The following is a 48606-nucleotide window of genomic DNA, read 5'->3' as shown; positions in this document are numbered from 1 at the left end:
GACGGCGTCGAACGCCTTCTCGAAGCCGCCGGACGCGAACGATTCGCGCACGACCTGCCGCCAGTGCTCGTCGTCCCAGTCCTCCATGCCGGCGCCGCGCAGCCGTACGCGTCGGTGCGGCTCGCGAGCCAGCAGCTGCCCGAGTGCCGGCAGCAGCAGCCGCGAGGTCAGGTCGCCGGTGGCGCCCAGGATCAGGAGAGTGGTCTCAGCAGCCATGCGGCCCAAGCTAGACCGGCGGGGTCGTGTGCGTGAGGGGCTGTCGCGCGGCGGTCGGGTTTGCGACAATCGGCCGATGCCCGCACCGATCGAGGACTACGCCCTCCTGAGCAGCTGTCGCACGGCGGCGCTCGTCTCTCGTGACGGGAGCATCGATTGGCTCTGCGTGCCGCGCTTCGACTCGCCCTCCGTCTTGGGTGCCCTCCTGGGCGACGAGGACCACGGATGCTGGAGCCTGCGGCCGACGGACCCCGGCGCGGTGGCGACACGCCGCTACGACGGCGACACCTTCGTCCTGGTCACCACATGGCGCTGCGCGACGGGCGTTGCCGAGGTACATGACTTCATGCCGATCGACGGGCACCGCGTCGACGTGGTGCGCCGCATCGTCGGCGTCTCGGGCGCGGTGGAGTTCCAGGACGAGCTGCGGGTGCGCCTGGACTACGCGAGGGCCCTGCCCTGGATGCGGAAGGTCGCGGCCGAGACCCCCACGATGCTCGCCGTCGCCGGGCCGGACGCGCTCGTGCTGCGCGGACTGGCGCGCGACGCGGCGGACCACGCGCACGTCGGCCGGATCGTGGTGGCCGCGGGTGACACGGCAGACCTGAGTCTCACCTGGTTCAAGTCGCACCACGATGTTCCCGCGCCACTGGATGTCGACGCCTCCTTCGAGGCGACGAGGGCGTGGTGGCAGGAGTGGGCCGACCGTATCGATCACCACGGGCCCCACCACGCGGCCGTCGTACGCTCGCTCCTCCTGCTGCGAGCCCTGACGCACGAGAGCACGGGAGGGATCGTCGCGGCGGCGACCACGTCGCTGCCCGAGGAGTTCGGCGGTTCGCGCAACTGGGACTACCGCTACGTCTGGCTCCGCGATGCGGCGTGGACGCTCGAGACGCTGCTGGAGCACGGCTTCACACGCACCGCCGAACGCTGGAGGGCGTGGCTGCTGCGCGCGATCGCGGGCGATCCGGCTGATGTGCAGATCATGTACGGAGCGGCAGGCGAGCGTGAACTCTCGGAGCGGGTGCTCGACAGTCTGCCCGGGTATCTCGGGGCCGCGCCGGTGCGCGTCGGCAACGGCGCCGTCTCGCAGTACCAGGCCGACGTCATCGGCGAGGTGCTCGTGGCGCTGGAGGCCACACGCGCTGCGGGCATCACCGAGGACGCGTTCTCGTGGCCGCTGCAACGCGCGCTCCTCGGCCAGATGCTGCAGTGGCGCGACCGGCCTGACCGGGGCATCTGGGAGATCCGCGCCGAGGAGCGGATGTTCACGCACTCGCGCGCGATGGTGTGGGCCGCGCTGGATCGCGGCGTGCGTGCGGTCCGCGAGTCCGGCCTCGACGGTGACGCCGACGCCTGGGAGCGGGCGCGCGACGAGATCCGGGATGAGGTCGACCGCCATGGCTTCGACGCCGGCCGCGGTCACTTCGTCCAGCATTACGGCTCTGTCGAGGTGGATGCCTCCCTGCTGCTGCTCGCGCAGGTCGGGTTCTGCGCCTACGACGATCCGCGCATGCTCGGCACGGTCGCCGAGATCGAGCGAACCCTGATGCGCGACGGCCTCGTACGCCGCTACCGCACCGAGACGGATGTCGATGGACTCGCCGGCGGTGAGCATCCGTTCCTCGCCTGCTCGTTCTGGCTGGTCGAGCAGTACGCGAACAGCGGCCGGAAGCAGGATGCCGCGGCGCTCATGGACCGGCTCTGCGGCCTGGCCAACGACGTCGGCATGCTGTCTGAGGAGTACGACGTCGAATCCGCCCGCCACGCCGGCAACACTCCTCAGGCGCTGACGCATCTCGCACTCGTGCGGGCCGCCGACGCCCTCGTCGGGCATCACGGCCGGGCCGCGCTCCGCCGCTGACGGCGCGCCTCCGCGGCGCCGGCGGGTACCGCGGCCCGGCCGATCCCGGACCTCGTCGCGATCAGCCGGCGAGGGCCTCGGCGAGCTTCACGCGGCCGCCCATGCGCAGCAGCGAGTTCTGGTAGATGCGCGCGGCGACGAGGATCGCGGCCACGCACGTGGCGACCAGGATCACGAGCGACACCAGCGGCTCCCACCACTGCGCTTGTCCCAGGAAGATGCGCATCGGCATCCCCACCGGGGCCGAGAACGGCACGTACGACATGATCGTCAGCACCAGCGGGTTGTCGTTGAAGAAGATGACCAGGAAGTACGGCGCCATGATCAGCATCGTGATCGGCATGGTCGTCGAGCCGATGTCCTCCTGACGCGAGACCATCGAGGCCGCGGCGGCGAACAGCGACGCCAGCAGGATGAACCCGAAGAGGAAGAAGATCGCGAACCAGGCGATCGGCGCCCCGAGCCCCTGCAGCAGGGCGGTCTGATCGGTGACGGTCAGACCGATGACGGCGATCGCCGCGAGCACCAGGATCTGACCCATCGCCAGGATGGTGTTGCCGATCACTTTGCCCGCCAGCAGCGCCCGCACGGGGATCGCCGAGATCAGCAGCTCCACCACACGCGTCTGCTTCTCTTCGACGACGCTCTGCGCGATGGTGCTCCCGAACAGCGACGCGGCCAGCAGGAACACGATGCCGAAGCCGATCGCGGCGATGTAGCCGAGCGCGGCGGCCTGGCCGCCTTCGGGGTTCAGCAGCTCGACCGGCGGAAGCTGCGCGAGCGACAGCAGCAGCTGCGTCGGCGCGGAGTCGTCGGCGATCACGACGAATCCCATCGGCGACGCACTGTCGCCGACGATCGCGGCGTCGACCGTGCCGTCCTCGACGAGCGCCTCGGCTGCGGGCTTGTCGGCCACGTCGGTGACGTCCAGGCCGGGCAGCCCACTCACGTACTCCTGCGCGTCCGCGGTGACGGCGACCGGCGTGCCGGTCTGGTTCGACGCCGCGAAGCCGGCCCAGATCACGCCGGCGAGTGCGACGATCAGCAGCACGGCGGTTGAGATCACAAACGCCTTGCTGCGCAGCTTGGAGGCGATCTCGCGCTCTGCGACGAGCCAGATCGCCTGCGGGTAGCCGAGTCCCTGCGTCGCGGGGTGCGGTGCGGTGCTCACTGGATGACCTCCTTGAAGATCTGGGCGAGGGAGGGATGCTGCGGCGCGAAGCTGGCGACATCCCCCTGGGCGACGGCTCGGCGCAGCACGCGCTGCGCGGTCTCGTCGCTGTCGGCGTCGAACACGGCGTACCCGCCGTCGAAGTCGAGCACCTCGACCCCCGGCTCGGAACGCAGCCAGCCGGCGTCGCCCGCCGAGACGAGCTCGAACCGGCGGGTGGAGTGCTGGGCGCGCAGCGCGTCACGGGCCCCCGCGGCCCGGATCGTCCCGCCGGCGATGATGACGAGGTCGTCGCACAGGCGCTCGACGACGTCGAGCTGGTGCGACGAGAACAGCACGGCCGCGCCGGCCTGGGCGCGCTCCTGCAGCACGCCGGCGACGACGTCGACCGCGAGGGGGTCCAGGCCCGAGAAGGGCTCATCGAGGATCAGCACCTCGGGGTCGTGCACGAGGGCGGCGGCGATCTGCGCACGCTGCTGATTGCCCAGCGACAGCGTCTCGACGTTGTCGTCCAGCCGCTCGCCGAGACCGAGCTGCTCCAGCAGCGCGCGGGCGCGGGCCGTGGCATCCGCCTTCGAGAAGCCGTGCAGCCGTGCGAGGTACACGATGTGCTCGAGCACCTTCATCTTCGGGTACAGCCCGCGCTCCTCGGGCATGTAGCCGAAACGGCGGCGATCGGATGCCGTCACGTCGGCGCCCTCCAGCGTCACGGTCCCGGCATCCTTCGCCAGCACACCCAGCACGATGCGCATGGTCGTGGTCTTGCCGGCGCCGTTCCCGCCGACGAAGCCCGTGAGCCGCCCCGGCCGGACGTCGAACGACACGCCGTCGAGCACGCGGCGACCGCCGTAGCTCTTGGTGACACCGCTCAGCTGCAGCATCTGATCCCCTTTCGTTGCCTCCTCAACCGAGGCTAGGCAAGCGCGAGGTCCACGTCCTCCCCCCTGCGGGGGATCCTGCACCGTCCGCCGTGCGGGGGATTGCATACGACGGAATAGATCCAAGGTTCATGTGCTTGCATGGATGTGGAACGTCCACGGTGGATCCGCCGCGGACGCCTTTTTTGTTGTGAAGGAGCAGGACACATGACCGACCGGAAAATCGGCTACATCGTCGGCAGCATCTCGTCGACCTCGATCAACCGCCGCCTCGCCAAGGCGCTGGAGCGTCTCGCCCCCGAAGGCACCGCGCTCGTGGAGATCCCCATCGAGGACCTGCCCTTCTACTCGCCCGACCACGACGCCGACTACCCGCAGGTCGCCCGCGACTTCAAGAAGGCGATCGAGGACGTCGACGGCGTCATCATCGTGACTCCGGAGTACAGCCGCTCCATCCCCGGCGTCCTCAAGAACGCGCTCGACTGGGCCGCCCGTCCGTGGGGCCAGGGGTCGTTCGACGGAAAGCCGACGGCCGTCATCGGCACGTCGGGCGGCGGGATCGCGACCGCGGCCGCGCAGCAGCACCTCAAGGCGATCCTCAGCCACTACAACGCCCCGACGCTCGGTCAGCCCGAGGGTTACGTGCAGACGACGCCCGGCCTGTTCACCGAGACCGGCGAGGTCACCAACGAGCAGACCGCCGAGTTCCTCACGGCCTACCTCGAGGCGTTCGGCGCCCTCATCGAGCGTTACGCCCCGGTCGCCGTCGCGGCCTGACCCCCTCGTGGCCGGCTGCGCGCCGGCCTCGTTCCAGCCGATGGATGCCTCGGCCCTGGAGTCCCCGCGGACTCGGGCCGAGGCATCCGTCGTTTCATCCCCTCCGCATCATGTGCTCTCGCCGAACGCACATGATCCAGGCGCGCACAACGTGGGTTCTCGGCGAGAGCACATGATCCGTACGGGGGTGCGGCGCGACCGGGGTCAGGCCAGGCCGTGGCGGTGCGCGTAGACCACGGCGGCGACGCGGTCGCGGGCGCCGAGCTTCTGGAGCACGTTCGAGACATGCGTCTTGACGGTCGCCTCGCCGATGTACAGGCGCTGGGCGATCTCGGCGTTGCTCATCGCCTGCGACACCAGGCGCAGCACCTCGGCCTCGCGGTCGGTGAGCTCGAGCGCAGCGCGCGCTTCGACGGGCTCAGCGACCGGCCGTGGCGCCGGAGCCCCCGGCCCCTGAGCCTGTCCATGCGATACGTGCGCCGAAGCCCCCGGCCCCTGCCCCGGAGCCCCCGGCGCCTGCGCCGGTGCCCCCGGCACCTGCCCCGAAGCCCCTGGCCCCTGCGCCGGAGCTCGCGGTCCCTCAGCCTGCCGATGGGCGGGCACTGCGGCGAAGCGCGCGATCACGCGGCGTGTCACCTCGGGCGCGAGCAGCGCGTCGCCGGCGGCGGCGACGCGCACGGCCGAGATGAGCTCCTCGGGTCCGGCGTTCTTGAGCAGGAACCCGCTGGCCCCCGCGGCGAGAGCGTCGAAGAGGTAGTCGTCGCGATCGAACGTCGTGACGACGACGACCGCCGCGTCGACACCGGCATCTGCGACGATCCGCCGCGTGGCCTCGAGGCCGTCCATGTCGGGCATCTGCACGTCCATGCAGATCACATCGGGGCGGAGAGTGGATGCCGCCACCACCGCCTCGACCCCGTTCGAGGCCTCGCCGACCACGGCGACATCACCCGCGGATTCGAGGATCATCCGGAAGCCCGCGCGCATCACGGCGTGATCGTCCACCAGCAGGACGCGGATCGGCGCGCTCACGCGACAGCCCCGACGTGCGTGTCGAGGGGCACGCGCAGCCGCACGAGGAACCCGCCGCGCGACCGCTGCCCGGTCTCGAGCTCGCCCCCCGATGCCGCGGCGCGTTCGCGCATGCCGACCAGGCCCAGTCCGGGCCGCATGGGCGCGGTCACCGCCCGGCCGGTGTTGACCACTTCGAGCTCGACCGCGTCGTCGCTGTAGCGCAGGCGCACATCGGCGGCGGCATCCGGTCCGCCGTGACGGCGGGCGTTCGTGAGCGCCTCCTGGGCGATGCGGTACACGTTCACCTGCACGAGGTCGGGGAGCGGCACCGGGTCGCCGACGACCGTCAGCGTCGTGCGAAGTCCGTTGCCGTTGGCGTGCGCGACGAGGTCGGGCAGGGCGGAAAGGTGCAGCGTGGACGCGCCGTCCGGGTCGCCGGCGGGCGTGCGCAGCGTCTCGAGCAGCTGCCGCAGCTCACCCAGCGCCGAGCGCGCGGACACCTCGACGCCGAGGAGCGCCGAGCGGGCGGCATCCGGATCCTGCTCGAGCACCGCGCGGGCAGCGCCCGCCTGCACGCCCATCGCCGAGACGTGGTGGGCGACGACGTCGTGCAACTCGCGCGCGATGCGCACGCGGTCGAGGGCCACCGCCTGCGCCGCGGTCACCTCGCGCTCGCGTTCGAGTTCGTGCGTGCGCTGCTCGAGGGCGCCGCGTTCCATCGCCGCGGCGTACGCGCGATCGCCCATGTAGTACGCGCCGCCGAAGAACGCCGCGTTGATCAGCAGCTGGATGAGCAGCATCGCCGCGAACGGGGAGAACAGCCCTGCCTTCGACAGGGCGTCGTCGGAAGGATCGATCGCCGCCTCGAACATCGTGACGATCAGCCAGATGAACATGCCCACGATGACCGCCGCGCGCACCCACATCGCGCGGCGTCGGTCGTCGACCCACGCGCCGACCGTGTACATCGCGATGAACATCGAGACGTTCGCGACGTACAGGTCGGGGATGCGGAAGGTCACTCCCACGAAGAAGACGACCGCGACGGCCACCACGACGATCTCGGGGTACCGGCGCCGGACGGCCAGGGGCGCGGTGAGGCCCGCCGAGTACAGCAGCGCCCACTGCGTGCCGTGTGCGGCGTCGTCGCCGTAAACGCCGGCGACCGATCCGAGGGCGGTGCTGAGCACCGCCGTGACGAACAGCGCGGCGGCGAGCCAGAGGTCTCCCCGAAGCTCGCGCGGGGTGGGCGGCGTGCGCCCGGGCGGGGTCGCGGGTGGCGGGACGGACATGACTCCACGGTACGGATCCCGCGAGGCCGCGGCATCCGCCTCACGGGGGAGACGGGCGACGCTACTTGCTATTGACAAGCAAGCTTGTTTTTTGCAACCATGGTTCGACAAGCTCACCAACCATGGTTCGACAAGCTCACCAACCGGGCGACAAGCTCACCAACCCGCCGGGGGACCCCGGCATCGCACACAAGGAGCACGGCAATGACGCACATCTTCGTCAACATCCCGACGAGCGACCTCGAGCGCTCCAAGGCCTTCTACACGGCCCTCGGCGCCAGCCTCAATCCGACGTTCACCGACGACAACGCCGCGTGCATCGTGTGGGACGACAATGTGTACTTCATGGCGGTGACGAACGAGTACTTCGCGACGTTCACCGACAAGAAGACCGTCGATCCGCGCACTCACGCGCAGGTGCTCATCGCGCTCAGCCGAGAATCGCGCGCCGCCGTCGACGAGATCATCGCCGCGGGCGTGGCCGCCGGCGGCAGCGAGCCCACCGAGCCCAAGGACTACGGCTTCATGTACAGCCGCGACCTCGACGACCCCGACGGCAACGGCGTCGAGTTCTTCTTCATGGAGCCGGCGGCCGTCGACCAGGGTCCCGACGCCTACCTGGCGGAGCAGGCGAAGGCGTAAGTGGCGTCCCGCAGCTACGGGCAGTACTGCGGGGTCACGACCGCCGTCGAGCTGATCGGGGAGCGGTGGGCGCTGCTCATCGTCCGCGATCTGCTCGTCGGCCCTCGCCGTTACACCGACCTCAAGCAGGGACTGCCCAAGATCCCCACCAACATCCTCTCGACGCGGCTGAAAGAGCTGCAAGAGAGCGGTGTCGTGCGCCGCGTGCCGCTGCTGCACTGCGGCCTCGTGTACGAGCTGACCCCGTACGGGCGCGAGCTGGAGCCGATCGTGCTGGCGCTCGGCCGGTGGGGGTTCGCGCAGATGGGAGACCCGCAGCCCGACGACGTGGTCACGGTCGACTCGCTGACGATCGCGCTGCGCACGGCTTTCCGGGTGGATGCCGCCACCGCCGTCCCTCCGGCCGACTACGAGCTGCACGTCGGCGACATCGTGCTGCGTGTGCAGGTGTCGGCTGAGGGCCTGCGCGTCGCCCAGGTGCAGCCCGCAGGGCGGCCGGTGGACCCGCGGCTCGGAACCCAGGCCTCGACCGCCGGCGACCCCGACGTGGTGTTCGCCGCGGGTCCCGGCATCCGTCGCGTCATCTCGGGCGAGCTCACCCCTGCCGAGGCGATCGACCAGGATGTGCTGACGGTCGTCGCGGGTGACGCGACGCTTCTGGAGCGGTTCGCTCAGACGTTCCGCATCGAACCGGGGGTCGTGCTCGTCGCATAGCCCCCATGTGGAAGGGAGGCGGCCATGACGGGCCGCATCTACATCGATCTGTTCACCACGCTCGACGGCGTCGCACAGGCGCCCGGCGGCCCCGAGGAGGACCCATCGGACGGGTTCCCGTTCGGCGGCTGGCAGGCGCCCTTCCCCGACGAAGAGATCGGCGAGGCGATCGGGCAGGGGATCGACGAGCTCGACGCGCTGCTGCTGGGCCGGCGCACCTACGACATCTTCGCGGGGTACTGGCCGCACCACACCGACGGCCCCGAGGGCGGCATCGGGCGCAAGTTCGACGCCGTTCCCAAGTACGTCGCGTCGCGCGGGACGCCGGCGCTGGAGTGGCAGGGGTCGTCGCAGCTCGGACCGGATCTCGCCGCCGAGGTGCGCGCGCTGCGCGAGCGTCATGCCAGCATCCACGTGATCGGCAGCATCGACTTCGCGCAGACGCTGCTGCGCGAGCAGCTGTTCGACGTGCTCACGCTGTGGGTGTACCCGGTCGTGCTCGGCCAGGGCAAGAAGGTCTTCCCCGACGGCGCTGCGCCGGCGAACGTGACGCTGCTCGAGCCCGCGACGTCGGGTCCGCTCGGTGTCGTGCAGCTGCGCTACGGCCCCGCGGCCGGTCCGGTGCAGACCGGCACGATGGGCAGCTGAGCGGGAACGGATGCCGGTGGCCGGCGTGCTCGCGTCCTCGTTTGAGGTGGGTGGATGCCGGTAGCCGGCGTGCTCGCGTCCTCGTGTGAGGAGGGGAGCCGAGATGAGGAGCTGGAGGCCGCGTGGGGTCCGCATCTGGGCAACAGTCCTCAATTGAGGAAGCTTCATGGCGATGGTAGGTCCTCAATTGAGGAAGCTTCACGGTGAGGGTAAGTCCTCAACTGAGGACGACAACGCCGCGGGCCCGGCGAGCCAGGGTCAGCGCGCGGACACGTGCAGGGTGACGTACGCGATGCGGCCCTCGCGGCCGGTGACGGGATCGACGTAGCGGATGCCGATGACGTGATCGCCGGCCGACACGTCGTACACGACGCGGCGCAGCGGGCCGCCCGTGAGCGTGTGGAGGTTGCCGGTCCAGACGCCGTCCACCGCTACGGCCACGGTCTGGCCGCGCTGCCCGCTGAGGAGCAACGTCAGGTCGTCGGCGCGGAAGTCGAAGTCGAGGTCCTCGAGGCGCGCATCCAGTGTGCCGTCCGACGACGTGACGGTCGGCACCGGAAGGGTGAACGGGCCGACGGGCGCGCTGGGTGCGGACTCCTCCAGGCCCGGGGCCGTCTGCACCGCGCGCACCGTCATGCCCTGGTGGAGCAGATCGCCGGGGATCACGGCGGAGAAGCGGCCGTCGGCATCCGCCGTCGTGCGCGCGAGGACCGCGCCCGACTCGTCGCACAGCACGACACTCGCGCCGGCCACCCCGGTGCCGGTGATGGGCGCGGGCACCGGCGACGACAGATCGGCCGAGGCATCGAGGCGGGCGGTCTCGGTGACGACGGGCTCGGGATCCGGGGTCGGGGTGGGCGTAGGAGTCGGGGTGGGAGCGGGCGTCGGTGCCGGCGTGATCGGCGCGGGGGCGGGCGCGGGTGCCGCCTCGACGGGCAACTCCGGCGCGACGGTCCGCGGCGTCGCCGGCGGCTCGATCGCCGGCGTGTCGACCGCATCCGCAGGCGGTGCGTCGGCCGGCTCGGCCACCGCATCGTCGGGCGCGGTCTCGACCGCGTCGGCGGTCTCCTGCTCCGTCGTCGGGGAGCCGGCAGCAGCCGGCTGCTCGGCCGGGGCGCTCCACGACGGGGCGAGCGCGATGGCGACGGCCGCCGCGGCCGCTACCGCGAGCACGCCGACGCCGATCCCGATCGCCGCCGCGACCGGGACGGCAGCGGTGCCGGCGCCCCCCGCGCCGGCACCCCCGCCGGAGGCGCCCCCCGGCGCCTGTCCCCCGGAGCCGGATGCCCCGCCACCCCCGGTGGGCGATCCGGCGACCACCGATGCCGCGGCCGGGGCGGCATCGGAGGTGTAGGCAAGGGCCCCAGCCCCGCCCAGGACGAGAGGCAGCAGCACCACACGGAGCTTCTGCGACACGTGCTCGAGGTCGGCCGCGACGATGCGGCACGCCTGGCACTCCTGCAGGTGTGCGTCCAGGCGGCGGCGATCGCCGCGCTTGACGGGCTTCTTCTCGCTGGCCACGAGCAGCTCGCACACCCAGCGGCACTCTGCCGGACGGGCCGGGTCGCTGATGTGGGCCTGCAGCCACGCCTGCTTGAAGCCCTCGCGGGCGCGGTAGGCGAGGGCTGAGACGGCGTTGGCGCTCATGCCGAGCAGGGGCGCGATCTCGCGCGGCTTCATGCCCTCGACCTCGACGTACCAGAGCAGCTCGCGCCAGCGGGCAGGAAGCTCGCGGAACGCCTGAGCCAGCACCGAGCGGTCGGCGACCAGCTCGGCGAACTCGGCAGCGGAGTCCGCCGCGCGCTCGTCGAGGTCGTCCAGCGGCGTCTCCTGCGTGCGTCGCCCCCACGACGCCGCGACGTTGCGGATGGTCGCGAACAGGTACGGGCGGAAACCCTCCTGCGGCCCTCCGCCCTTGCGGATCGCAGAGAGGATCGAGGTGAACGCCTCCGAGACGATGTCGTCGGGATCGACGTTCGGGCTGACCGCCCGTGCCGCGCTCCGCCCGCTCGCGACGTGACGCTCCCACAGCACCGCGTATGCGGCGTCGTCGCCGTCGCGCGTGGCGACCACGAGCTCGTCGTCGGAGCGTTCGCGCAGCGGGCCGTCGGCGACGGCGCGGGTGGGGGTGGTCACTTCTCTCCTCGCCGGATGGCGCTCTGGGGGCTCGGCCGGCGGCGGCAGATCGGCGCCAGGCTAACGACATGCGCTGGGAAACCGCTGGTGAGCGGCCCCTCGCGCGATGGGGGGACACACAGCAAGACGCCCGCGCAACGCGATCATGACGCGCTGCGCGAAAAAAGCTCGAGAAAGTTCTGGATGCCGCATCCCGCGGCATCCGCGAGCTAGAAGATCATCGGGCGATCGTCGTCGTCCTCGCCCTCGAGGTCGAGGTCGACGACCACGGGCACGTGGTCGCTCGGCGCCTCGCCCTTGCGCTCGTCGCGGTGGATCGTCGCGCCGGTCACGGCGTCGGCGATCGCGTGCGAGCCGAGGATGAAGTCGATGCGCATGCCCTCGTTGCGGGGGAAGCGCAGCTGCTTGTAGTCCCAGTAGGTGTAGCCGGTGGGGATGAGGGGACGGACGACGTCCTGCAGCCCGGCGGCCTCGAGCGCCGCGAACGCCTCGCGCTCGGGCGGCGACACGTGGGTCGCGAAGCCCTGCACGACGGTCGGGTCGCCGTTGTCGGCATCCGTCGGCGCGATGTTGAAGTCGCCGACGAGGGCGAGGGGCAGGTCGGGGTTCGCCGTGAGCGACTCGCGCGTGTACTGCTCGAGCGCCGACAGCCAGTCGAGCTTGTAGAAGTAGTGCGGGTCGCCGAGCGACCGGCCGTTCGGCACGTAGAGGCTCCACACCTCGACGCCGCCGATAGTCGCACCCATCGCGCGCGCCTCCTGCGGGGCGTCGGGGCCGTTGTGGCCCTTCTCGAACCCGGGCATCCCGGGGAACGCCGTGCGCACGTCGGTGATGGGCTCGCGGCTGGCGATCGCGACGCCGTTCCACTGCGAGAAGCCGTAGGCCTCGACGTGGAATCCGGCCTCTTCGAACCGGTCGAACGGGAACTGCTCGGTCTTGCACTTGATCTCCTGCATCGCGAGCACGTCGATGTGCTCGCGCACCGCGAAGTCGACGATGCGGTCGACCCGCGCGCGGATCGAGTTGACGTTCCAGGTGGCCAGGCGCATGGGAGCAAGCCTATGCGGGGCCGCCGACGTCTGACCCCTTGCCAGACGCCGCCGAGGCCTGAAAGGCTCGCGCTACCCAGGGAAGGGGTATGACATGCGCAAACCCGCGCTCGCTCTCGCCTCGCTCTCGCCGCCACCGCAGCGGCCCTGCTGTTCCTCTCGTTCGGCTCGCCCGCACAGGCCATCACCGACGGCGTCCCCGACGGCGACGGCCACCCCGAGGTGGGCCTCATGGTCGCCTTCGACGACGAGGGCCCCGCGTGGCGCTGCAGCGGCACGCTCGTGTCGCCGACCGTGTACGTCACGGCGGGGCACCGCACGTTCGGGGCGACCCATGTCGAGTTGTGGTTCGACGACGACGTGAGGGATGCCGCAGCCCACGGCTACCCGAACACCGGCGAGGTGTCGGGCACGCCGTACACGCACCCGCAGTACGACGACGCGGCGTTCTACCTGTACGACCTCGGCGTCGTGGTGCTCGACGAGCCCGTCATCCTCGACCACTACGCCTCGCTGCCCGCGCTGAACCAGCTGGATGTGCTCGCGAACAAGAAAGGCGAGCAGGATCGCACCTTCACCGCCGTCGGCTACGGCCTGCAGAAGAGCTTCCCCGACGCCGCGTCGTGGAAGACGCAGTCCGAGCGCCTGCGCATGGTGTCGACCCCGCGCCTCATCTCGATCAACACCGGCTACACCGGCGACGGCTCGCTGATCCTCTCGAACAACGCGAACACGGGCGGCACGTGCTCGGGCGACTCGGGCGGCCCGAACTTCATCGGCAGCTCCGACGTCATCGCGGGCGTCACGTCGTTCGGCAAGAACGAGACGTGCGCGGGCACCGGCGGGGTCTACCGCCTCGACCGCGCCGATGACCTCGACTGGCTGGCGACCATCCCGGGCATCTCGGGCTGATCGGCCGACGGGCTCGGGCGTGGGGATGCGGCATCCGTAGAATCGACGGCATGACCGCCGCCTCCACGTCCGAGCTCGAAGCCGACCGCCAGCGCCTCATCGGCCTCATCAAGGACGAGGCGGTGTTCCACGGGGACTTCACGCTCTCCAGCGGCAAGAAGGCCACCTACTACGTCGACATGCGCCGGCTGACACTCGACCACCGCGCGGCCCCCGCGATCGGGCGCATCATGCTCGACCTCATCCGCGACGTGGACGGCATCGTCGCCGTCGGCGGCCTGACGCTCGGCGCCGACCCGATCGCCAATGCGGTCATGCACGAGTCTGCGCGCACCGGTGCTCCCCTCGACGCGTTCGTCGTGCGCAAGGAGCCGAAGGACCACGGCCGTGGCCGCCAGGTCGAGGGGGCCGACATCGTGGGCAAGCGCGTCGTCGTCGTCGAAGACACCTCCACCACCGGCCAGTCGGCGCTCAAGGCCGTCGAGGCGCTGCGCCGCGAAGGCGCGGAGCCTGTCGCGGTGGCCGTCATCGTCGACCGCAAGACCGGCGCGCAGGCCGCCGTCGAGGCCGAGGGCCTGCAGTGGCTCGCCGCGATCGACCTCGACGACCTGGGGCTCGCCCCGCAGTAATCACCGGACGAGTGTCACACGCCGGCGGCGGCCGGTGTCCTCATGTGCGAAGGATTCGTTCCACGACACATGGAGGAGACATGAGCACGACGACCCGCATCCCCGCGGCGCAGATCACCGGCGTCAAGGGCGCCGCGATCAAGGCGGTCGCCCGCAGGATGGCAGGCAAGGTCCCCGACTCGCTCGGCGTGCTGTGGCACCACCAGGGGGTCATGACCGACTCCATGGGGATCGGCCGCAAGACCGAGCACTGGCACGAGCTCGATCCGAATCTCGCGTCGTACGCCGTCATGGCCGCGGCCGCCACGATCGGCTGCAGCTTCTGCCTCGACTACAACTACTTCGTGGCGCACAACCACGGCCTCGACGAGGCCAAGGTGCGCGAGGTGCCGCGCTGGCGCGAGTCGACGGTGTTCACACCGCTCGAGCGGCGGGTCATGGAGTACGCCGAGGCCATGTGCGACACGTCGCCGACGGTGACGGACGAGCTGTCCGACGCGCTGCTCGCCGACCTCGGACCGGCCGGGCTCATCGAGCTGGCCGCACGTGTCGCGTTCATGAACATGAGCGCGCGCATGAACGTCGCGCTCGGCATCCACTCCGAGGAGTTCGCGGATGCCTGCGGCCTGGCACCCCTCGCACCGCGACCTGCGGCCGCCGCGGCCGTCGGCTCGGCCGCGTAGGCTCGCGCCATGAGCACGCCCCACGCTGACGATCCGTTCGTCGTGCACCGGAACCTGCTGTTCACCGTCGCGTACGAGATGCTCGGATCGGCCGCCGATGCCGAGGACGTGCTGCAGGAGTCGTGGCTGCGCTGGGCGGCCGTCGACCAGAGCACCGTGCAGGAACCGCGCGCCTACCTCGTGCGGATCGTCACGAGGCAGGCGCTCAATCAGCTGCGCACGCTGTCGCGTCGTCGCGAGGACTACGTCGGCGAGTGGCTGCCCGAACCGCTGCTGACGAGCCCCGACGTCGCGGAGGACGTCGAGCTGGCAGAGAGCCTGTCGATCGCGATGCTCACGGTGCTCGAGACGCTGGGGCCGGCCGAGCGGGCGGTGTTCGTGCTGCGCGAGGTGTTCGACGTGCCGTATGACGAGATCGCGGATGCCGTCGGCAAGAGCCCCGCGGCGGTCCGGCAGATCGCGCACCGCGCCAAGGACCATGTCGCCGCCCGCCGTCCACGTGTGGCCGTGATGCCCTCGGAGCACGAGGAGGTCGTGGAGCGCTTCGTCGCGGCCATGAACAACGGCGACATCCAGGGGCTCATGGATGTCATGGCGCCCGACGTCGTGTCGGTCGCCGACGGGGGCGGCAAGGTCCGCGGTGCGGCACGCCGGCCCATCATCGGGTCCGACAAGCTGGCGCGGTACCTCGTGGGCAGCATGTCCAAGGTCACCGGCACGCTCGTCGCGACGGCGACGTGGATCAACGGCATGCCCGGCATCCGGATGGAGCTCGACGGCGCGCTGGCCGGCGTGGTCACGCTGACCGTCGAAGACGGGCGGGTCACGCAGATCTACTCGATCGCGAACCCCGACAAGCTCGGGCGGGTGGACGCCGAGGCCCTCGTCGCGCGTTGAAGACGGCACGGCGGTGACGGGGGAACGTCGCTGACTCGGGTCAGTCGCCCTTGCCCCGGTGGCGCCACAGCTGCCACGCGACCACGATCAGCGTCGTCAGCACGATGAGGCCCGAGATCGACAGCAGGATCGTCTGCTCGGTCTGCGAGATCATGCCGCGACCCTATCGGCCTCGCCCGGCGTGGCGCACGACGTGCGCGAGCACGCTCACTGCCTCGTCGACGAGCGCATCGGCGAGGTCGCCGTAGCCCAGCACGAGCCGCTCGGGCGCCGGTGCGTCGGGCGAGACGCGGTAACGGCGGATGTCGGTGAGTCCGAGGTCGTGGTGTTCGGCGTCGCGCACGACGTCGGCCGCCCGCACCCCCGGCGGCAGGTCGAGCACGACGTGCAGGCCCGCCGCGATGCCCGACACCGGGCACTCGGGGAGCGTCCGGTCGAGCGCTGCCAGGAGCGCCTCACGGCGCCGGCGGTACCGCGTGCGCGCGGCCCGGAGGTGCCGGTCCAGGCCTCCGCTCGCGAGGAACCGTGTGAGCGTCAGCTGATCGAGCGTCGAGGGGGCCGGGGCGCCGGCATCCCGCACCGCCCCCTGCAGTGCCGGCGGCAGCACCAGCCAGCCGACGCCGAGCGCGGCGGATGCCGTCTTGCTGAGACTCCCGGCCAGCACCACGCGGTCGGGCGCCATCGCCTGCAGGGCGCCGACGGGCCGCCGGTCATAGCGGAACTCGGCGTCGTAGTCGTCTTCGATCACGACGCCGTCGCAGGTGCGAGCCCACGCCAGCAGGCCTTCGCGGCGGTCGGGCGACAGCGCGGCGCCGACCGGGAACTGGTGCGCAGGCGTGACGAGTGCGGCGCGCGCCCCGGTGCGCGTGGATGCCGCCACCAGCGCCGCGACGTCGACCCCGTGCTCGTCGACCGGGACGGGGACCGACGCCAGTCCCTCGGCGGCGGCCACCTGGCGCATGCGGGACCACGAGGGATCCTCGACGAGCAGCGCGGTGTGACCGAGGGCGCGGAGCGTGCGCGCGACCCGGCGCATGCCGTCGGTCGCGCCGTGCGTCACGACGACCGACGCGGCGTCGGCGCGTGCGAAGCGCGACCGCGCTAGGTACGCCGCGACGGCGGTCCGGGCCTCGGGGACGTCGGGGTCGAGCCGGAACAGCTCGGCGTCCGGCGTCCGGGCGAGCACGTCGGTCACCGCGCGCCGCCACAGCGCCCGGGGCGCGTGCCGGAGGTCGGGCACGCCGGGGGCGAGATCGAGGCGCGGCCGGCGCAGCGGCGCGGCGGGAGCCGGGGCAGGACGCGGGGCGGTGACACCGACCGAGGCGGCCACCCGCGTGGCGGACCCGGTGCGGGCGTCGAGGATCCCCTCGGCGGTGAGCCGGCCGTACACCTCGGTGACCACCCACCGCGAGACGCCGAGCGACGCCGCGAGCAGCCGGCTCGAGGGCAGGGCCGCCCCGGCCGGCAGACGGCCGGCGGCGACGGCATCCCTTACCGCCGCCTCGAGCCGCACGTGACGGGGGCCGTCATAGGAGGAGAGGTCGAGCAGGGTCTCCCAGGCGACGGAATTGGTCTGGAGTTCTGCCATGGAATCGGATCGTACTCCCGGACCGTTCGCGCCAGAGCATGGGAGCACGCCACAGAAAGGGACACCATGCAGTACCGCACCATCTCGAACGGCTCGACCTCCTTCGAGGTCTCGACCCTGTGCCTGGGGGCCATGAACTTCGGCACGCTCACCGACGCCGCCACCGCGGTGCAGATCCTCGATCGCTTCGTCGAGGCCGGCGGCACGTTCGTCGACACCGCCAACAACTACAGCGCGTGGGCCGGCGGGCACGGCCGCGACAGCGAGGACGTGCTGGGCGACTGGATCCGCCGCCGCGGCGGCCTCGGCGACGTGCGCCTGGCCACCAAGCTCGGTGCCGCCAAGAAGGACCCGGCGCTGCCGCTGCAGAACGTCGAGCCGACCAACTTCCAGGGGCTGTCGCCCGAGATCGTCGCGTGGGAGGCCCGTGAGAGCCTGCGCCACCTCGGCATCGACCGCCTCGACGTGCTCTACGGGCACGTCGACGACCGCGAGACGCCCGTCGCCGAGACCGTCGCCGCGTTCGGCGAGCTGCAGCGCGAGGGCCTCGTCGGCATCTCGGGCATCTCGAACATCGCCGTATGGCGCCTCGTCGAGGCGCGCGAGGAGGCGCTGCGCCAGGGCGTCGACCCGTACGGGGTGATCCAGCAGGGGTTCAGCTACGTGTACCCGAGCCCCGGGTTCGGGCGCACCAACGACGTGTCGCCCGATCTGCTGGACTACGTCGGTTCGCTGGCTGCCGTCGCCGCGGCCGGTGCCGACGGCCGCCCGCCGCTCACCATCACCGCGTACTCGCCGCTGCACCAGGGCGCGTTCACGCGCGACGACAAGCCGATGTGGCCCGCCATGCGCCATGCGTCCAACCGCGATCGCGTGCGGGTGCTGCACGACGTGGCGGCCGAGCTCGGCGCGACGCCCAACCAGGTCGCGCTCGCCTGGCTGCTCGGCGGTGAGGTCCCGGTGATCCCGGTCGTCGGGACCTCGACGGTGGCGCAGCTGGAGGAGCTGCTCGCCGCGGCCGACCTCGTGCTCGACGCCGACGTGCGCGCGCGCCTCGACGCGGCGGACCTCGACGTGCGGGCGGCCGTCTCGGTCTGACGGGCCGGGAGCGGATCAGGGAGGCGGGCGCTGCGGAAGCCCGTCTCCCGTGTCCGCGGTTTGAGGGCCGCCTCGCGTTCGCGGCTTCGCACCCCGGCACCGTCCCTCAGACGAGGAGACAACGGAGGAGTGGATGCCGGGCGCCCGGCATCCACTCCTCCACAGTGGCAGCTGCGGCCGCGAGTGGTCCCGGGCGGTGCGCCGGCCGGTCGTTTCTGGCGAGTCGCCAACAACGGCGAGGTGCGGTGGACATTCGTGGCGAGTCGCCAGGATCGGCGGGGGGCGCCGTGCGCCGGGCGGCGTCGCGCGTCGCCAGAAAGGGCGCGGGGGAGTGGCTGTTCGTGGCGAGTCGCCAAGGCCGACAGCGAGCGGCGCGCCGCATCGGCGGGTCGCGAACGTGGGGGGGGGGGGGGGGGGGGGGGGGGGGGGGGGGGGGATGCCGGGCGCCCGGCATCCACTCCTCCGTCGTTGCGGCAGCGGACCTAGAGCAGCTGCGGATCCTCGGACTCGACGGGCTCGAGGTCGAGCAGCTCGGCGACCGAGGTCAGCACCTCGTCGGGACGGAACGGGTAGCGCGCGATCTCGGCGGCGTCGCTGATGCCGGTGAGCACGAGCACCGTGTGCAGGCCAGCCTCGATGCCGGCGACGACGTCGGTGTCCATGCGGTCGCCGATCATGCCGGTGTTCTCGGAGTGCGCGCCGATGCGGTTGAGCGCGGAGCGGAACATCATCGGGTTCGGCTTGCCCACGACGTACGGCTCCATGCCGGTGGCCTTCGTGATGAGCGCCGAGATCGCGCCGGTGGCCGGCAGCACCCCTTCGGTCGACGGACCGGTGGCATCGGGGTTCGTGGCGATGAACCGGGCGCCGGCGTTGATGAACCGGATCGCCTTGGTGATCGCCTCGAACGAGTAGTTGCGCGTCTCGCCGACGACCACATAGTCAGGGTCGGTCTCGGTCATGATGAAGCCGGCCTCGTGGAGCGCCGTCGTCAGGCCCGCCTCGCCGATCACGAAGGCCGACCCGCCGGGCATCTGCGACTTCAGGAAATCAGCGGTGGCCAGGGCCGAAGTCCAGATCGACTCCTCAGGCACGATGAGCCCGGATGCCCGCAGCCGTGCCGACAGATCGCGCGGCGTGAAGATCGAGTTGTTCGTCAGGACCAGGAACGGCACGCCCTGCTCGCGCCACTGCACGAGCAGTTCGGAGGCGCCCGGGATCGGCGTGTTCTCGTGCACCAGCACGCCGTCCATGTCGGTGAGCCAGCATTCGATGTCGGACCGGGTGCGCATGCGTAAAGACTAGGTGCCGCGCGGGCGTAGGGTCGAAGCCGTGACGTGGGACCCCCGCAGCCTTCCCGACCTGACCGGCCGCGTGTACCTCGTGACCGGATCCAACGCCGGCCTCGGGTATTTCGCGTCCGAGCAGCTGGCGCGCGCGGGTGCCAAGGTCATCATGTCGGCCCGCCACCCCAACCGCCTGTCGGCGGCCCGCGCCGCCATCCGGAGAAGAGTGGATGCCGCACCCGACGCCACCGAGCCGCTCATCCTCGACACGTCGAACCTGGGCTCGGTGCGCTCGGCGGCCGCCTCGGTGCGCGGCCGCGGACCCTTGGACGGCGTGCTGCTGAACGCCGGCATCGTCCACGCCCCGAAGACCCGCGAATCCACGATCGACGGACACGAGGTCGTGTTCGCCACCAACGCGCTCGGTCACTTCGCGCTCGCCGGCGAGCTGCTCACGGCGCTCGCCGAGGCCTCCGGCCGCATGGTGTGGGTCGGCAGCATGTCGACCTCGCTCACCCCGTACGACCCCGTCGATCCGCAGCTCAAGGACGGCTACTCGGCGTGGCGCGCGTACGTCCAGTCCAAGGTCGCGACCACGTCCTTCGGCTTCGAGGCCGACCGCCGACTGCGCGAAGCAGGTGTGCCGGTCGAGAGCGTCGTCGCCCATCCCGGATACTCCACGGGCGGCCGCACCCCCGGCATCGTCGGCGTCAACGAGCCTTCGCGCGCCAAGCGGTTCGCCGATAACCTGCAGGCCGTCGCCGCCCAGTCCAAGGAGCACGGCGCGTGGCCGCTGGTGCGCGCGCTCACCGACCCCGGCATCGAGGGCGGAGAGTTCTGGGGACCCCGCACCGGGTCGCGTGGCGAGCCGCGCCGGCAGACGGCCGCCAAGGTCACGCGCGACCCCGAGATCGCCGCACGCCTGTGGTCGTTCGCCGAGAGCGCGACCGGCGTGGCCTGGCCGTTCGCGCGGGCCGCCGCCGTCACGGCCGGCTCCTGACCGCGCCCGCCGGCGGGGGAGCGCCAGCCCGCACGACAGGTCAACCGGCCTTGCGCAGGTGATCTGGCCGCGGAGTCTCCTGCAGAGCTGCGGTTGACCTGTTGAAGAGGGTGCCGCCGGCTGGTGCCGCCTGCCGGTGCCGGTGCCGGTGTCCGTGCCGGTGCCGGTGCCGGCTCGGTCGCGGTGTGGCATCCACTTCGCGCACAATCGGATCCGCGTGAGCGGACCGCCGAGGCGACACGCCGGTCGAGAGGCGCGGGTGGCGGCGTGTTGCCACACGGGTCCGCGTGAACGGATCCGCGTGAACGGACCCGCGTGAACGGATCCAAGTGGATGGATGCCGCGGGCCGGGCCGGTGCCGGCTCGGCGGCGGCATCCACTTCGCGCACAATCGGATCCGCGTGAGCGGACCGCCGAGGCGACACGCCGGTCGACAGGCGCGGGTGGCGGCGTGTTGCCACACCGGTCCGCGTGAACGGATCCGCGTGAACAGTTCGGAGCGTTCGGATGCGGCCGGCCGCTCGCGGCGGCACCGGGTGCCGGGGCGGGGCATCCGGCGCGTGACGCGTCCGTCGCGGTGCCGCCTGCCAAACTGAGCGCGGAGGTCGTATGGCCGAGAAGACGTCGCTGTGGTCGCGCTTCCTCGCGCGCGCGCGCGAGACGTCGTGGGCGATCGACGCCAACGACGGCATCATCGCGACAGCCGGCCTGCTGCAGGGTTTCGCCGGCGCCGGGGCGGGCGACCGGCTGCTGCTGTTCACCTCGATCGCGGCGATGCTCGCCGGCGGGCTCAGCGCCGGCGGAGCGAAATGGGCCGAGGTGGCCGCCGAACGCGAGGGCGAGCTCGAACTCGCCGCCGAGGAGCAGGCCGAGATCGAGCGCGACCCCGAGGGCGAACTCGCGGAGCTCGCCGCGCACTGGGAGTCCCGCGGGCTCACGCCCGAGCTCGCGCACGAGGTGGCGCAGCAGCTCATGGCGCGCGACGCGCTGTCGGCGCAACTGGACGCCGAGCACGGCATCGAAGAGATCATCCACCCGTCGGCGCCGTGGTGGGAGGGCCTGGAGACCGCCGCCGCGTTCATGATCGGCGCGGCGATCCCGGTGCTCATCACGTTCCTCGCACCGGTGGCGATCGAGACCTGGGCGATCATCGTGGCGGTGGTCGTGTCACTGGTGCTGACGTCCCTCGTCGCCGCGGGGGTGGGGCGCCTGTCGGCCATGCGGATGCTGATCCGCAGCCTCGCCGTCGGCCTCGGCACGATGGGTGTCAGCTACCTCGCGGGCGTGCTGTTCTTCTGAGGCCGGGCGGGCGGGCGTTCAGACGCTCAGCCACACCGCGTCGGCCGCCGCCACCGGCAGCGACACCTCGGCCTCGCCGATGCGCAGGGATGCGGCATCCACCACCGTCACCGACGCCCCGACGGCAACGCCCGCCGACTCGACCGCGCGCAGGAGCACGGGGTCGCGGTCGCTCACGCGCAGCACTCGGCCGACGTGACCTGCCGGCGCCTGGGCGAGCAGCACGAAGGGCTCGCGGTGGACCTGGCCGGCGGCATCCGGGATCGCATCGCCGTGCGGATCGAACCGGGGCCGGCCGAGTCGCTCGTCGATGCCCTCGAGCAGACGGTCGCTGATCGAATGCTCGAGCACCTCGGCCTCGTCGTGCACCTCGTCCCACGAGTACCCGAACTCCCGCACGAGCCACGTCTCGATGAGCCGGTGCCGCCGGATGATCGCGGCGGCGCGGCGCTCGCCTTCTTCGCTCAGCGACACCGGACCGTACGGACGGTGGGTGACGAGGCCCTGCGCGGCGAGCTTCTGCACCATCTCGGTCACGCTCGACGGCGCGAGGCCCAGTTCGGCGGCCAGCTGCGACGGCGTGATGCGCTCGTCCTGCCACTCGGTGTGGTGGTAGATCGTCTTGAGGTAGTCATCGACCGCGGCTGAGGGCACCGCCCCAGGGTACCCGCGCGCCCTCGGCCGGTGATGCCTGGGCGCCCGACCACGATCACCGGCGAGGAGCAGCCGAGCGAGGGCTGACGCGTTTCGGGATGCCGCGACGCCACGGTCGCGGCATCCCGGCACGTCAGCCCGTGAGGACCAGATACAGCAGGACTCCGTTGAGCGCGATGAGGAAGACGGATGCCGCCACCCCCGCGACCGTCGTCCAGACGCGATTGCGGAACCCGCCGAGCACGTCGCGGTTCGCCGTGAGCGCGACCAGCGGCACCAGGGCGAACGGGATGCCGAACGACAGCACCACCTGGCTGAGCACCAGGGCGAGGGTGGGGTCGAACCCGAGCGCCAGGATGACGAGCGCCGGGATCAGTGTCACCAGGCGCCGCGCGAGCAGCGGCACGCGCAGGTGCAGCAGGCCGTGCATGATCTCGGCGCCCGCGTAGGCGCCGACCGACGTGCTCGCCAGGCCGCTCGCGAGCAGTCCGACGGCGAACAGCGTCGCGACGAGCGGTCCCAGCCCCGCGTACAGCGCGGCGTACGCGCCCTCCAACGAATCGGTCCCCGGCACGCCCGCGAGGTTCGCCGCGGCGAGCAGCAGGATGCAGAGGTTCACCGTGCCGGCGATGAGCATCGCGATCGTCACATCCCACTTCGTCGCGCGCAGCAGGCGGGCGGTCGGGATGCCGCGCAGCCGGTCGAGCGTCCGGTCGGGCGTGCCGCGGTCGCTGAGCGGGTGCGGAGCGGATGGGTCGGGCTCGCCGACTTCGCGGAATCGTGCGGAGCTCGCAGAATCCGGCCGGATCGCTGCGGACTTCGCGTGATTCTGCGAAGTCTGTGCGCCGGGCGCGGGGGCGAAGCGGTCGCGCGCGAGCGCGCTGTGCGCGTAGATCGCATGCGGCATGATCGTCGCGCCGAGGATCGACGCCGCCAGGAGCACCGAGTCGGTGCCCTCGAAGCGGGGGACGAGGCCACTGACCACGCCGGCCGCGTCGGGAGGGGCGACCACGACGCCGAACGAGAAGCCGAGCGCGATGATCGCGAGCAGCCCGATCACGACGAACTCGAAGGTGCGCGGACCGCGCCGCGACTGGATCAGCAGCAGCGCGATCGAGACCGCACCCGTGATCGCGCCGCCCCACACCAGCGGCACGCCGAACAGCAGATTGAGTGCGACGGCACCGCCGATCACCTCGGCGATGTCGGTCGCCATCGCGACGAGCTCCGCCTGCAGCCAGTACGCGCGGCGGGCCCACGGATTGCGGATGCGGGCGCCGAGGGTCTCGGGCAGGCTCCGGCCCGTCACGATGCCGAGCTTCGCCGACAGGTACTGGATGAGCCACGCCATGACGTTGCCGAGCACCACGACCCACACCAGCAGGTAGCCGTAGCGGGCGCCTGCCGTCATGTTGCTGGCGACGTTGCCGGGGTCGAGGTACGCGACGCCGGCGACGAGGGCGGGGCCGATGAGCCACGCGGCCCGCGGCGTGCTCGGACTGCGTCGCGCCAGGGTGGTGGCATCCCGAACCGTCGCTGTTTTCGGCATACCGAAAACGTACCCTGTTTTCGGCATGCCGAAAAGATGGGTGCGCAGGATCGGATCCGCGTGAGCGGACGGCGGCGCGACACGCCGCACAGCGGGCGTCGACCTGCGGCGTGTCGCTCGGCGGGTCCGCGTGAGCGGATCCGATCGCGCGGCCGACGACGGCGACGAGGACGACGGGATGCTGCGGGCGAGCGCGCGCGGGCTAGCCTGGGCCGGTGACCCCACCCGAGCAGCCGTCGCACGCCGAACCCGCGGAGCCCGTGCTGCCGGTGGGCGTCGGGCCGTGGCCGGGCGGACGCGAGGAGTGGCCGGACGACCCGCGGTACGACCCCGAGCTGCTCGCGGACGGCGATCGCCGCAACGTCGTCGACCGCTACCGCTACTGGACCATGGACGCGATCGTGGCCGACCTCGACGAGCGCCGCCACGGCTTCCACGTCGCGATCGAGAACTGGCAGCACGACATGAACATCGGCTCGATCGTACGCAGCGCCAACGCGTTCCTGGCCGCCGAGGTCCACATCATCGGCAAGCGCCGGTGGAACCGCCGCGGCGCCATGGTCACCGATCGCTACCAGCACGTGCGCCACCACGAGACCGTCGAGGCGTTCGCGGAGTGGGCGGCGGCGGCATCCCTCCCCATCATCGCGATCGACAACGTCGAGGGCTCCGTGGCGCTGCCCGCGGCGGACCTGCCCGAGGCGTGCGTGCTGCTGTTCGGGCAGGAGGGTCCGGGGCTCTCGCCCGACGCGCTCGCCGCGGCATCGGCCACCGTCGAGATCGAGCAGTACGGCTCGACGCGCTCCATCAACGCGAGCGCGGCGGCAGCCGTCGTGATGTACGAGTGGTGCCGACGCTGGGCGTGACCCGCGTCAGGCTCCGGCGGTCATCCAGGTCGACCCGCGCACGCGCCACCCGAGTGTGAGCAGCCGCGCCAGCATGTAGACACCGAAGAACGCCACGGCCAGCCACGCCAGTCCCGCGGCGCCGGTCGGATGCAGCACGGCGATCAGCACGAGCGCGGGCACGAACGGCACGAGGTTCAGCACCCCTACGATCGCGAGGTACTTGGCGTCGCCGGCGCCGATCAGCACCCCGTCGAGCACGAAGACCACCCCGCACACCGGCTGCGCGACCGCGAGCACGATGAGCGCGGGCTGCACGAGGGCGGCGATCGCGGCATCTCCCGTGAACAGGAGTCCGATCACGCCCGACAGCACGCCGATGATCAGGCCGGTGACGATGCCGAACCACGCCCCCCACGCGACCGTGCGGCCGAGCACGCGACGCACGGTGTGCGGGTCCTCGGCGCCGAGCCCCTTGCCGACGAGCGCCTGCGCGGCGATCGCGAGGGCGTCGAGGGCGAACGCCGCGGTCGAGAAGATCGTGAACGCGACCTGCCAGCCGGCGAGCTCGTCGGTGCCGAGACCGGTGGCCACGCCCACCGTCGCGAGCAGGGCGACGCGCAGCGACACGGTGCGCAGGAACAGCCATCCGCCCGATCGGGCAGACCCGCGCACGCCGTCGCGCTGGGGGCGGATGGATGCCTCGTGCCGGCGTGCGAGCCGGCCCACGACCACCACGTACGCGGCGACCATGCCCCATTGCGCCACGACCGTGCCGAACGCCGACCCCGCGATGCCCCAGCCGAAGCCGTAGATGAACAGCCAGTTGAGGAGCGCATTGGCGCCGAAGCCGAGGCCCGCGATCCACAGCGGGGTGACCGTGTCCTGCAGGCCGCGGAGCAGCCCGGTCGCGGCGAACACGACGAGCATCGCGGGCAGGCCCCACATCGAGATGCCGAGGTAGATCTCGGCCTGCTCGGCGACGGCCGCCGGCGCGCCGAACAGCGTCACGAGGAACGGCGTCGCGAGGTACCCGGCCACCGCGAGCACGGCGCCGAGCCCCAGGGCGAGCCACATGCCGTCGATGCCGACCGACACCGCGCGCGACGAGTCGCCGGCGCCGAACCGGCGCGCCACGGCGGGCGTCGTCGAGTACGCGAGGAACACCATGAGCCCGACGATGGTCTGCAGCACCGCCGAGGCGATCCCGAGGCCGGCGAGCGGCACGACGCCCAGGTGACCGACGAGCGCCGAGTCGACGATCAGGAAGAGCGGCTCGGCGATCAGCGCACCCAGTGCCGGCACGGCGAGCCGCAGGATGTCGCGGTTCAGGGTGTCGCGGGCGCTCGTCACCCCACGAGCCTAGAGCGGGCCGCCGACGCCGGGACGCGGCATCCACTCGTCCCTCGCGTCCTCAACGCTCGCGTCCTCAACGGAGGGGCCGAGCCGGCATGCGGGCCGATGACGCGGATCTGGTCCGCAGCTCGGCAGGCGTCCTCGGATGAGGAACGGCCTGACGGGGGACGGGCCATAACGACCCCGCTACGGTGTCGGCCCGCGGCTTCCCGTCCTCGGCCGGGCGGCTAACCTGGAACGCATGACCGACGCCCCCCGCTCCGGTCTCGCGCTCGAGGAACTCAGCGCCGAGATCCGCCCTCAGGATGATCTGTTCCGCCACGTCAACGGCTCGTGGATCGAACGGACCGAGATCCCCGAAGACAAGGCGCGCTGGGGTTCGTTCCACCTGATCGCCGAGCAGGCCGAGAAGGACGTGCACGCGATCGTCGAAGAGTCGCAGCAGGCCGAGCCGGGCACAGAGGCGCGCAAGATCGGCGACCTCTACACGAGCTTCATGGACACCGAGCGCATCGAGGAGCGCGGTGCCGCGCCGCTGGCCGACACGCTCGCGCGCGTCGAGGCCGTCGCCGACATCCCCGGGTTCCTCCGCACGATCGGCGAGTTCGAGCGCGACGGCGTCGCCGCGCTCATCCACCTGTACATCGAGCCCGACCCGGGCAACCCGCAGCGCTACGTGCCGTTCTTCCTTCAGGGCGGCCTGTCGCTCCCGGACGAGAGCTACTACCGGCTCGAGAACTTCCAAGAGACGCGCATCGCGTTCCGCTCGCACGTGCACCGCATACTGGAGCTGGCCGGAGTCGCCGAGGCCGAGGCATCCGCCGATCGCATCGTGGCGCTGGAGACGGAGCTCGCCACCCACCACTGGGACAACGTCGCCAGCCGGGATGCCGTCAAGACCTACAACCTGAAGACCTGGGACGAGGTGCAGGCCCTCGTCGGCGTCGACCTCACGCCGTGGCGCGAGGGTGCCGCGGCCGAGCACGCGGACGCGTTCGCCGAGATCAACGTCTACCAGCCGAGCTTCTTCGAGGGCCTCGGTGCTCTGCTGGTCGAGGACCGCCTGGAGGACTGGAAGGCCTGGCTGCGGTTCGCGGTCGTCCACTCGGCCGCCCCGTTCCTGTCGGAGGAGTTCGTCGCCGAGAACTTCGGCTTCTACGGCACGCAGCTCACCGGCGTCCCCGTCAACCGCGAGCGGTGGAAGCGCGGCGTCAGCCTCGCCGAGGCCGCCATGGGCGAGGCCATCGGCCGCGTCTACGTCGAGCGCCACTTCCCGCCGGCGGCGAAGGTGGCGATGGACGAGCTCGTCGGCAACCTCATCGAGGCGTACCGCCAGTCGATCGCCGACCTGGAGTGGATGAGCCCCGAGACCCGCGAGCGCGCGCTCGCGAAGCTCGACGCCTTCACCCCGAAGATCGGCTACCCGACGACGTGGAAGGACTACTCCACGCTCGAGATCGACGCCGAGGACGTCGTCGGCAACGTCCGTCGCGCGCACGTGTGGGAGCACGACCGCCAGCTCGCCAAGGTCGGTCAGCCGATCGACCGCGACGAGTGGTTCATGACCCCCCAGACCGTCAACGCGTACTACAACCCGCTGATGAACGAGATCGTGTTCCCCGCGGCCATCCTGCAGTACCCGTTCTTCGACGCCGAGCGCGACGCGGCCGCCAACTACGGCGGCATCGGCGCGGTCATCGGGCACGAGATCGGCCACGGCTTCGACGACCAGGGCAGCCGCTTCGACGGCGACGGGTCGCTGCGCGACTGGTGGACCGACGACGACCGCGCCGCGTTCGAGGAGCGCACGAAGAGCCTCATCGCGCAGTACGACGCGCTCGTGCCGCAGGGACTCGCCGACGAGCACCACGTCAACGGCGCGCTGACGATCGGTGAGAACATCGGCGACCTCGGCGGCCTGGGCATCGCGATCCGCGCGTACGCCCTGTCGCTCGGCACCGACGAAGAGGGCGTGCCGACCGCGGCGCCCGAGATCGACGGGTTCACCGGCATCCAGCGCCTTCTGCTCAGCTGGGGGCAGATCTGGCAGCAGAAGGGCCGTGACGCCGAGACCATCCGCCTGCTGACGATCGACCCGCACTCGCCCAACGAGTTCCGGTGCAACCAGATCGTCCGCAACATCGGCGCGTTCTACGACGCGTTCGGTGTCACCGAGTCGGACGCACTCTGGCTCGACGAGGATCAGCGCGTCACCATCTGGTGACCGCCGACCCCCTGCCCCCGACGCCGCGCCACGGCCGGCGTCGCCACCGAATCACACCGAGATCTGGGGAAGGACGCTCCGTGGGCATGGAGCCCCGAAAGGATGCCGAGTCGCTGCGGGGGGCGCGACGGAGCACCGGAAAACGACTGCCGAAGCGGGCGGCCGTCGGCCGTCGTTCGTTCGCGTCGACGCTGAAGGCGCTCGACGACCTCGCCGCGTCCGGCGCGAAGATCTCGGTGCGCATCACCGACCTCGACCGGGGCACGTCGGTGCTCTCGGGCGACGACTTCGTGACGCTGCCGGTCGCCGGGCTCGGGGTCGTGCCGCTGCTGATCGAGGTGGCGGCGGCGTTCGAGTCCGGACGCCTGGAACCGCTCGAGATCATCGACCGCGCGCACTACGAGGCAGTCGGCGTGGGGGGCGTGTGGCAGCACCTCAAGGCGCCGGCCCTGCCGCTCGTCGACCTCGCCGTGCTCACCGCGTCTACCGGCGATGCGATGGCGGCCAACGCGCTCCTGGCCCGGGTGGGCCTGCCGGCCGTGCGCGCGAGGATCGAGCAGCTGGGGCTCTCGCGGTCCGCGCTGCTCGACCGCTTCCGCGACGAGCGCGGCCCCGACGACGCCCCGCACTTCGCGCTCGGGTCTGCGCGCGAGCTCGCCGAGGTGTTCGCCGCGCTGGTCAACTCGCAGGTCGTCTCGCCCGGCGTGAGCGCGCAGGTCGCCGAGTGGCTGAGCCTCAACCACGACCTGTCGCTCGTCGCGTCGGCGACGGGCCTCGACCCGTTCTCGCACGAGAACGACGAGCACGGGCTGCTCTTCATCAACAAGACGGGTCGGGATGCCGGCATCCGCGTCGAGGCCGGCGTCCTGGCCGGTCCGCGCGCCGGCGTCTCGTACGCGCTCATCGTGTGCTTCGACGATCTGTCGATCTCGCACCGCCTGCGGGCGCACGAGGCCTTCCGGATCCTCGGCACCGATCTCATGGAGTACGTGTTCTGACGGCGTCCCGGCGCTGATCGGTCACCTGTGCGGGGTGGTCGGGGCGGCGTGTTCGGGCTTCCCTGCCGCATTCAACTCGTGTAGACACGGGAGGACGTGCGGCGCTGATGCCGCGCGAACAGACACAAAGAGGAGTCAGTCGTGTCCAATCGCACCGCCGTGATGCCGGAGCTGTCGAGGATCGAGATCGAAGACCGGCCGGTGCCGCAGCTCGCTGCGCGCCAGGCGCTCGTGCGCATCGAATCCGTGGGCGTGTGCGGCTCCGACACGACGTACTTCACCGTCGGCTACATCGGCGACTGGGTCGTCGACGGCCCGATCGTCCTCGGGCATGAGGTCGCGGGCACCGTCGTCGAGGTCGGCGCGGGAGTCACGCAGGTGAAGGTCGGCGACCGTGTCGCGGTGGAACCGGGCACCCCGTGCCGCGACTGCGACGACTGTCTCGCGGGCGACTACCACCTGTGCGCGGATCTCGTGTTCCTCGCGACGCCCCCTCACGACGGCGCGCTGACGCAGTTCATGGCGATGGATGAGCGCAATCTCTTCCCGATGCCCGAGAGCATGAGCTTCGACGAGGGCGCCATGCTCGAGCCGCTGTCGGTCGGCATCTGGGCGTGCCGTCGCGCCGGCATGCGGCCGGGGGATCGCGTGCTCGTGACCGGTGCCGGACCGGTCGGGGTGCTCGCCGCGCAGGTGGCACGGGCCTTCGGGGCGTCGAGCGTGCGCGTGGTCGACGTCTCGCCGTACCGCCTGGAGCTCGCCGCGTCGCTCGGATTCGAGGTCGAGCGGGCCGGGGGCGGCAGCCACGATCCGGAGTTCGACGTGCTGCTGGAGTGCTCGGGGGCGCCCACGGCGCTGGCGGACGGGCTCTGGCGCCTGCGCAACGGCGGGCGGGCGGCGATGGTCGGCATGCCCAAGCAGGCCGTCGAGCTGCCGCTGTCGCGACTGAACGTCCGCGAGCTCACGGTGTCGCTCGTGAACCGCTACGCGCACACGTGGCCGACGGCCATGGCCCTCGTCGCCTCGGGGCGAGTGGATGCCGCATCCATCGTCACCCATCACTTCCCGCTCGACGCCACCGTCGACGCGCTTCTGCTCGCCAGGACCGAGCCGAACTCGATGAAGGCCGTCATCCACCCGCAACGCTGATCCCCGCGGTGCGGCGCACCGTGTCCTGATTGTGATCAACTCGTGTTGATCAATCACTTGCGGCCGTCATTCAACTCGTGTTGACTGGCGGCCGTACTCAACGAGGAGGAGTGTTCGCAGTGGAACGAGTGGTACTTGATGTAGACCTCGCGATGGGGGCTCCCGGCAGCGACATCGACGACGGATTCGCGCTGGCGCTCGCGCTGGCCGACCCGGGCATCGCGCTCGAGCTCGTCACGACGGTGAACGGCAACACCGATGCCGACACCGCGACCGCGCTCACGCTGGAGCTGCTGCACCGCCTGGGCCGCCCCGACGTCCCCGTCGTGCGCGGCGCGACGCGTCCGCTGGTGCGACCCCAGGCGCGCCAGGGGTCGCTCCCGGAGGACGTGCCGGTCCGTGAGCCGCGCGAGGGCGTCGCCGCCGAGGCGATGGTCGAGATCGTGCGCGCGCACCCCGGCGAGATCACCCTCGTCGCCGTGGGCCCGCTCACCAACGTCGCGCTCGCGATGCGCCTGGACCCCGGCTTCGCCGGTGCGCTCAAGTCGCTCGTGATCATGGGCGGCGTCTTCGAAGGCCAGACCAACAACGCCGCGATGCCGGGCGAGTTCAACATCTGGTGCGATCCCGAGGCGGCCGCGGTCGTCCTGGACTCCGGCATCGCCGCCAAGTGGGTCGGACTCGACGTCACCCTCCAGGTGCGCGTCGAGCGTGCGCAGGCGCTCGAGATGGCGGCGAGCGACCGCCAGTTCACCGCCTTCGCGGGAGAGTACACGGCGGCATGGATCGACCACATCGCCGAGATCGACGAGCCGGGCATCACGTCGTGCGCGATGCACGATCCGCTCGCCGTGGCGGCGGTCACCCGCCCCGACCTGCTCACCTGGCGCGACGCCCACGTCGCCGTCAGCCAGGCCGACCTCACCCGCGGCGTGATGGTCTGCGACTTCCGCTGCACCGGCAGCGGTCCCGACGGGACCCCGCGTCCCGCCCGTCCCAATGCCTCGGTCGCCGTCGCCGTCGACGTCGCCGGGTTCAACAACCATTTCCTGAAGAATCTGGAGGCCATCGCATGAACCGTGCCGCATTCGGCAAGACCCTCGCGCTCGGCGCCGCCGCAGCAGTGCTGCTGGCCGGCTGCGCCGCTGACTCCTCGTCCGCCGAGCCCTCCGGCGACTGGAGCATCCCCGACGAGGACCCGACCGCCAAGATCAACGTCGTCGGGATCATCGACCCCGTCGCCGACAACATGGCAGAGGTGATCGACGCCTTCGAGAAGGCGCACCCGAGCATCGACGTCAACTACCAGTACGTCCCGTTCGACGACCTCAACAGCGTGCTCGACACCCGCATCACCTCCAAGAGCGGCGACCCCGACGTCTTCTGGGTGGACCAGCCCCGCGTGCCCGCCCTGTCGGCGCGCGGATATCTCGAGGACCTCACCGAGCAGTTCTCGGACCGGCTGGACGGCCTCGTCCCGGCCACCGTCGAGTCCAGCTCGTACGACGGCAAGCTCTGGTCGGTGCCGATCGCCAACTCCACGCAGGTGCTGTTCTACAACAAGGACATCCTGGATGCCGCCGGCATCACGCCGCCCGGCTCCACCGGCGAGCGGGTGACGTGGCAGCAGCTCAAGGAGCTCGCCGCGCAGGCACAGGCCTCGGGCGGCGCCGACATCGGGCTGATGGTCGGACAGCCCGACCGCTACTACCAGCTCGAGCCGCTGCCGGTCTCGGCGGGCGGAGGCGTCGGCGTGACGGGAGACGACATGCTCACCCCCGACATCACCAATGACGGCTGGGTCGACGCCATGGCGTACTACGGCTCGCTGTTCAGCGACGGCGTGTCGCCCAAGGGCATCACGCCCGAGCAGACCGACGCCACGTTCCTCGCCGGCAAGACCGCGTTCTTCGTCGAGGGCAACTGGATGGTCCCGAAGATGCAGGACGCGACCTTCGCCTGGGGAGCGGCGCTGAACCCGGTGTGGGAGGGCGGCGACCCCGCCACGCCGACGGGCTCGTGGTCGCTCGGCATCAACCCGTTCTCGAAGAACAAGGAGGCGGCGGCGATCTTCATCGACTGGATGGCCATCGACGGTCAGGGCGGATACGGCGAGTACCGCGACTTCGCCGAGCTGCCTGCGAACATCAAGGGCCTCGAGTCGTACCTCGCCGGTCCCGCGTTCACGTCGTCCGAGGGCGGCAAGCAGTCGGCCGACGTCGTGAACGAGGAGTCCACGACCTCCGCGGTCGCACGGGCGTCCACCGTCGGCTACATCGAGTTCGAAGAGATCATCGGGCGCGCGTTCTCGGACATCGCGAACGGCGCCGACCCCGCGACCGCACTGGCCGCGGCAGAGACCGAGCTGAACGGCGCATGGAAGCAGTACAAGTGATCGAGGCGGTGGGGACCTCGGAGGGGGTCCCCACCCCGCCGCGCGGCGACGTCCGCCGCGCCGCCGCGCGGGAGGAGCGACCCGCCCGCGCCCGCCGCCGCCGGGTGGGACGGCTGTGGCTGATGGTCGCCGCCTTCCTGGCACCGGCGGTGGTGACCATCCTCCTCATCCGCATCATCCCGTTCGTCGGTGCAGTGATCTCGACCCTCCACGTCCGCGACGGCATCGGCCTGCTCGCCGAGGAGCGGTTCGCCGGGTTCCAGAACTACATCGAGCTGCTGTCCGACCCGCTCTTCCAGGCGACGCTCGGCCGCACGCTGCTGTTCAACGTCATCATCAACCCGCTGCAGATCGCGCTGGCGCTCGTCATCGCGGTGCTGCTGACCCGGCGTGTGCCGGCGCGGGGGCTGTGGCGCATGGCCGTCTTCATCCCGTGCACGATCCCGCTGGTGGGGTCGTCGATCGCGTGGGGCGTCGCCCTGCGCGCGGACGGGCCGATCAACGGCATCCTCCAGGCGCTGGGCCTTCCCGCTCAGCCGTTCCTGTCGTCTCCGACGCAGGCGCTCGCGAGCATCATGCTCGTCGCGTCGTGGGTGGGCATCGGGTACTGGATGATCTTCCTCATCGCCGGCATCAACGAGATCCCCGACGAGCTCTACGAGGCGGCATCCCTCGACGGCGCGGGGGCGTGGCGCAGCTTCTGGTCGGTGACGCTCCCGATGCTCAAGCGGCCGCTGCTGTTCGTGCTGGTCGCCGACACCGTCGCGAACTTCGTGCTGTTCGTCCCCATGCAGATGCTCACCGGGGGCGGCCCGCAGAACTCCACGACCATGCTCATGTTCGACGCCTACCGGCGCACCTACACGTACTCGCAGCCGAACCAGGGCGCGACGGCCACGGTCATCCTGACCGTCGTGATGCTCATCATCGTGTTCGTCCAGTTCCGGCTGCTGAAGGAGGATGCCCGATGACCGCGCAGACGGCGGGGAGGAGATCGCTGCGCGGTCGCGTCATCGCGCAGCGCTGGCTGCTGGGCGTGCTGGCGGCCCTGGTCGGCCTGCTGTTCGTGCTGCCGGCGATCTGGATGCTGCTCGGCTCGCTGCGACCCGGCAGCGACGTGATCGGCAGCGTCAGTCCGCTCAGCTGGAACACCCTCGTCCCGGACGTGTGGACCCTCGACAACTACGCGTCGCTGTTCGGGCCCCTGCGGTTCGGCCAGGCGCTCATGAACTCGCTGATCGTGGGCTTCGCGAGCGTCGCGCTGGGGCTGGCGATCTCGATCCCCGCCGCCTACGCGCTGAGCGTGTTCCGGTTCCCCGGCAGGGAGCTCGTGTTCGCCGTCCTGGTCGTCGGGTTCATGATCCCCTTCGAGGCGATCGCGATCCCGCTCGCGCAGATCTTCACGCAATGGCATCTCGACAACACGTACATCGGCCTGATCCTGCCGGGCATCGGCAACGGTCTGGCGATCTTCAACCTGCGGCAGTTCTTCCTCGGCATCCCGCCCGAGCTGCACGAGGCATCCCGCGTCGACGGCGCGTCGGAGTTCCGCACGATGACGCAGGTCTACCTGCCGCTGAGCGTGACACCCGTGATCAATTCCGCACTGCTCATCTTCCTGGCGCAGTGGAGCGCGTACCTGTGGCCGCTGCTCGTGGTCTCGGACGACAACATCCAGGTGGCGGCGATCGCGCTGTCGCGGACGTTCTCTGACACGAGCTTCAACTTCGGGCAGATGTTCGGCGGCGCCCTCGTCATCTCGGTGATCCCGGCCGTGCTGCTGCTCGTGCTGCAGCGCTACTTCACCCAGTCCGTGGCGACGAAAGGCCTGAAATGACGGATGTCGTCGTCGTGGGGTCGGTCAACTACGACCTGGGGCTACGGGTGCAGCGGCTGCCGTGGGCGGGCGAGACGGTGCTGTCGTCCTCGCTCACGCGGCGCTCGGGCGGCAAGGGGGCCAACCAAGCCGTCGCGGTCAGGGAGGCCGGGGTGCCGTGTGCGATGGTGGGCGTCGTCGGCGCCGACGGGGCGGCGCTGGTCGCGCAGCTCGTGGCGGCCGGCGTCGACGTCACCCGCATCCGCGCCGACCCCGACGCCACCACCGGCACAGCGGTCATCATGATCGACGACGACGGGCAGAACTCGATCATCGTCTCTTCAGGGGCCAACGACGCGCTCACCGCAGCGGAGGTGCGTGAGGCGATCGTCGAGTCCGGTGCGCGCACCGTGCTGACCCAGGGGGAGTCGCCGGTCGAGGCGATCACCGCCGCCGCAGAGGCCGCGGAGTCGGCATCGCTGCGCTTCGTCCTCAACCTGGCGCCGGCGATCGACGTGCCGCGTCACGTCATCGCCGTCGCCGACCCCCTCGTGGTCAACGAGCTCGAAGCGGAAGAGACCGCGCTGGCACTCGGCGTCGGCAGCGACCGGCTCTCGGGCCCCGATCTCGCGGAGACGCTCGCCGAGGTGGCGCGATCGGTTGTGATTACACTGGGCGCGGGCGGGGCCGTCTGGGCCGCGCGCGGAGAGGGCGGTCGGGCGCATGCGCAACGGGTCGAAGTCGTCGACACGACCGGTGCCGGCGACGCGTTCGTGGGTGCCATGGTCGCGCGGCTGACGCGCGGAGACGACCTCGCGGCGGCCGTCGGCAGCGGCGTGTCTGCCGGGACGCGGACCGTGCAGTTCGCCGGCGCCCGCGCCGCGGAGGCGCGATGACGTCGGTGCGGCGGTCCGACGTCGCGCAGGCCGCCGGGGTGTCGCCGGCGGTGGTGAGCTACGTGCTCAACGGGGGACCTCGTCCGGTGTCGGCGGACGCGCGTCGCCGCGTGGAAGCCGCGATCGCCGAGCTCGGCTACCGCCCGAACAAGATCGCCCAAGCGCTTCGCGGCACGCGGACGCACTCGATCGCGATGCTCATGCCGGACCACCTGAACCCTCACTTCGCCGAGCTCGCGCAGGCGATGGAGGATGAGGCGCAGCGGCGCGGCTACGTGCTGATCATCGGCACCGCCGCCAATGACGTCGAGCGCGAGCAGAGCTACCTGCGCTCGTTCCTGGACCGGCAGGTCGACGGTGTCGTGCTGATCAGCGCGTCCGCCGCCCCGGACGTGCACGAGATCGAGGCCGCCGGCATCCCGCTCGTGCTTCTCGACCGCGCCGCCGTCGGGGCGACGCACTCGAGCGTGGTGACCGACAACCGCGCCGCCGCCGCGCTGGGTGTGCGGCACCTGCAGGAGCACGGCCGCACCCGGCTGCGGTTCCTCTCGGGTCCCGCTGAGCTCGAGCCCGTGCGCGAGCGCGACCAGGGGTGGCGCGAGACGACCGGCGACGACAGCGACGCCCGCATCTGGCGCAGCGCCTTCTCGCGTGAGGCGGGCTACCGTGCGGTGCAGTCCGCGATCGCCGCGTCGGGGGTCGACTTCGACGGCCTGTTCACCGCCAGCGACGCCCAGGCCATCGGCGCCCTGAGCGCGTTGCGCGAAGCCGGGGCGGACGTGCCGGACGACGTCGCGGTGGTGTCGCTCGACGGCTCCGAGGCGGGGCGCTACACGGTTCCGCCGCTGACCTCGGTCGTGCAGGACGTGCACCGTCTCGCGGCCGAGGCCGTCGAGATCCTGGTGGCTCGCGCCGACGCTTCGGTCCCCGTCCACCTCGTCCTGGAGCCGTCGCTGCGCCGGCTGCAGTCGTGCGGGTGCGGACTCGCGGACCACGCGGGCTGACGGGCGGAAGGGATGCCGCGACCGCCGGCATCCGGGGAGGCGAATGTGATGGCGACATACATCTACGATGCGGTCCGCACGCCGTTCGGTCGCGCGGGCGGCGCGCTGTCGGGCATCCGTCCCGACGACCTCGCCGCCGTCGTGATGGCGGCGACGGTCGAGCGCACCGGGCTCGACGCGGCGCGGATCGACGACGTGATCTTCGGCGACGCCAACCAGGCCGGCGAGGACAACCGCAACGTCGCCCGGATGGGCGCGCTGCTGGCGGGCTTTCCGACCTCGGTTCCCGGCGTCACCGTCAACAGGCTGTGCGCGTCCTCGGTCGAGGCGGTGATCCAGGCGTCGCGCGCGATCGACGCGGGCGACGCCGACATCGTGCTGGCGGGCGGGGTCGAGTCGATGAGCCGGGCGCCGTTCGTCGTCGAGAAGTCGCCCCGCGCATGGCCGAGCGTCGGCAACCAGACACTGTGGAACACCTCCATCGGCTGGCGAATGACCAACCCGCGGCTGCCGAAGCACTGGACGATCTCGAACGGCGAGTCGGCCGAGCAGGTCGCGCGTGCGCAGGGCATCTCGCGCGAGGCGCAGGACGCCTTCGCCGTGCGGTCGCATCGCCTCGCGGCCGCGGCGTGGGCCGCCGGCGTCTACGACGGCGAGATCGTGCAGGTGCCGGGGGCCGAGCTCGCCCGCGACGAGGGCATCCGTGACGACACGTCCGTACAGAAGCTCGCGGCCCTGCGTCCGCTGTTCGCCTCGGACGAGAACGGCACCGTCACCGCCGGCAACTCCTCGCCGATCAACGACGGCGCGTCGGCGGTGCTGCTCGGCCGCGAGGGCGCGCTCCCGGCTGAGCCCCTCGCCCGGATCACGGCCCGCGCCGCGCACGGCGTCGATCCGGACGAGTTCCCGCTGGCGCCGATCGAGGCCGCGAACAAGGCGCTCGCGCGGGCGGGCCGCACGTGGGCCGATGTGGACCTCGTCGAGCTGAACGAGGCGTTCGCGTCGCAGTCGCTGGCCGACATCCGAGGGTGGTCCGAGCTCGACCCCGAGCGCGTGAACATCCACGGCGGGGCGCTCGCGATCGGCCACCCGCTCGGTGCATCGGGCGGGCGCATCATCGGCCACGCCGCGCACGAGCTCGCCCGCCGCGGCGGCGGGGTGGCGGTCGCCGCGATCTGCATCGGCGTCGGGCAGGGCCTCGCCGTCGTGCTCGAGCGCTGAGCTCGGCCCTCACCCCGCTGCCTGCCGGGCCCCGCGGCGGCTGACCCGTCAGAAGATGATCGTGTGGTTTCCGTGGCGCAGCACCCGGTCCTGCGCGTGCCACAGCACCGCACGCGAGAGCACCTGGCGCTCGACATCGGCGCCGCGACGGGCGAGCTCCGCCGCCGAGTCGGCGTGGGTGACGCGGACGGTGTCCTGCTCGATGATCGGGCCCTCGTCGAGGTCGTCCGTGACGTAGTGCGAGGTCGCGCCGATGAGCTTGACGCCCCGCTCCTTCGCCTTCTTGTACGGCTCGGCGCCGATGAAGGCCGGCAGGAACGAGTGGTGGATGTTGATCACCGGCACGCCCAGCTCCGCCAGGAAGTCGCCGGAGAGGATCTGCATGTAGCGGGCGAGCACGACGAAGTCGACGTTGCCCTTGAGCAGCTCGAGGATCTTCGCCTCGGAGGCCGACTTGTCGGGCCCCGGCACACCCGGCACGTGGAAGAAGGGGACGCCGAACGAGCGCACGTCCTCGGCGGACGTGGTGTGGTTCGAGATCACCATCGGGATCGTCACGGGCAGGTCGCCGCGGCGGTGGCGCCACAGCAGGTCGAGCAGGCAGTGGTCCTGCTTCGACGACAGGATCGCCATGCGCTTGGGCACCGACTGGTCGGTCAGCGACCACTCCAGCTCGAAGCCGGCGAGCGTCTGCGCGATCTCGCTCTCGATGAGCGGGCGGTCTGCGGCGAAGCCCGGCCGGTGGAACACGACCCGCTGGAAGTACGCCCCGCCGGTCGGGTCGTCGGAGTACTGGTCGAACGCGACGATGTTTCCGCCGATGCGGGTGATCATCGCCGACACCGCGGCCACGATCCCCGGCTGGTCACTGCCGTGGACGATGAGGCAGACGTGATCGGGCTTGAGCTGTTCGGCCATTGTTCGATTCTGCCCTGTCGTGGCGCGAAGCAGAGACGGATGCCGTCACGCCGGAGGTGCGGCCGCCATGAGATCGTCGTTGCGGGCGAGGGCCAGGAACCGGGCCACGGAGTCGCGACTGCGGGTGAGGCACGCCAGCCGCTCGTCGAGTGCGGCGAGTTCCGCGGTGAGCATCTCGCCGAGTTCGCGCGAGCATGGCGGGGGTGTGCCGTCGGCGCACGAGAGCTCCACGTCGAGCACCACCTTCGCCAGTCGCGTCGTGAGCCCCGACTGGACGAGCCCCCGGGCGCGTGTCGCACGCTCGACGTCGGCCTCGGCGTAGGCGCGGTAGCCGTTGGCGGAGCGCTCGGAGGTGAGCAGGCCCTGGTCCTCGTAGTACCGCAGCATGCGTGTCGGAATCCCGGTGCGCTCCGACAGTTCGCCGATCTTCATGCCGTCTCCGCTCGTGTGTCGTCCCGTTTCGCCCGAAAGCTTGACATTGACATCAGTGTCAAAGTTTAGCCTCGCTGCATGACCACGTCCACGACCCCGGTGACCGTCCCCTCACCCGTCCGTGCCCGCCTCCCGCTCGGTGCGCTGCTGCTCCTCTCGCTCGGAGTGTTCGTGACGGTGACGGCCGAGTCGCTCCCCGCCGGGCTCATGCCCGAGATGGCGGCGGAACTGGGCGTAGACCCCCTGCGGATCGGCATGCTGGTCTCGGTGTGGGCGATCGTCGTGATCGCCACGAGCCTGCCGCTCACCCGTGCGACGCGGCGCATCGACCGGCGCATCGTGGTGGCGGCCTCTCTCGCCGTGTTCGCCGTGGCCAACGTGGCCACGGCGTTCGCGCCGAGCTACGAGTTCGCGTTCGGCACGCGCGTGATCGCCGCGATCGCGCACGGCGTGTTCTGGGCGATCGTCATCGTCTACGCGTCCTCGCTGCTGACCGGATCACAGCTCGGCCGGGGCCTCGCGCTCGTGACCGGTGGCGGCACGGCGGCCACCGTGCTGGGCCTGCCGGCGGCGACCGCGCTCGCCCAGCTCACGAACTGGCGCGTCTCGTTCGCAGTGATGGGCGTCGGGATGATGCTGCTCGCCGCCATCGTGCTCCGGCGGCTGCCGCGCTCGATCGTGGTGCCCGTCGCCCGGGACGCCCGCGAGCCGCTGCGGCACGATCGCTCGATTCCGGCTCTGCTGGCCTTCGGGCTCTCGGGTTTGCTGATCGGGCTCGCGCAATTCCTCTCCTTCGTCTACATCCGTCCGTACCTGGCCGAGTCCGCCGGCGTGCCCGACGCGTGGGCGAGCGTGCTGCTGTTCGTGTTCGGTGCTGCGGGCATGGCGGGGGTCGCGGTGGCCGGCGCGCTCGCCGACCGGTTCCCGCGCTCCGCGCTCCCGGCCACGCTCGTCCTGTTCGCGCTGGCGTTCGCGGCGCTGGCCGTGTTCCCGGGGCAGCCGGCGATCGTGATCGCGGGCCTGGCAGTGTGGGGTGCGGCGACGGGCGCCGTCTTCCCGCTCATCCAGACGGCGCTGATGCGGGGGGCCTCCGATCGCCTGCGCGACCTCGCCAGCGCCGCGATCATCGTCCTGTTCAACGTGGGGATCGCTGTGGGCTCGTGGGCGGGCGGCCAGCTGAGCGCCGCGTTCGGGCCGAGCGCGAACCCGGCCGTCTCGGGAGCCGCGGTGCTGCTGGCGGCGGTGCTCGCCGCGGTCGGTGCGGTCCTCTCCTCGCGCCGCGCGTGAGGCGCCGGTTCCGGCGTCCGATGGGGAATCCGCCCCATGGGGTGTCGATCCCGCGCGCTGTTACGCTCCGGATGCACGAAACGTGCCGGTGAGAGGGAGTCCATGGCGTTCTACGGTGCCGATGTCGATGAGCTGCGCGCGTTCGCCCGGCAGCTGGCCGCCGGAGCGGATTCGCTCGAGGACGCGCGGCGGGCACTGCAGTCGACGGTCACGGGCGCCCGCTGGACGGGCCCGGACGGAGACAAGCTGCGCGGGCAGTGGTCGAGCGAGCTCTCGCCCATCCTCACCAACGCCGCCACGACGCTGCGTCGCGCTTCGGACCGCGTGAAGGCGAACGCCGAAGACCAGCAGGCCACGAGCGCCGTGAACGGCGGCGGTGCGGGCGGCGCTGGCGGCGGAGCATCCGGAGGCCCGGGAGGCTCCAGCGGGGGAGCGGGCGCCTCGGCCGCTCCCGACGGCGAGACGGCCCCGGACGAGTCGGGTCTCAGCGCGAACGCCAAGGGATCGCACGAGACCTCGGCCGACAACGGCACCGTCGGCTCGCCGGCGACCCACGGCACCGACGCGAAGGTCGGCGGCGGCGTCTCGTACGACCCGGACAGCGGCGAGACCACGTATTCCGGCGACGGCTCGCTGTCGGAGTGGGTCAACGGGCCGAAGGGCTCCAAGGTGACCTTCGGCGTCACGGGCGGCGCCGAGTACACGACCGGTCAGAAGTCCGAGGACGGGTTCACGACCTACACCTCGAAGTCCGACGTCTCCATCGGCGTCGAAGGCGGCATCGAGAAGGGCGGCACCGGGGTCAGCGGCGGCTACAGCACCGGCGTCACCGCGGAGTACCAGGTCAAGGTGCCCGACGCCGCGGGGGACGTCGACCCGGGATCGATCAACCCGTTCGACCCGAACAGCATCCCGGTGGGCGGCTCGGTCAAGATGGACGGCGGCGACTACACGAAGACCGAGCTGAATGCCGCGTACCACCACATCGCCCTGGAGTCCTCGGTCAAGGACTCCAGCGGCGTCAGCAGCCTCGTCGAGCGCGTCGACGAGAACACCGTGCGCGTGACGTCCGGTCCGACCGACGCCATCGCGAACACCGCGGGTCTCGGCGTCGACGTCGAGGGCATCAAGGCGATGGTCAGCAACACCACCTCGCTGTCGGGCCAGTCCCTGCAGACCGCCGACTTCGACCTCTCCACGCCCGAGGGGCAGGCGGCCTACAACCACTACCTCGTCACGGGCGAGATCCCGAAGGATGCCGCGACCGGCGTCTCGGGGCTCACGAAGATCGAGCGGCTCGACTACGACTCCGCCACCAAGGCCGAGCTCAGCACGCCGTTCGGCGGGTTCGAGAAGGAGCTCGGGCAGAACACGGGGTCGAAGGTCATGACGACGTACCCGGACGGCAGCTCCGACGTGCTGCTCACGGCGACGTACGGCGACCGCGGCGACTTCCAGATGTCGCAGTCGATCGACGCGTCGGGCACCGAGGACATGTCGGCGCGGACCTACTCGTACGACGTCAAGCCCGACGACATCGGCGCCCAGATGCTCAACAGCAGCAAGTTCTACCCGCAGAGCATCGTTCCGGGAACGGTCGGCGCCGGCGACGACGTCACGCTGACGTTCACGCAGGCCCAGATGGATCAGTACGCCGCCAAGCTCAACGCGGCCGACCCCCTCGACGTGCCGATGGACCTGCGGCCGCCCATCAGCGGCGAGTGGACCGGCTTCAGCCTCGCCGCCTACCTCGCCGGCAGCCCGATCTCGGGCCGCGACGCCATCAGCGGCATCAGCAACATCCACATGCTCCCCTGACGGGAGAGTGTTCGTGGATGCCGCGGCCGCGGCATCCACTGATCCTCAGCGCACGCCGCGCATGAGCTTGAGCACCGGCTTGACCGACGCGAGGAGCGCGAGGCCGAGGACGATCGCGATGCCGCCGAGGATCGTGAAGTACGGGACCTCGTCCTTGGGGTTGTAGAACTGCGCGAGCCAGCCGGCGATCGCGGTGCCGAGCGCGATCGACAGGAAGTACAGCGCCACCATCTGCGTGTGGAAGCGCTCGGGGGCGAGCTTGGTCGTCACCGACAGCCCCGGGGGCGAGATGAACAGCTCGGCCACCGTGAACACGAAGAGGATCAGCACGATCGCCAGCAGCGGCGTCGAGTTCGGCGCGCCGTTCGCCCACGGCAGGAACAGCAGGAACGCGACGCCCATGATCATCGCGCCGAGCGAGAACTTCACCGGCGCGGACGGGGCGCGATCCCCGAGCTTGGTCCAGATGACGGCGAACACGCCCGACAGGATGATCACGAAGACGGGGTTGATCGAGTTGACCCACGGGATCGGCATCTCCCAGCCGAAGATCATGCGGTTCAGGCGCTCGTCGGAGTAGATCGTCAGCACCGTGAACTGCTGCTGGTACAGCGACCAGAAGCCCACGTTGACGATGAACAGCGGGATGAAGCCGATGACCCGCGAACGCGCGTCGCCGCTGATCTGGCGCGACCCGATGATGACCGCGAAGTAGGCGATCGCGGCGGCCAGGGTGACGAGGATCACGACGCCCGCGAGGTTGTCGGCGCGGATGACACCCGTGAGGACCAGCAGCACCAGGACGACGATCCCCGCGGCGGCGATGCCGATCATGAGACCGCGACGGTTCGCGGGGAGCGGGTTGGCGACGACGCGGGACGCCGCGGGCAGCTGCTTGCGGCCGAACGAGTACTGGATCAGTCCGAGCGCCATGCCGACCGCCGCTGCGCCGAAGCCCCAGTGGAAGCCGAGGCTGCTCTGCAGTGCGCCGGTCACGATCGGACCGAGGAACGCGCCGAGGTTGATGCCGAGATAGAACAGCGAGAAGCCGGCGTCGCGGCGGGCGTCCTTCGGCGAGTACAGCGTGCCCACCACCGCCGTCGCGTTGGCCTTGAGCCCGCCCGAGCCGACCGCCACCAGGATCAGTCCGACGCCGAGGCCCCAGACGTTCGGCAGCAGCGCCAGCGCGATGTGCCCCGCCATGATGACCCACGCGCTGAAGAACAGCACGCGCTCCGAGCCGAGGAGGCGGTCGGCCACCCACGCGCCGAGGATCGTCGACAGATAGACGGTGCCGCCGTACGCTCCGACGATGCCGGTGGCGGTGGCCTTCTCGATGCCGAGGCCGCCCTCGGCGACCGTGTAGTACATGTAGATGAGCAGGATGCCCTGCATGCCGTAGAAGCTGAACCGCTCCCACATCTCGACGCCGAAGATGTGCGCGAGCGCCCAGGGCTGGCCGAAGAAGCGGGTGTCGTGGTCCGACCCGTCGTCCGGAGCCGTCGTTCCGGCGGCATCTGTTCCGCTCGCCGAGGCCACCGTGCCGGTCCGTGTCGCGTCGGCGGCCGCGCGCGCTCCGTCGGGGGGACCTACCGGGACCTGCTCGGGCTCGCCCTTGCGGCGTCGCGTGCGGTCGTCGTCCTGAAACCCCTGATCACGCCCGTCCATGCGTTCGCTCCCGTCGCCCCCCGGATGAGGTCAGGGTAGCGACGACCCGCACGCGCGCGATAGCCCCCGCGCCGCGCCGGCTCCGGCGCGGGTGCGGACGGTACGGTGCGGGAGTGCGCATCGGGATCATCGGGGGAGGGGCGGCCGGCCTCGCCACGGCGTGGCTGCTGGAGCAGGATCACGACGTGACGGTGTTCGAGAAGGACGATCGCTTCGGCGGGCACACGCACACCATCGACGTCGAGGTGGACGGGCAGGCGCTGAGCATCGACGCCGGCTTCCAGTTCTTCGCGCGCAGCACCGCATACGCGACGTTCAACCGGCTGCTCGATGCGCTGGAGGTGCCGCGGACCGAGTACCCCGCCACGCTCACGGTCGCGCGCAACGACGGCACGCGGCCCGTCGCGATGCCGCCGCTGCGCGGGTGGCGGCCGGTGTGGGCCTCGCTCACGCCGCGCGCGATCGTCGACCTGCTGCGCTTCCGGTCCTTCCTGTCGGGGATCCCCGCCTTCCTCGCGGAGCACGACACCACGATGACGATCTCGGAGTACGTGCAGCGGCGCCGTCTGCCGAAGGGGTTCGTCGACCGGTTCCTCTTCCCCCTGCTGCTCGCGTTCTGGTGCGTCGACCTGGAGGAGTTCCGCGGGTTCGCGGCCTACAACGCGCTCTACTACCTGGGCGCCAACCTGCCGAAGGGCATCACCCCGCCGGCGCAGAGCGAGATCCCCGGCGGACTGCGCGTCTACGTCGACGCGCTGGTCGCGTCGCTGCAGCGGGCGAGCCTCCACGCGGGCATGCCCGTCGAAGCCGTCACGCGGGACGTCGACGGCTCGCTGGCCGTCACGTCGGCCGGCGTGCGGCATCCCTTCGACCACGTCGTGCTCGCGTGCGACGCGAGCACGGCGCACCTCCTGCTCGCGGGGGTGCCCGAGACCGCCGACATGCGGACGCAGCTCGCCCGCTTCGGCTACTTCGACACGACGATCGCCATCCACGGCGACCCGCGGCTCATGCCGCGCGACCGGGCGGCGTGGTCGGTTGTGAACGTGCGGACCGACGGGGCGCACAGCCAGCTGTCGATCTGGAATCCGGCGCGCGGCATCCCCGTGTTCAAGAGCTGGGTGACCTATGACGACGAGCTGCCGCAGCCGCTGTACGCGACCGCCGCGTATCGGCACGGGCTGATCGACACGACGTACTTCGACGCGCAGCGGCGGCTGCGTCCGCTGCAGGGAGCGCACGGCGTGTCGCTCGCCGGCCTCTACACCGCCGACGCCGACTCGCACGAGAGCGCGATCCTCTCGGCGGTCGCCGTCGCCGAACGCCTCGCGCCCGGCTCGGCCCGGCTGGCCGCGCTGAAGCCCGCGACCGGGTGAGGGTCACTCCCGGAGTGAGGGATGCCGCTCCTCCGGCGCATGCCGGCGCGGGATGAACAGCGCCACGACGAACGCCACCACCGCCGCCACCCCGCCGAGCAGGAACGACGCCTGGAACGCGGCCGGACCGGGCACCGGCGTGCCCTCGAAGTCGATCGCGTACGACGCGAGCACAGCACCCACGACGGCGGCCGCGGTGCTCGTGCCGAGCGAGCGGAACAGGGCGTTGAGACCGTTCGAGGCGCCCGTCTCGGACTGCGGCACCGAGCGCATGATGAGCATCGGCATCGCTGCGTAGCCGAAGCCGATGCCGAAGCCGATGCCGATGTTCGCGAGCAGGATCTGCCACACCTCGCTCGCGAACAGGAGGGTGAACGCGTACGTGATCACGAGGGCGATCGCGCCGAGGACGAGCAGCAGCTTGGGGCCGACGGTGCGGGCGAGCTGTCCCGAGAACGGCGAGAGCACCATCATCACGAGTCCCGCCGGCATCACCACGAGGCTGGCGGCCACGAGCGAGAGCCCGAATCCCCCCGCGCCGGCCGGCAGCTCGAGGAGCTGCGGGTACACGACGTTCGAGGCGAACAGCGAGAAGCCGAAGGCGATCGACGCGAGGTTCGTCAGCAGCACCGGCCGCCGGGCCGCGACGCGCAGGTCGAGCAGCGGATCGGCGATGCGCAGCTCGTACCAGCCCCACACCAGCAGCACCGCGATGCCGCCCACGCCGCAGGCGAGCACCGCGGGCGACGCCCAGCCCCATTCGTTGCCACGCGAGACGGCGAGCAGCACGCCGATGAGGCCGATCGCCAGACCCGCCGTGCCGAGGTAGTCGAAGCGACCGCCGGTGCGCAGCGCGCTCACCGGGACGATCCACAGCACGAGCGCGAACACGATCACGCCCAGCGCCGCGGCCACCCAGAACAGGACGTGCCAGTCGCTGCGCTCGGTGATGAGCGCGCTGATCGGCAGGCCGAGCGCGCCGCCCACCCCGAGCGTGGCGCTGATGAGGGCGATGGCCGCATCGACGCGGTCCTCGTGCAGCACGTCGCGCAGGATCGAGATCCCGAGCGGGATCACCCCGGTCACCGCTCCCTGCAGCGTGCGGCCGACGATCACGCCGACGATGCCGGGGGATGCCGCGGCGATGACGGACCCCGCCACCATGACCGCCAGCAGCACGAGCACGATGCGCCGCTTGCCGTACATGTCGCCGAGCCGGCCGGCGATCGGCGTCATGACGGCCGCGGCCAAGAGGGTCGAGGTGACGACCCAGGCGGTGTCCTCGCGGCTGGCGTTCAGCAGCTCGGGGAGCTTGGACTGGATGGGCACGACGAGGGTGAACATGAACGACGACGCGAGGCCCGCGATCGCCAGGACCGCCACGATGGCGCCCTGGCGGGGCATCCGGGTGAGTCTTCTTCTCTCGTCTTCGTCACCCGCGCCCATCCCTTCAGGCTATCGGCGCCCGCGGGCACCGGCTCCGGAGCGTGGCGTCCGGGTGCAGACTGGGGGCATGGCCGACTCCGCCACCCCGCCCGGCATCGACATCCGCCCGCTCGACACGGTCGGAGAGGTGCACCGCGCGTCAGCGGTCCTCGCCGAGGTGTGGGGCGGCGATCGCGGCGGCATGCCCCCGAACCTGCTGCGCGCCCTCGCCCACTCCGGCAACTACGCGGTGGGCCTGTACGACGGGGACCGGATGGTCGGGGCATCCGTCGCGTTCTTCGCCGCGCCGGCGGAGCGATCGATGCACAGCCACATCACCGGCGTGCTGCCGGACCACCAGTCCCAGGGATTGGGCCGCGTGCTCAAGCAGCACCAGCGCGAGTGGGCCCTGGCCCGCGACGTCGGGCACATCACGTGGACGTTCGATCCACTGGTGGCGCGCAACGCGCACTTCAATCTGCGGGTGCTGGGCACCCGCGCCACCGAGTACCTCGTGAACCACTATGGCCCCATGGACGACGGCGTCAACCGCGGCGACGAGACCGACCGCATCATGGTCTCGTGGGCGCTCGCCGCCCCGCCGGTGGCCACACCCGACGACGACGCGGTGGTCGCGTCCGTCGCGATCCCGCACGACATCGAGACCCTGCGCCGCGACGCGCCCGCGGATGCCGCCGCCTGGCGTGAACGCGTGCGCCACGAGTTCACGGCGCGCCTGGCCGAGGGTCTCGCGATCGGCGGCTTCGACGACGAACGCGGATACCTGCTGGTGCAGGCCTGACGGTCAGTCCTCGGGGTCTTTCGTCGGATCGCCCGGGCGCACGGCGGCGTCGTCGCGGATGTCGATCCGCTTGATGCCGTCGCCGCGGTCCGTGACGTCGATGCGCGGCGCCGCGTCGTCCTCGACGGCGCCGGGCGCTGCGAGCAGCTGGTCGCGGCGCTTCTCGTCGTCCGTCATCCCCGTCTCGTCGGGCGTCTCATTCGTCGTCATCGTCGTCATCCCTTCCGCCATGCGTCGGTCTCGAGGTGCGAGCCTGCCTGCGGACCCATCTGCAGCATGCCGCCGTCCACGCTCCAGCTGGCACCTGTCACGTAGCTCGCCGCCGGAGATGCGAGGAAGGCGACGACCGCCGCGATCTCTTCGGCCTTGCCCGGCCGGCCGAGCGGGATCCCCGGTCGGTGCGTGCGCTCGGCATCCTCGGAGTCCATGTCGTTCAGCGGCGTGGCGATCTCGCCGGGGGCGACGGCGTTCACCGTGATCGCGTGCTCGCCGAGCTCCTGCGCCATCGTCTCGACGAGCCCGCCCAGTCCGTGCTTGGCGGCGACGTAGGCCGCCGACCCCACGCGGGGCTGCGTCTCGTGCACGCTCGTGATCGCGATGAGCCGGCCGCCGCGTCCGGCGTCCACGAGGTGCCGCGCCGCCGCCTGGAGCCCCGCGAACGCGCCGTCCAGGTTGAGTGCGACGACCTTGCGCCAGTCCTCGAGCGAGAGGTCGAGGAACGGGCCGCCGGAGCCGCCGCCGGCGTTGTTCACGAACACGTCCAGCCCGCCCAGCCGCTCGGCCAGTCCGTCGATCGTGCCGGCGACGTCGTCGAGCGCCGTGGCGTCGAATCTCGTCACCTCCGCGCGACGCCCCCGCTCGCGGACGCCTGCGGCCGTCTGCTCGGCGCCCTCCTCGTCGGTGTGCCAGGTGATGCCGACGTCGAGGCCGGCGTCGGCGAGGGCGAGCGCCGTGGCGCGTCCGATCCCCGAGTCCGA

At 71.4% G+C, this 48606-nt stretch carries 44 protein-coding genes and 1 pseudogene (1 of these 45 only partly in view); 27 read left to right on the top strand and 18 right to left on the bottom strand.

All coding sequences use genetic code 11. The annotated features are described in order from the left end of the window. Positions 1–216: pseudogene (locus FB391_RS16085) on the bottom strand (glucose-6-phosphate dehydrogenase); the annotation flags it as partial. Between the two features lie 76 nt (positions 217–292). Here FB391_RS16085 and FB391_RS16080 point away from each other — a divergent pair. After that, entirely contained in the window at positions 293–2083 is a 1791-nt protein-coding gene (locus FB391_RS16080) for a glycoside hydrolase family 15 protein (protein WP_141896033.1), read from the top strand. A 61-nt stretch (positions 2084–2144) separates the two neighbouring features. Here the strand turns inward: FB391_RS16080 and FB391_RS16075 are convergent, their stop codons facing one another. Continuing rightward, entirely contained in the window at positions 2145–3254 is a 1110-nt protein-coding gene (locus FB391_RS16075) for an ABC transporter permease (RefSeq protein WP_141896031.1), read from the bottom strand. Beyond that, positions 3251–4135, bottom strand: coding sequence for an ABC transporter ATP-binding protein (locus FB391_RS16070; protein ID WP_141896029.1), 885 nt, complete (start codon positions 4133–4135; stop codon positions 3251–3253). The genes FB391_RS16075 and FB391_RS16070 overlap by 4 nt, the downstream gene beginning before the upstream one ends. A 204-nt stretch (positions 4136–4339) precedes the next feature. On the opposite strand from FB391_RS16070, the gene FB391_RS16065 reads away from it, so the two are divergent. Next, positions 4340–4909, top strand: coding sequence for an NADPH-dependent FMN reductase (locus FB391_RS16065; protein WP_141896027.1), 570 nt, complete (start codon positions 4340–4342; stop codon positions 4907–4909). A 204-nt stretch (positions 4910–5113) separates the two neighbouring features. Here FB391_RS16065 and FB391_RS16060 read toward each other — a convergent pair whose 3' ends face one another. Continuing rightward, positions 5114–5941 (bottom strand): response regulator, encoded by an 828-nt coding sequence (locus FB391_RS16060; RefSeq protein ID WP_141896025.1) that lies wholly within the window; start codon positions 5939–5941, stop codon positions 5114–5116. Next, positions 5938–7215, bottom strand: coding sequence for a sensor histidine kinase (locus FB391_RS16055; protein WP_141896023.1), 1278 nt, complete (start codon positions 7213–7215; stop codon positions 5938–5940). The genes FB391_RS16060 and FB391_RS16055 overlap by 4 nt, the downstream gene beginning before the upstream one ends. Positions 7216–7419: 204 nt before the next feature. Here FB391_RS16055 and FB391_RS16050 point away from each other — a divergent pair, with 204 nt between their 5' ends. From FB391_RS16050 to FB391_RS16040, 3 genes are read left to right on the top strand one after another with little or no spacing between them, the layout of a single operon-like run. Next, positions 7420–7857, top strand: coding sequence for a VOC family protein (locus FB391_RS16050; protein ID WP_141896022.1), 438 nt, complete (start codon positions 7420–7422; stop codon positions 7855–7857). Continuing rightward, entirely contained in the window at positions 7858–8571 is a 714-nt protein-coding gene (locus FB391_RS16045; RefSeq protein ID WP_141896020.1) for a winged helix-turn-helix transcriptional regulator, read from the top strand. A 24-nt stretch (positions 8572–8595) separates the two neighbouring features. Further along, on the top strand, positions 8596–9219 hold the full coding sequence (locus FB391_RS16040; RefSeq protein ID WP_141896018.1) for a dihydrofolate reductase family protein: 624 nt from the start codon (positions 8596–8598) through the stop codon (positions 9217–9219). Between the two features lie 258 nt (positions 9220–9477). Here FB391_RS16040 and FB391_RS16035 read toward each other — a convergent pair whose 3' ends face one another. Both FB391_RS16035 and FB391_RS16030 read right to left on the bottom strand, forming a co-directional pair. Next, positions 9478–11355, bottom strand: a complete 1878-nt coding sequence (locus FB391_RS16035) for a sigma-70 family RNA polymerase sigma factor (protein ID WP_185843134.1) — start codon at positions 11353–11355, stop codon at positions 9478–9480. A gap of 209 nt (positions 11356–11564) precedes the next feature. Next, positions 11565–12404 carry an exodeoxyribonuclease III gene (locus FB391_RS16030; RefSeq protein ID WP_141896015.1) on the bottom strand — a complete coding sequence of 280 codons (840 nt, stop codon included), beginning with the start codon at positions 12402–12404 and terminating at the stop codon, positions 11565–11567. 231 nt (positions 12405–12635) lie between these two features. Between FB391_RS16030 and FB391_RS16025 the strand changes: the two genes are divergently transcribed. The 4 genes from FB391_RS16025 (at position 12636) to FB391_RS16010 (ending at position 15525) form a co-directional block, all read left to right on the top strand. After that, positions 12636–13316 carry a trypsin-like serine protease gene (locus FB391_RS16025; protein ID WP_246093567.1) on the top strand — a complete coding sequence of 227 codons (681 nt, stop codon included), beginning with the start codon at positions 12636–12638 and terminating at the stop codon, positions 13314–13316. A gap of 50 nt (positions 13317–13366) precedes the next feature. Further along, on the top strand, positions 13367–13945 hold the full coding sequence (pyrE, locus tag FB391_RS16020) for an orotate phosphoribosyltransferase (protein WP_141896011.1): 579 nt from the start codon (positions 13367–13369) through the stop codon (positions 13943–13945). An 80-nt stretch (positions 13946–14025) separates the two neighbouring features. Then, complete coding sequence (locus FB391_RS16015) at positions 14026–14628, top strand: carboxymuconolactone decarboxylase family protein (RefSeq protein ID WP_141896009.1); 603 nt, start codon at positions 14026–14028, stop codon at positions 14626–14628. A gap of 9 nt (positions 14629–14637) precedes the next feature. Continuing rightward, complete coding sequence (locus tag FB391_RS16010) at positions 14638–15525, top strand: RNA polymerase sigma-70 factor (protein ID WP_141896007.1); 888 nt, start codon at positions 14638–14640, stop codon at positions 15523–15525. 163 nt (positions 15526–15688) lie between these two features. On the opposite strand, the gene pdxR is transcribed toward FB391_RS16010, so the two are convergent. Beyond that, positions 15689–17113: a MocR-like pyridoxine biosynthesis transcription factor PdxR gene (pdxR, locus tag FB391_RS16005; RefSeq protein ID WP_141896005.1), complete on the bottom strand. Its 1425-nt coding sequence runs from the start codon at positions 17111–17113 to the stop codon at positions 15689–15691. 66 nt (positions 17114–17179) lie between these two features. Between pdxR and FB391_RS16000 the strand changes: the two genes are divergently transcribed. Further along, entirely contained in the window at positions 17180–18211 is a 1032-nt protein-coding gene (locus tag FB391_RS16000; protein ID WP_141896003.1) for an aldo/keto reductase, read from the top strand. Between the two features lie 482 nt (positions 18212–18693). Here the strand turns inward: FB391_RS16000 and FB391_RS15995 are convergent, their stop codons facing one another. Then, positions 18694–19503: an HAD-IIA family hydrolase gene (locus tag FB391_RS15995; protein WP_141896002.1), complete on the bottom strand. Its 810-nt coding sequence runs from the start codon at positions 19501–19503 to the stop codon at positions 18694–18696. Between the two features lie 40 nt (positions 19504–19543). Here FB391_RS15995 and FB391_RS15990 point away from each other — a divergent pair, with 40 nt between their 5' ends. Together FB391_RS15990 and FB391_RS15985 are read left to right on the top strand one after the other, a co-directional pair. After that, complete coding sequence (locus tag FB391_RS15990; RefSeq protein ID WP_141896000.1) at positions 19544–20497, top strand: SDR family NAD(P)-dependent oxidoreductase; 954 nt, start codon at positions 19544–19546, stop codon at positions 20495–20497. Positions 20498–21106: 609 nt separating this feature from the next. Next, positions 21107–21796, top strand: coding sequence for a VIT1/CCC1 transporter family protein (locus tag FB391_RS15985; protein ID WP_141895999.1), 690 nt, complete (start codon positions 21107–21109; stop codon positions 21794–21796). A gap of 18 nt (positions 21797–21814) precedes the next feature. Here FB391_RS15985 and FB391_RS15980 read toward each other — a convergent pair whose 3' ends face one another. Then, entirely contained in the window at positions 21815–22450 is a 636-nt protein-coding gene (locus FB391_RS15980; RefSeq protein WP_141895998.1) for a metal-dependent transcriptional regulator, read from the bottom strand. Positions 22451–22583: 133 nt separating this feature from the next. Next, entirely contained in the window at positions 22584–23999 is a 1416-nt protein-coding gene (locus FB391_RS15975; protein ID WP_141895997.1) for an Nramp family divalent metal transporter, read from the bottom strand. A gap of 215 nt (positions 24000–24214) precedes the next feature. On the opposite strand from FB391_RS15975, the gene FB391_RS15970 reads away from it, so the two are divergent. After that, complete coding sequence (locus FB391_RS15970; RefSeq protein ID WP_141895996.1) at positions 24215–24865, top strand: TrmH family RNA methyltransferase; 651 nt, start codon at positions 24215–24217, stop codon at positions 24863–24865. 6 nt (positions 24866–24871) lie between these two features. On the opposite strand, the gene FB391_RS15965 is transcribed toward FB391_RS15970, so the two are convergent. Continuing rightward, on the bottom strand, positions 24872–26197 hold the full coding sequence (locus tag FB391_RS15965) for an MATE family efflux transporter (protein ID WP_141895995.1): 1326 nt from the start codon (positions 26195–26197) through the stop codon (positions 24872–24874). Positions 26198–26441: 244 nt separating this feature from the next. Here FB391_RS15965 and FB391_RS15960 point away from each other — a divergent pair, with 244 nt between their 5' ends. The 10 genes from FB391_RS15960 to FB391_RS15915 all read left to right on the top strand — a co-directional run bounded on the left by FB391_RS15960 (position 26442) and on the right by FB391_RS15915 (position 37903). Next, a complete protein-coding gene (locus FB391_RS15960) occupies positions 26442–28424 on the top strand; it encodes a M13 family metallopeptidase (RefSeq protein WP_141895994.1) in 1983 nt (660 codons plus the stop codon). An 86-nt stretch (positions 28425–28510) separates the two neighbouring features. Next, positions 28511–29422 carry a serine hydrolase gene (locus tag FB391_RS15955; protein ID WP_141895993.1) on the top strand — a complete coding sequence of 304 codons (912 nt, stop codon included), beginning with the start codon at positions 28511–28513 and terminating at the stop codon, positions 29420–29422. A 141-nt stretch (positions 29423–29563) separates the two neighbouring features. Continuing rightward, positions 29564–30571: an NAD(P)-dependent alcohol dehydrogenase gene (locus tag FB391_RS15950; RefSeq protein WP_246093566.1), complete on the top strand. Its 1008-nt coding sequence runs from the start codon at positions 29564–29566 to the stop codon at positions 30569–30571. 77 nt (positions 30572–30648) lie between these two features. Continuing rightward, complete coding sequence (locus FB391_RS15945; protein ID WP_342778208.1) at positions 30649–31647, top strand: nucleoside hydrolase; 999 nt, start codon at positions 30649–30651, stop codon at positions 31645–31647. After that, the gene (locus tag FB391_RS15940; RefSeq protein WP_141895991.1) at positions 31644–32966 is read left to right on the top strand and encodes an ABC transporter substrate-binding protein; all 1323 of its coding nucleotides are present in this window, start codon (positions 31644–31646) and stop codon (positions 32964–32966) included. The genes FB391_RS15945 and FB391_RS15940 overlap by 4 nt, the downstream gene beginning before the upstream one ends. Continuing rightward, positions 32948–33937: a carbohydrate ABC transporter permease gene (locus FB391_RS15935; RefSeq protein WP_246093565.1), complete on the top strand. Its 990-nt coding sequence runs from the start codon at positions 32948–32950 to the stop codon at positions 33935–33937. The genes FB391_RS15940 and FB391_RS15935 overlap by 19 nt, the downstream gene beginning before the upstream one ends. Beyond that, complete coding sequence (locus FB391_RS15930; RefSeq protein ID WP_141895990.1) at positions 33934–34803, top strand: carbohydrate ABC transporter permease; 870 nt, start codon at positions 33934–33936, stop codon at positions 34801–34803. Before FB391_RS15935 ends, FB391_RS15930 begins: the two co-directional genes overlap by 4 nt. Then, a complete protein-coding gene (locus tag FB391_RS15925; protein ID WP_141895989.1) occupies positions 34800–35678 on the top strand; it encodes a ribokinase in 879 nt (292 codons plus the stop codon). The genes FB391_RS15930 and FB391_RS15925 overlap by 4 nt, the downstream gene beginning before the upstream one ends. Then, a complete protein-coding gene (locus FB391_RS15920) occupies positions 35675–36682 on the top strand; it encodes a LacI family DNA-binding transcriptional regulator (protein ID WP_141895988.1) in 1008 nt (335 codons plus the stop codon). Before FB391_RS15925 ends, FB391_RS15920 begins: the two co-directional genes overlap by 4 nt. Before the next feature lie 48 nt (positions 36683–36730). Beyond that, positions 36731–37903: a thiolase family protein gene (locus FB391_RS15915; RefSeq protein ID WP_425462963.1), complete on the top strand. Its 1173-nt coding sequence runs from the start codon at positions 36731–36733 to the stop codon at positions 37901–37903. 48 nt (positions 37904–37951) lie between these two features. Here the strand turns inward: FB391_RS15915 and purU are convergent, their stop codons facing one another. Both purU and FB391_RS15905 read right to left on the bottom strand, forming a co-directional pair. Continuing rightward, positions 37952–38821: a formyltetrahydrofolate deformylase gene (purU, locus tag FB391_RS15910; protein WP_141895986.1), complete on the bottom strand. Its 870-nt coding sequence runs from the start codon at positions 38819–38821 to the stop codon at positions 37952–37954. 45 nt (positions 38822–38866) lie between these two features. Continuing rightward, positions 38867–39253 carry a MerR family transcriptional regulator gene (locus FB391_RS15905; RefSeq protein WP_141895985.1) on the bottom strand — a complete coding sequence of 129 codons (387 nt, stop codon included), beginning with the start codon at positions 39251–39253 and terminating at the stop codon, positions 38867–38869. 78 nt (positions 39254–39331) lie between these two features. Between FB391_RS15905 and FB391_RS15900 the strand changes: the two genes are divergently transcribed. Both FB391_RS15900 and FB391_RS15895 read left to right on the top strand, forming a co-directional pair. Beyond that, positions 39332–40540 carry an MFS transporter gene (locus tag FB391_RS15900; protein ID WP_141895984.1) on the top strand — a complete coding sequence of 403 codons (1209 nt, stop codon included), beginning with the start codon at positions 39332–39334 and terminating at the stop codon, positions 40538–40540. Positions 40541–40642: 102 nt separating this feature from the next. After that, positions 40643–42358: a WXG100 family type VII secretion target gene (locus FB391_RS15895; protein ID WP_141895983.1), complete on the top strand. Its 1716-nt coding sequence runs from the start codon at positions 40643–40645 to the stop codon at positions 42356–42358. A gap of 45 nt (positions 42359–42403) precedes the next feature. Here the strand turns inward: FB391_RS15895 and FB391_RS15890 are convergent, their stop codons facing one another. After that, positions 42404–44026 carry a peptide MFS transporter gene (locus FB391_RS15890; RefSeq protein WP_281286444.1) on the bottom strand — a complete coding sequence of 541 codons (1623 nt, stop codon included), beginning with the start codon at positions 44024–44026 and terminating at the stop codon, positions 42404–42406. Between the two features lie 113 nt (positions 44027–44139). Between FB391_RS15890 and FB391_RS15885 the strand changes: the two genes are divergently transcribed. Continuing rightward, complete coding sequence (locus FB391_RS15885; RefSeq protein ID WP_185843133.1) at positions 44140–45402, top strand: FAD-dependent oxidoreductase; 1263 nt, start codon at positions 44140–44142, stop codon at positions 45400–45402. Positions 45403–45405: 3 nt separating this feature from the next. Here the strand turns inward: FB391_RS15885 and FB391_RS15880 are convergent, their stop codons facing one another. Further along, the gene (locus tag FB391_RS15880; RefSeq protein ID WP_141895981.1) at positions 45406–46806 is read right to left on the bottom strand and encodes an MFS transporter; all 1401 of its coding nucleotides are present in this window, start codon (positions 46804–46806) and stop codon (positions 45406–45408) included. 109 nt (positions 46807–46915) lie between these two features. Between FB391_RS15880 and FB391_RS15875 the strand changes: the two genes are divergently transcribed. Next, complete coding sequence (locus FB391_RS15875; RefSeq protein ID WP_141895980.1) at positions 46916–47629, top strand: GNAT family N-acetyltransferase; 714 nt, start codon at positions 46916–46918, stop codon at positions 47627–47629. A 3-nt stretch (positions 47630–47632) separates the two neighbouring features. On the opposite strand, the gene FB391_RS15870 is transcribed toward FB391_RS15875, so the two are convergent. Both FB391_RS15870 and FB391_RS15865 read right to left on the bottom strand, forming a co-directional pair. Next, positions 47633–47839 carry a hypothetical protein gene (locus FB391_RS15870; RefSeq protein WP_185843137.1) on the bottom strand — a complete coding sequence of 69 codons (207 nt, stop codon included), beginning with the start codon at positions 47837–47839 and terminating at the stop codon, positions 47633–47635. Positions 47840–47844: 5 nt separating this feature from the next. Beyond that, positions 47845–48606: the 3' portion of an SDR family oxidoreductase gene (locus FB391_RS15865; RefSeq protein WP_141895978.1), read on the bottom strand. The gene runs 45 nt beyond the window's last position; the window shows 762 of its 807 coding nt (coding positions 46–807); the start codon falls outside the window, past its right edge; its stop codon occupies positions 47845–47847.

Source organism: Microbacterium kyungheense (assembly GCF_006783905.1).
GTDB classification, from domain to species: Bacteria; Actinomycetota; Actinomycetes; order Actinomycetales; family Microbacteriaceae; genus Microbacterium; species Microbacterium kyungheense.
This window is presented reverse-complemented; position numbering and strand designations above follow the sequence as displayed.

What these genes read in the sequence shown, in the direction of transcription:
- FB391_RS16080 (WP_141896033.1), top strand. Translation starts at nt 293, where the DNA reads ATGCCCGCACCGATCGAGGACTACGCCCTCCTGAGCAGCTGTCGCACG.
- FB391_RS16070 (WP_141896029.1), bottom strand. Translation starts at nt 4,135, where the DNA reads ATGCTGCAGCTGAGCGGTGTCACCAAGAGCTACGGCGGTCGCCGCGTG.
- FB391_RS16065 (WP_141896027.1), top strand. Translation starts at nt 4,340, where the DNA reads ATGACCGACCGGAAAATCGGCTACATCGTCGGCAGCATCTCGTCGACC.
- FB391_RS16055 (WP_141896023.1), bottom strand. Translation starts at nt 7,215, where the DNA reads ATGTCCGTCCCGCCACCCGCGACCCCGCCCGGGCGCACGCCGCCCACC.
- FB391_RS16050 (WP_141896022.1), top strand. Translation starts at nt 7,420, where the DNA reads ATGACGCACATCTTCGTCAACATCCCGACGAGCGACCTCGAGCGCTCC.
- FB391_RS16040 (WP_141896018.1), top strand. Translation starts at nt 8,596, where the DNA reads ATGACGGGCCGCATCTACATCGATCTGTTCACCACGCTCGACGGCGTC.
- FB391_RS16030 (WP_141896015.1), bottom strand. Translation starts at nt 12,404, where the DNA reads ATGCGCCTGGCCACCTGGAACGTCAACTCGATCCGCGCGCGGGTCGAC.
- FB391_RS16025 (WP_246093567.1), top strand. Translation starts at nt 12,636, where the DNA reads ATGGTCGCCTTCGACGACGAGGGCCCCGCGTGGCGCTGCAGCGGCACG.
- pyrE (WP_141896011.1), top strand. Translation starts at nt 13,367, where the DNA reads ATGACCGCCGCCTCCACGTCCGAGCTCGAAGCCGACCGCCAGCGCCTC.
- FB391_RS16015 (WP_141896009.1), top strand. Translation starts at nt 14,026, where the DNA reads ATGAGCACGACGACCCGCATCCCCGCGGCGCAGATCACCGGCGTCAAG.
- FB391_RS16010 (WP_141896007.1), top strand. Translation starts at nt 14,638, where the DNA reads ATGAGCACGCCCCACGCTGACGATCCGTTCGTCGTGCACCGGAACCTG.
- pdxR (WP_141896005.1), bottom strand. Translation starts at nt 17,113, where the DNA reads ATGGCAGAACTCCAGACCAATTCCGTCGCCTGGGAGACCCTGCTCGAC.
- FB391_RS16000 (WP_141896003.1), top strand. Translation starts at nt 17,180, where the DNA reads ATGCAGTACCGCACCATCTCGAACGGCTCGACCTCCTTCGAGGTCTCG.
- FB391_RS15995 (WP_141896002.1), bottom strand. Translation starts at nt 19,503, where the DNA reads ATGCGCACCCGGTCCGACATCGAATGCTGGCTCACCGACATGGACGGC.
- FB391_RS15985 (WP_141895999.1), top strand. Translation starts at nt 21,107, where the DNA reads ATGGCCGAGAAGACGTCGCTGTGGTCGCGCTTCCTCGCGCGCGCGCGC.
- FB391_RS15975 (WP_141895997.1), bottom strand. Translation starts at nt 23,999, where the DNA reads ATGCCGAAAACAGCGACGGTTCGGGATGCCACCACCCTGGCGCGACGC.
- FB391_RS15960 (WP_141895994.1), top strand. Translation starts at nt 26,442, where the DNA reads ATGACCGACGCCCCCCGCTCCGGTCTCGCGCTCGAGGAACTCAGCGCC.
- FB391_RS15955 (WP_141895993.1), top strand. Translation starts at nt 28,511, where the DNA reads ATGGAGCCCCGAAAGGATGCCGAGTCGCTGCGGGGGGCGCGACGGAGC.
- FB391_RS15940 (WP_141895991.1), top strand. Translation starts at nt 31,644, where the DNA reads ATGAACCGTGCCGCATTCGGCAAGACCCTCGCGCTCGGCGCCGCCGCA.
- FB391_RS15935 (WP_246093565.1), top strand. Translation starts at nt 32,948, where the DNA reads ATGGAAGCAGTACAAGTGATCGAGGCGGTGGGGACCTCGGAGGGGGTC.
- FB391_RS15930 (WP_141895990.1), top strand. Translation starts at nt 33,934, where the DNA reads ATGACCGCGCAGACGGCGGGGAGGAGATCGCTGCGCGGTCGCGTCATC.
- FB391_RS15925 (WP_141895989.1), top strand. Translation starts at nt 34,800, where the DNA reads ATGACGGATGTCGTCGTCGTGGGGTCGGTCAACTACGACCTGGGGCTA.
- FB391_RS15920 (WP_141895988.1), top strand. Translation starts at nt 35,675, where the DNA reads ATGACGTCGGTGCGGCGGTCCGACGTCGCGCAGGCCGCCGGGGTGTCG.
- FB391_RS15915 (WP_425462963.1), top strand. Translation starts at nt 36,731, where the DNA reads ATGGCGACATACATCTACGATGCGGTCCGCACGCCGTTCGGTCGCGCG.
- purU (WP_141895986.1), bottom strand. Translation starts at nt 38,821, where the DNA reads ATGGCCGAACAGCTCAAGCCCGATCACGTCTGCCTCATCGTCCACGGC.
- FB391_RS15905 (WP_141895985.1), bottom strand. Translation starts at nt 39,253, where the DNA reads ATGAAGATCGGCGAACTGTCGGAGCGCACCGGGATTCCGACACGCATG.
- FB391_RS15900 (WP_141895984.1), top strand. Translation starts at nt 39,332, where the DNA reads ATGACCACGTCCACGACCCCGGTGACCGTCCCCTCACCCGTCCGTGCC.
- FB391_RS15895 (WP_141895983.1), top strand. Translation starts at nt 40,643, where the DNA reads ATGGCGTTCTACGGTGCCGATGTCGATGAGCTGCGCGCGTTCGCCCGG.
- FB391_RS15890 (WP_281286444.1), bottom strand. Translation starts at nt 44,026, where the DNA reads ATGGACGGGCGTGATCAGGGGTTTCAGGACGACGACCGCACGCGACGC.
- FB391_RS15880 (WP_141895981.1), bottom strand. Translation starts at nt 46,806, where the DNA reads ATGCCCCGCCAGGGCGCCATCGTGGCGGTCCTGGCGATCGCGGGCCTC.
- FB391_RS15875 (WP_141895980.1), top strand. Translation starts at nt 46,916, where the DNA reads ATGGCCGACTCCGCCACCCCGCCCGGCATCGACATCCGCCCGCTCGAC.
- FB391_RS15870 (WP_185843137.1), bottom strand. Translation starts at nt 47,839, where the DNA reads ATGACGACGAATGAGACGCCCGACGAGACGGGGATGACGGACGACGAG.